This window comes from Acidobacteriota bacterium, from assembly GCA_026393755.1.
Classification (GTDB): Bacteria; Acidobacteriota; Vicinamibacteria; order Vicinamibacterales; family JAKQTR01; genus JBAXOX01.
Map to the genome: position 1 here is coordinate 1 of JAPKZO010000031.1, position 57,671 is coordinate 57,671.

Sequence of the window (57,671 nt, forward strand, 5' to 3'; positions counted from 1 at the left end):
ACCGAGGCCCAACGGCGTGCACTCGACCTGCTCAAAGCGATTGCGTAACGGCGTGTAGACAGAATCGCATCCCCGGCGCAGCACGTATCTGCTTCACCGGACAGGAGATCAGGCGCACTCACCAATGGAACTTCAGTCTAGCCCGATCGGGCGGGGGCATTCCCGGCAAGTCCCGTGTCAGCGCTTGGGACGCGGTTTGACCGGAGGGCGAGCCCTGGGCTTCGGTTTTGGCTTCGCCTTCGCATGTGAGGGCGCCGGCTTCTTCCGGACCGGTTCGGCCGCCACCGTTGGTGCCTCAGAAATGAGGCCAGCCTCGAACAGTTTGCGTTCAACGCGATCGGCGATCCAGTGCGGATCCCACCATTCGACTGGATTGACCGGCCGGCCAGCCACCAGCGTCGTGAAGTGCACGTGATCGCCGCCGGCCAGCCCCGTCATGCCGCTCTGTCCGATGGTCTCTCCGCTCTTGACGCTGTCGCCCTTTTCGACATCCATCGCCGACAGGTGGGCGTACAGCGTCTCGACCCCCATGCCGTGATCGATGATGACGCAATTGCCGTAGATGCCGAGGTATCCCGCGTACATCACGCGTCCCGCATTTGCAGCGACGACTTGCGCGCCCCGTGTCGAAGCGAGATCCGCGCCCAGGTGGACCTGCCGATCCACTTCGCGCCCGCCGTACAGGTAGGTGCGATGATCCGCGAACACGGCTTCCGGCGCCGCACGGGCCATGCGCTGGAACGGGCCGCGCCACAGCATCTCCGGGGCGCTGTCTCGGGCGACGGCCTCGATCTGCTGCGCGTTCTTGCGGCGGACGTCACTGTTGATGGCCAGGAAGGCCGCCAGCCGCTCGTCGGGTGTGCCGGTCGGCATCTTCAACTCGGGCGTGGCCTGCAGAATCGGCGGCACCACGCGGCTGAGGAACGCATCATCGATCGGCACGCGGCTGCGCGCAAACTTGTCCGGCAACGTCTTGTGATCGAAATCCGCCACGACCGTGTTGCCCGCTTCGTCACGCGCAACCAGCGTCATGCGCGTGTTGAGATCCTGATCAAAGCCCAGCGAGAAGAACGCCACACGCAGTGTTGGATCGGGCGTCTTTCCGCCGCCGATGCCAGCCGCCGGAAAGCCGGGATAGTAGCGGTCGCCCACCTGCACGCCTGACGACACATCGGGGGGCGCAGCCCGGTACACGATCATCTCGGCTCCACCGACCTTCACATAGTGGTGCGTCGAGACGACTGCGATCGTCGGTGGCGTCAGCCGCACCCGTACGTCGCGCGACGAAGTGGACTCTGCGCGGCGGAGACCGAAGAGCACCGTGCGCTCCGCGGTCATCACGAGGCGCGCCGTCCCGTCCTTCAGGCCGGCAAACTGGCTGGATACCACCGCCCGCGTCATTCGCATGCGATCGGGCGCTTCCTGCACAAAACGCGCATCACCGGGTGACGCCAGCGAAAACACCGGAAACTGCTTTCCAGCCTGTTCGAGCCTGGCCTCGACCCTCGTGAGGCGCGTGCCCATCATGTCGACCGACGCGTCAAGCGTGGCGCTGGCGCTGCCCATCACCGAGGGCCCGTGTATCGTGACGAGTGGCCCTGGTGCCTGGCCCGCAAAATAGTAAGCGGCGCCCCCGGCCACGATGAGCAGAACGAGGACAAACAGCAGAATCGTCTTGAGGGACATATGGTGTACGGGTACAATAAGAAGTTGCTGGGGACGGTTTCAAAACCTGCGTGAGCGGCCAGTTCTGCGACCTTGAGAACGGGTCTTGAAACCGGTTCCAGATGGCAAGTGCCGGTATCGTCTAGGGGTTAGGACACGTGGTTCTCAGCCACGGGACCGGGGTTCGAATCCCCGTACCGGTACCAATCATCATACATCTCCCATGCCAACAGGCCTCACGATGGGCGCGAGGCCTGTCACGCGTACGCGTTCCCACGCGAGCGCGGCGATCGCGGTGTCCTGAAAACCCACACCGGTCAGATCGCAGATTGTGATCTGATCGTCGCTGGTCCGGCCCGGCTTCCGGCCGGCGACAATATCGCCAAGTTGCGCCCAGACATCGGATTCCTTCAACACGCCCAATCGCAGCGCATGCGACAGCTCGCCGAAGCGGGCACACTGGGACAGCCGGTCGACCACAACCATGTCCGCGCGCCCGAGACAGGCCGCCTCGAGTTCCTGCTTGCCAGGCGTGTCCGATCCGAGCGCGGTGATGTGAAGCCCGGGCGTGAGCCACTCGGCACGCACGATGGGCTCACGCGCGGGAGTGGCCGTGATGAGCACGTCGGCTTCGCGACAGACCGCTGCCGCGTCCCTCGCCACCGTCGCGGTGATGCCCAGCGACGCCCGCATTTCTGCGCAGTAACTCTCGAGACCGATCCCGTCCGGGCTCCAGGCGAGCAGGCGCCTGAAGGGCCGGACCTCCATGAGACATCGCACCTGATGCCGGGCCTGCACGCCGGATCCGACGACACCCGCCGTCGTGATCTCCCGCCTGGCGAGACATTCGGCCGCCACCGCACCAGCCGCGCCCGTGCGGATGTCGGTGAGAAACCCGTTGTCGAACAGCAGCGCCACGGGCATCCCCGTCTGTGCGTCGAATAACGCCATCAGCCCTGAACCGGTCGGCAGCCCGCGGGCCGGATTGTCGTAAAATCCTGACGCCACCTTCACCGCCACCACCGGCAAGCCCTCCACCCAGGCTGTCTTGACGTGGAACTCGCCGTTCGTGCCCGGGATGGGCAGATTGATGACGGCGGGCACGCTGGTGCGGCCCTCGCCATCGGCTCGAAACGCGGCTCGTACTGCGGCGATGGCGTCGGCCGGTGAGACGCAAGCGCGAAGGGTGCTTTCGTCGATGCTGGGAAGTAACATGTGGACATTGTCTGACCGATGCGGTGACAGAGGCAAGAAGAAGAAGGAATGTGTAGGGGCACGGCATGCCGTGCCCGGACCACGGCAAGGAGCAGTGCCAATGATCCGGGAACGCTTGATTCGCGCGGTCGTGATGATAACGCTCGCTGCGGCGACTACTATCGGTCTTGCTGCGCAGCAGCCGGCCTCGGTCTCCGCCGCTCCGCCGCCGCAGTTCCCGAACGCAGACCGCATCGCGAAACTGACAGGCGCGCTTCCCGGGATCGATCAGCTGTTCCGGCAGTTCGCGACAAGAAACCGCGTGCCCGGCATCGCGTGGGGAATCCTGATCGACGGCAAGCTCGTCCACTCAGGGAGCGCCGGGTATCGCGACGTTGCATCGAAGGCCCCGGTCGACGCCGAGACGGTGTTCCGGATCGCGTCCATGACGAAGAGCTTCACGGCGATATCAATCCTCAAACTGCGAGACGAGGGAAAGCTGTCGCTGGATGATCCGGCCGAGCGGTACGTGCCCCAGCTCGGCGCGCTCAAGTACCCGACCGCCGATTCGCCGCGCATCACGATCCGACACCTCCTGTCTCACGCCGAGGGTTTCCCGGAAGACAACCCGTGGGGCGACCGGCAGCTGGCAGTGACCGACGATCAAATGGTCGAGATGCTCCAGCGCGGCATCCCGTTCTCGAATCCTCCCGGCCTGGCCTACGAGTATTCGAATTTCGGCTTTGCGATCCTCGGGCGCATCGTTTCCCGAGTATCCGGCATGCCGTACCGTGACTATGTGCAGCGCAATATCCTGACGCCGCTCGGCATGACCGCCACGACGCTCGATTCTGCCCGCGTGCCTGCCGATCGAATGGCGCACGGCTATCGGCTCGAAGACGGCCAATGGAAAGACGAACCGTCGCTCCCCGATGGCGCATTCGGCGCCATGGGGGGCATGCTGACGTCGACCACGGACCTTGCCCGGTACGTCGGTTTCCTGATGTCGGCGTGGCCGCCCCGCGACGACGCTGACACCGGACCGCTCCGCCGCAGTTCGGTGCGCGAGATGCAGCAGGTGTGGAGGCCATCGCCGGCCACGGTCACGCGCGATCAGGTCGACGCGCCGCTTCGCCTCAACACGGGCGGCTACGCGTTTGGTCTTCGAGTCTGGCAGAGCTGCGACCAGCGCCACCTGGTGGCTCATAGCGGCGGTCTGCCGGGTTTCGGCTCGCACATGCGCTGGCTGCCCGAGCACGGCGTCGCCATCATCGCGATGGGCAACCTCACGTACACGAGCTGGGGACGGGTGGCCGATGACGTGGTCGATCTGCTGGCGGCGACCGGGGGGCTGCAGCCTCGTGCGCCGCAGCCGTCGCCGGCACTGCTGGCCGCGAAGAGTGCGGTGTCCACACTCATCACCGGCTGGGACGACAACCTGGCGGAGAGCATCGCGGCAGATAACCTGTTTCTGGATGATTCGAAGGAGCGGCGCCGCGCCCAAGTCGATCAACTGCGCGTGCGACACGGAGCATGCCGGCCCGATGCCGCGTTCGATGTCGAGAATGCGCTGCGCGGCGTCTGGAAGATGACCTGCGATCGCGGGTGGCTGCGAGTCGGCATCACGCTCGCCCCGACGATGCCGCCCCGGGTGCAGTCGCTGTCGATGGCGTCGATCATGCCGCTCGCCGGGAGGCTGAGCGATGTCGCGGTTCGTGTCGTGTCGATGGTGGGACACCCGGATGAGGCGGCGCTCGGGTCGATGCTTGGCCCGGGAATGGACGTGCGGGCCGTTGCTGCGCGGCTGACGGCCGCATCGGCGTGGGGCGCCTGCGCGATCGGGGACGTGCTCGACGGCGACGGTTCGAGCACCGCGGGCGTGCGGCTGTCGTGCGCGCACGGCCCGCTGGTACTGCGGCTGTCGCTCAATGAACAGACCGGGCGCATCACACGGCTGTCGCTGGCGCCGGCCGGCGACGTAACTTGTGTACCGTAATCAATGAAAGAGACACTATCGTGTGATTGGCGATTAGAGCCTCACTCCGCCCAGACGAGGACGCGCTTGCCGTCGGCGTCCTTGTGATTCATCACCAGCCCCGGGCCGTAACGCTCGAGATTCCCGGCCGTAATGTGGAGACTGATCGGATCGCTCTCGCCGTCACTCCCATGCCCCGACAGTCGTATGGGCCGGCCCCTGGTCAGGCGGAGCAGCCAGAACGGAATGTTGAGCTTGACGAGTCTTCGCTCGTCGGGCTGCCATACGATGATATGGAGGGCGTCGATGGGCTTGGCTGCGCCGCTCGATCTCTGGCGTTGCCGGTTGAGGACCGGTTCTCCGTCGCGAATCTCGAGCAGCGGCGGCTGATCGGCAAACCGCGCGGCTACCTGAGCCAGTTCGTCCTCGGCGGATGAGACCGACGTGGTCGTTGTCTGGAACGCGAACTGCTGGTAGATGACGTAACCGGCGACGGCGACAAGTCCCACCCCGACGACCACGACCAGTGCCGCGATCCCGAGAATGATGAGTCCCCACGAAGGTTTCTTCGCCATCAAGAGATCTCCAAGCCGCTAATCCCCTCGAGCGCCTCGATCATATCCTGCAACAGGAAGGCAGTCTGTTCATCCCTTACTGACGGCGGGAACGCACATTTGTTCCGCCGCTGCGGGAGTATACTCGCGCGAATCGACTTGAACAGAGGACTCGAAGCAATGCGGTGCTACAAGACCATCGATGCCCACGCAGCCGGCGAGCCGCTCCGATTGATCGTTGAAGGCTTCCCGACGCCGAAGGGCCGCACGATGCTCGAGAAGCGACGCTGGGTCAGGACCTACGCCGATCGGATCCGGCGGAGCCTGATGCAGGAGCCGCGAGGTCACCTCGACATGTACGGAGCGGTGCTGACCGAACCGGTGTCGCCGGAGGCCGACGCCGGCGTGCTGTTCATGCACAATGACGGCTACAGCACGATGTGCGGTCACGGCATCATTGCCGTGACGACCGTGGCGATCGAGCGGAGCCTGATCCATCCGCGGCAGCCCGGGCAGATCACCTTCGACGCGCCGGCCGGATTGGTGCTGGCGATCGCGCAGGTCACGCCGCGCGAAGGATCGAAGAGCCGTTCCGGGCCGGAGACCCGCGTCAACAGCGTGCGCTTCCTGAACGTGCCGTCGTTCGTGCTGCATCCGGGGCTCGCGGTCAGCGTGGGCGGGCGGACGATTCGCGTCGATGTGGCGTTTGGCGGCGCCTTCTACGCCATCGTTGATGCCGAAGCCGCGGGCATCCCCGTTCTGGCAAACCGGCTTGCCGACTTGCGCCGCGCGGGCATGGAGATCAAGCACGCCGTGGAGGCCGCCGTCACGGTCGAGCATCCTGACGATCGCGGCCTCAATGGCATCTACGGGACCATCTTCACAGGCCCGCCGGACGGCGAGGACGCCGACCTGAAGAACGTCACCGTATTCGCCGACGCGGAGGTGGACCGGTCGCCCTGCGGGACCGGAACCTGCGCCGTGATGGCGGTCATCGATGCGATGGGAATGCTCCCGCCAGACAGGCCGTTCCGCCATCAGAGCATTATCGGCACGGTGTTCTCGGGCCGAGTCGCTTCACGCACGCACGTCGGCGATCTCGACGCGATCGTGCCCGAACTGGAAGGCTCGGCCTGGGTGACGGGCGAGCACACGTTCATCGTCGACGATGACGACCCGCTCGGAGAGGGATTTCGACTGTAGCGCCCGTCAGTGTCCCAAGTGCTCGTGGGTAAGGCGCACGAGGAGCGCGGTCAGCGACTCGCCGTTGAGCGCGAAGGCGCCGAGTTCCGGTGACCACGAGAGCTTGAAACTGCGCACGAGCGCCGATACCCAGATCTGGCGCACCGGCGCGTTCTGGCTGACGACGAAGCGCGCGGCGGTTGGCTCCTCGAACTGCACGTTCAGCACGCCGCCCTGGATTTCGAGCTCGAACCCTTCGGCATCAGCCAAGCCCAATAGCGCGTGCTGGGCCGCTTCAATCGCCTCGTCGGCCTTGACGCGAAACTCCTGCTCCGACAACGCCTCGTCTGCCATGGGGCGATGATACCAGAGCCCGTCAGGGCGTGAGGACTACGGGGAGTACCGCGGTCGCCCGGCCGGCGCGTCTCCAACGGCGACGTACGACTTCCGCGCCCGGGTCTTCATGCCCGGACGTTTCACGGTCACCGCGAGTTTGTGCACTTTGCCGTCAAGCGTTGTCGGCGAAAAGCCGAGCACGTACTGGCGGTGCAATTCAAGCGCGATGCGGGTGAAGACGCTGCTGAGTTCTGGCGAGGCGGGCAGCCGGTAGTACCCGCCGCCGGTTTCCTCGGCCATCCTCCGCAGCACTCTGTCGGGGCTCGTGCGCACCTTGCGCACGCCGTCGAAGTACACGGACTCGAGTCCGATTCCGTAGATCATCACCTCTTCCCGCCGCGCCCGATCGAGCACCTCGCCCTGACCCTTCTTACTGCTGTTGTCCTCACCGTCGGTGAGCAGCACGATGACCCGCCGGCCCTCGATGTCGACAAGCCGATCGACGGATTGATCGATGGCGTCGTAGAGCCGCGTCGGATATCCGAAGTCGATGTCCTTGAGCGCCGCCACCAGGTCGTCCCGATTCGAGGTGAACGTGCCGCTGAACTGGATCTTGTCGTTGAAGGCGCCCACCTGGGCCTTGTCCTGTGGCAGCAGCCGCTCCAGGAACTGTTCGGCCCCAGCCTTCACCAGCGCCAGCGAGTCGGTCATGCTGCCGCTCGTATCCAGCATGACGATCGACGTGATCGGCTGCGACCGGCTCTCGAACACCGAGATCTCCTGCCGCACGCTGTTATCGAGGATTTCGAAATCGGCCCTCGTCAGATCGGGGATCAGCCGGTCCTGATCGTCGGTCACCGTCGCGTAGATTGGGACAATCTTCGTAGTCGACTTGAAGACCGTCACCTGCGGCGGCGAGGCCTGGCCTGCGAAGGGTGCCGAGGCGGCCACGAACACGCCGCCGCAGAGGACGCCGGCGAGACCAACCAGACTCACACGTCGATAGGTCATTCAGTTCTCCTGAGCCCCCCGAATCCCGCCTGCCGCGCCGGAGCCTGCAGTGCCCAGGATCGGCAAAGGCGGGAATCCCCAATCCCGAGTGTAACATCCACGCCGGCAGCGGCTGCGACATCGGGTAGAATCGTCGGAATCATGGCCGACACCAAACCTCCTGCCATCGTCGATCTGACCTGGAACAGCGGACTGGCGTTCACAGCCCGCGACAGCACACATGCGTGGGTGCTCGATGGGCGCAACCAGGCCGGCCCCTCGCCGGTCATCGCGCTTGCGTCGGCCCTGGCGGGTTGCATGAGCATCGACCTGGTGGCCATCTTGACCAAGGGACGGCACGCCGTGCGCGCATTGTCCACGCATCTGGTGGGACACCGGGCCGACGAGGATCCACGCCGTTTCCTTCGGGTGGAGATGCGCTTCGCGCTCGACACCGACGCCTCGCCCGATCAGATCCAGCGCGCCATCGATTTGTCGCGCGAGAAGTACTGCTCGGTGTGGCATTCCCTGCGCCAGGACATCGAACTGATCACGAGCATCGAACCTGCGAGTTGACGCCGGGGTGACCAATCACCGTTTCGCTTGGCAAGATCAGACCCAGAGACGACGACTGGGCCGATGAGAGGAGAGACAGCCCCGGTGGCCCCTACCCAGAATCGTCGCGCCTACATCGACTGGATGCGTGGGTTGAGCGTCCTGTTCATGGTCGAGATTCACTCGCTCGACGCATGGACACGGGTGACCGAACGCAAGACGTCAGCATATTTCGTGGCCGATTTTTTCGGCGGACTTGCGGCTCCGATGTTCCTGTTTCTTGCCGGCGTGTCGGTCGTGATGGCGGGTGCGGCGCGGGCCAGGCGGACCGGAGATCGGACACAGGCCGCCCGATCGGTTCAGAGGCGCGGATGGGAGATCTTCGGACTGGCGTTCCTCTTTCGGCTGCAGAGCTTCATCCTGAGTCCCGGCGCCACGCTGCGGGGCATCTTCAAGGCGGACATCCTCAACATCATGGGGCCGGCCATTGCCGCGGCGGCGTACCTCTGGGGCCGGCTGTCGAATCGCGGGGTCCGGCTGGCGACGTTTGCGGCGCTGGCGATCGCGTTCACGGCGGTGACGCCGCTGGTTCGGATGTTGACGTGGCCTGAGGCGATCGTCTTCGGTTGGTACATCACGCCGGTCCCGAAGATGAGCGTCTTCACGTTCTTTCCGTGGACGGGGTTTGTGTTTGCCGGCGCTCTGTTCGGCGAGATTCTGACGCTTGCGAAGACGGCTGCCGAGGAATGGCGGATCAACCGGTGGTTCTTCGCCGCCGGCATGCTCCTCGTCGCGGGCGGGTGTGGCGGGGCCTGTCTTCCGTCGCCGTATCCGCCAGGCCTGTCGAACTTCTGGACGACGTCACCGGCGTACTTCTCGATCAAGATCGGCATCATGCTGGTGTTGATGTGCGCCATCTATCTCTATGTCCAGCGCCCGCTGTCATCCGAACCCAGGAACCCGGCGTCCAGCCCGATGCTGGAATTCGGCCGGTCGTCGCTGTTCGTCTACTGGATTCACGTCGAGATCGCCTACGGCATCTTCTCGCACCCGTTGCACCAGCGGCTGTTCGTGTGGCAATCACTGGCCGCGTTCATGATGTTTGCGGCGTTGCTCTACCGCGTCACCGTCTTCAAGACGCGACTGGTCGCCTCCTGGCGAGCCAGGGCTACCGAGCCCCAGTCCGCCTGACGGACTTCGGCGTGCGGGCCGCGTACACCGGGGGGTTCGAGCCCATCCCGAACGAGCGGATCGAACTGAGCGCCTACTACACTTACGAGAAGTACAGCTTCGCCGACGCCTACACGAGCGGCACGACGATGATGCCGTTCGGTGTTTCCATTTTCATGAAAGCGGACAGCGGCCCGTACAAGGCCCACGTGCTCTACACAAAGCTGACGTACCGCTTCTAGCACGACTACCCTGAGCTCGGCATGCGCCGCGAACCGCGTGGTTCGTCGCGCAGTTCGAGCCGAAGGGGCCACCATCTCGAGGTTGAGGGCCGGAACGACGCACCGGCCCTCAACCACTTCTTCCCGCCATGAACTCATCCCGAACCTCTTCGTAAATGGCTTGTAACTTATTGTGTAAGAACTAGTTAGCCGTAACAGCGCCGTCGTTATGCGACCCCGCACCGACAAGTCGTAAGGATTCCGGCCAGAAAACCATTGAGATTGGGGCACTTGGGCCATAGAATCGCGCCCGGAGCGTAGAGTTCCCGGACTTGTTGTTGGCGATCCGCCTGATTTCACGGGCGGTTTTCACATGGTGGTCCTCAATGATCAAGGTGTCTGCTATCCAGATGCAGCAGTTCGGCGTGCGGTTCTACCAGGCGTCGCTCACCGCGAAGGATATCGACAAGCTCGTGAGGTTCGAGGTGCTCACTTACGGCGAACAGACGCATCCCGCTGTCCGGGGCAAGAAGCGACCGATCTCGACGGCCAAGGTGAACTGGGACCTGCTCGAACGTCGCATCGGCGCGAGCGACAAGGCCTACCAGCGGCAGATCATCCGCCGCAAGATTGACGAACTGGTTCAGTACTTCGAGCAGTGCCGAGTGGCGCGCGACTTGCCGTCGATTCCCGGCGCCGTCATCATCTCATGCGACGAGAAGCTCTCGTTTGATCCGGTCGAGGAGGGCTCGCCGCTGGGCGTTCTCAACGTGCCCGCGCGGGAAGGGATCCTGCGCGCGATCGACGGTCAGCATCGTCTGCTGGCGATGCATGCCGACATCGAGCGTTTTGGCAAGGAGATGTTCACCGTGCCAGCCGTGATCTTCGACCAGCTCCCGGAAGACCACATCGTGCAGATGTTCGTCACCATCAACGCCAAGCACACGAGGCTGAACTCCTCGCATCTGGTGAGCCTGTCGGGGCGCCAGTTGTACAGGGACGATAGTCTTGCGGCCGCCCACGACATCGTGCGCGCGCTCAACGAACGCGAACAGTCGCCGCTTTGCGGGGACATCAAGCTGCTTGGCGTCGGCAAAGGGCACGTCGCCCAGGCGCCGATGGCACAGGAGTTGAAGCGGCTGTTCCAGTCGGAAGCCTTCGGCGGTTCACGGAAGACGCAGGACTTCCAGGAAGAATCCAAGCGGTTCTTCGTCAATTACTTCAAGCAGATCGCGCTCGTGTTCGTCGCGGCGTGGAACGGGCGGAAGTACTCCATCAAGTCGTCCGCCGCCCTTCGCGCCTTCATTCGCGTCGCACCGGAGGTGGTCCGCCGCCTCGATCAGGAACACGTCGATCGCACCGACTTCCGGGCCATCGGGCGCGTGATCTCGCCGTGGGGCCACCGCATCGGAGATCTCCGGTTCGAAACCGAAGGCGCCTGGAAGAAGAGCACCTCGGTCGACGCGCTCTCGAAGGAGCTGCGACTGGCGCTGCAGTACCCGGAAGGCACGATGGTGTGAGGGACGGGGACGGGGCTGTCTATCTGTCCGTCCCCAGTATCACGCCGCGGTACTTCTGATACAGCCACGAGCCCAGCAGGAGTGCCAGTCCCAGGCCGATGAAGCCGATGATGCGGTAGATGCTGCCCAGCCTCGACAGGTCAACCAGGAACACCTTCCCCACGGTGAGCGCGAGCAGCGCGAGCGCCAGATAGCGCACCGGCGCGTACCGCCGGTTGATGCCGACGATGATGAGAGCCGTCCCGTAGATGGCCCAGGCAACCGAGAGAGAGGTCAGCCTGGCGAGATCAGCGTTGGCGTCCTCAGCCGCCCGCATCCGCCAGTAGAAGCTGATCTCGGTCGAGATGAGCAGCACCGTCAACAGGTTGGCTGCGATGATGAACATGCCGATTTCGGGAGCGGCACGATCGCCCAAGTCGGCTCCCTCGCGTTTGTGGAGATACGCCAGCGCGTAACAGGCGGCAACGATGACGAGCGTGACGCCGAAGCGGGCGTTGAAGACCGGTGTGAATCCGGCCGCTGCATCGAAGAACCCGACTGACATCAGCCGGACGGTCGTGCCCGCCAGCAGCAAGGTTCCGCCGAGGCGCATCCAGTCGCGTCTGGTCCGCAGCCCGACCCACACCACGGCCACCGATTCCGCGGTCCATCCGACGATCCTCATCCAGTCGTCGAACTCCAGGCCGATCGCGAAGCCCACGAAGGCGAATCCAAGCGCCAGGCTGTTGGGGCCGGCGTCGCCCGTGAGCGCGCCGAAGTACCACGCCATGCCGAAATGCCATAGCGCCAGACCCAGCGCCAGCGACGAGGCCATCTGTGGCGCAAACGCATCGACGACCAGGTAGGCTCCGCCAAACAGCGCGAGGCCGTTGGCGTGGAAGAGCACCAGGTCGCCGACGGGCCACTGGTCCGAGCCCTTTCGGCTGATCCGCTCGCCCTGCGCGATCAAGTGCATCCCGTACATCGCCAGCATCACCACCAGGCTGCCCACGCGCCAGCCAGGCGTGGTGTGCCTCGTCAGCCACTCCAGGAACACGGGGGTCGTCACCGCAAACACCGCCAGCCTCACCCACGCTCTATCGAACTTCACACTCGCCAGCACGCCGACCAGCGTCACGATCGTCAGGTAGACGAGCAGCGGCAACGAGTGCGGCAGGAGGTTATTGAGCGACGCGACATGAAACGCGGCGGGGGCCGTCCACAACACCACCGAGACGATGTCGCCCGTTTCGGTGCGGGCACGCCTGGTGGTCCAGAGCAGGTAAGCGAACATCCCGCAGAAGATCGTCAGGAACACCTCGGTCGTGACGTACTTGTCGGGCGTGTAGTACCGCGAGGCCCAGGCGGCAAACGTGAGAAACGTCAGCAGGTAGCTCGCCAGATTCACGGCCGGCCAGCTCCGGCGTTGGGCCAGCAGCATGGTTCCGGCAACCAGGATCGCGTCGTACGTGAGCAGCACCACCTGGGCATCCTCGTTGCGGCCCACGAGAAACGGGGTCGCGAATCCGCCGAGCACGGCGACAAAGGCAAGGCCCTGCGAGCTCTCCCGGTCCGCGACGAAGGCAGCGCCAACCGAGATGATGACCATCAATCCGAACGCGACGGGCTGCGCCACCAAGCCGTAGAAGTTGAACGCCGCGTAGGTCGAGAAGTACATCGCGACAAAGCCGCCACCCGCGACGATCTCTCCATAGAGGCGGTAGCCCCGGCCCGAGATCGCCAAGCCGCCAGTGACCATGCCGATCCCGATGACGCCGCCCAGCACCACGCGGGTCGTCTCGTTGATCCACTGGTTGTCAAAGGCGTACTTGATGAAGAACCCCAGGCCGAGCAACAGCACCGCCATCCCCGCATACAGCTGCCAGCGCCCCCCGATCGTGGTCTCGAGCGTGTCGGATACGCGGTCGGCCTGAACCGGCGGCGCGGAGGGACCGGGAACTGTCTCAGCCGACACGCCGCCGAGCGAGCGGGTCGCACCCTCCGGAGTCGATACGTCCGCCGCCGGGGCGGGGCCGCGGTCGGCCGAAGACGCGGTCGTCAAGGGCACAGGCGCGACAATGGGCGGTGCGGCCGCCACCGGCTTCTGATACGACGCCACACGCGGAGCGGCGTCGGTGATGCCGGCAACTGAGGCTGCGGGAGCCAGCGGCGTCACTCGACCCGCATCAGTCGGCACGGAGGCCGCTGTTCCGGGCCGTTCCGCCATGAGCTTGTGCAGTGTGGAGCGAACTCGCTCCAGATCGTCGCCCCGCCGCGCCAGTTCGGCGCGCAGCTCGTCCAATTCGTTCCGCAGGCGATGCGTCCTGAGAAAGGCCAGAATAGGCAGGACGAGGACGGTGAAACAGACGAAGGCCAGGAAGATCAGCCCGGACAGCACGCGCATGACGACCTCCATGGAGCAGGCGTCCAGCCTCGTTCTCTACCCAGAGCTCACATGTGTCGTGTTCGCCGCCGGCTCAGAACCACCACGATGGATGGGGGCCTGGGCTGAGGTTGTGCTCAACACGACTGAGCCGAAGGGTAGCGTGAGATTCGTAGAAGATACACTTCCGGCCGCCGTTTGTCGCGCGCGAAATGGGAGGAGGAAGGTGCCTATGTCCGATATTCCGCATTGATCCGGACGTACTCCGCGCTGAGGTCGCACGTCCAGACCGTAGCTGAACTCGATCCGCCGCCGCCGAGGTTGACCTCGATATCGATCTCGCTGCCTGCCAGGTAGCTGGCCGCCTCCGGCGCGCGGTCGTCATGGGGGATGCCGCCGCTGAACAGCACAACAGGCCCGACCCGAACCTGCGCCCGCTCGACGTCAAACGCGACACCGGCCCGGCCGGCAGCGGCGACCAACCGGCCCCAGTTGGGATCGGCTCCGTGGATCGCGGTCTTCACGAGCAGCGAATTGGCAATCACCTGGGCTGCCCGCCTGGCGTCTTCAGGGGTTGCGGCCCCGCTCGCGGTGATCGACACCAGCTTGGTCGCCCCCTCGCCGCCGCGGACAATCGCCCTTGCGAGGAAGCCGCATACCTCTACGAGCCCGGCCACGAGCGCCTGATACAGGTTGCCTTCGATGACGACCGCGCTCGCCCCGTTCGCGAGCAGGAAGACGGTGTCGTTGGTTGACGTGTCGCCATCGACGCTGATCGCGTTGAACGTGACTTCGGCCGCCTCGACCAGCGCCCGTCGCAGGACTGCCGGATCGACCGACGCGTCGGTCGTCAGGAATCCGAGCATGGTTGCCATGTGCGGCTCGATCATGCCGGCGCCTTTGGCGATCCCGCCAATATGAAACGCCCCCGCCGCCGTCAACACCCTGACCGCTGTTTCCTTCGGCTCGCGGTCCGTCGTCATGATGGCAAGCGCCGCCTCGTGATGGGCGTCACGGGAGAGCGCCCTGGCGGCCAGCGTCGTCCCGCTCTTGATCTTGTCGAGGTCCAGTTGCACGCCGATGACGCCCGTCGAGGCGACCAGTACCTGTTCGGTCCGACAGCCGACGGCCGACGCGACGAAAGCGGCCGACCCCCGCGCGACGGCCAGCCCTTCGGGCCCGGTGCAGGCGTTCGCGCATCCGCTGTTGACGATGATGGCGGAGGCGAGGCCGCCAGACGCGGCGAGATGCTCGCGGGAGACGAGCACCGAGGCGGCCTGGGCTCTGTTGGTCGTAAAGACGCCGGCGGCCGATGCCGGAGCGTCGGAGACGATCAGCGCGAGGTCGAGTCCTCCGGTTTTCTTGATGCCGGATGCGCAGGCCGCGACGCGAAAGCCGGATGGCGCGGTGATGCCGCCCGGGACGTGATCGATCGTGACGCCGGGCGGGACGAACGTGTTCACGAGAAGATCTCCCCGAAGACCGCCGTTGCAGGACGCGGGCCGACCCGCGTGTCAACCATTGCGTACTGGCCGCATTTCTGGAAGAGCGCGCAGCTCCAGCAATCGGCCGACACCTTCTCGGGCAGCCAGGAGTGCGGCACGATTGAAAAGCCCAGTCTGACGAAGAAGCGCGGGTCGTGCGTGAATGCGCAGAGTGTTCCATAGTGGACGCTGCGCGCGCGGCGCCTCAGTTGCTCGATGACCATCCGGCCCACACCCAGGCCGCGCGCCGCCTCATCCACCACCAGTGACCGCACTTCGGCGACGCCGCGGCTGAGGGGGGCCAGTTCGGCGCAGGCGAGCACCGTGCCATCCTTGATGGCGACGACAAAGCGCGACGCGTGCGTCACCGTGTCGCCAGGCGAGCGGGGCAGCAGATGTCCGGCGTGCTGATAACGCGCGATCAGGCCATGGATGAACGGCGCATCGCCGACCGTGGCCAGTCGCACCTCGGGCGCGCCGGTATCGGGCGGCGGCCGCAAGTCTGGCGCCGCGGCCTGCGGCACCGTGGCGAGGACGGGAAGCACGATCATGACGTGACCGCCTCTCTCGCGATGTCGGCGAGCACGCCGTCCAGCAGCACCAGTGCCTGGTCCAACTCGGCGGAGGTGATCACAAACGGCGGAAGCATGCGCACCACCGTGCCCGCCGTCCGATTGACGAGCAATCCGCGCTCGAGCGCCGCATCGATGACGGGGGCCGCATCGACCTTCAGATCAAGCCCCCACATGAGGCCGGCGCCGCGAACCTCGCGAACCATCGGGTGCTTCACGGCCAGCGCCCGCAAGCCCTCGCCGAACTGTCCGCCGACTTCGCGGATGTGCTCCTGCAGGCCGCCGCTGGTGAGCGCCTCGAGAAAGACGAGCGCCGCCCGGCACGCCAGGAGGTTCCCGCCGTAGGTCGTGCCGTGGTCGCCAAAGGAGATCGCTGACGCCACCGGCTGCGACACCAGTGCGGCACCGACCGACACGCCCGCACCGAGGGCTTTGCCGACGGCCGCAAGATCAGGATGGATGCCCAGGCGCTGGTACGCGAACGTGCTGCCCGTCCGCCCGAGACCGCACTGGACCTCGTCTGCGATGATCAACGCGCCGGTGCGGTCGCGCGAGCGCTCGAGGGCGGCGGCCATCTCCGCGCTGAGCGGCCGGATGCCGCCTTCTCCCTGCACGGCTTCCACGATGATGGCGGCTGTGGTCGACGACACCGCCGCGTCGAGCGCGTCGGCGTCGCTGGCCGGGACCCACGTCACGTTGCCGAGCAGCGGCTCGAAGGGCGCGCGGTAGTGTTCGTCCCAGGTCACCGACAGCGAGCCGATGGTCCGGCCGTGGAATCCGTGCTCGAGCGCCACGAATCCATTCCGCCGGCGATCGCCCGAGGTGTACCAGAACCGGCGCGCGAATTTCAGGCACGCCTCGACCGCTTCCGTGCCGCTGTTGCAGATGAAGACACGCGGAAGGCCAGAGAGCGCGGTGAGCAGGGCAGCGACCTGACCCTGCAGTTCGTGGTAGTAGAGGTTCGACGTGTGGATCAGCGTCCGGGCCTGATCCGCCAGTGCGGCCGCCAGGGCGGGATTGGCGTGACCCAGCGATACGACGCCGATGCCCGAGATCAGATCAAGATAGCGCTGGCCGCGGTTGTCGTAGAGGTAGACGCCTTCACCGCGCCTGAAGACGACCGGAGCCCGGCGATACGTCTGGAGAAGGTGCTCTTGTTCGAGCGCCTTCACCTGAGAATCCCGTGCGCCAGATTCGATGGACAGTGGAGACGTCATGGCACCACCCTGGTTAGTGAGCCGTCGCCGGACTCACCCCAAATGACCGCCGATTCGAGTCGCGATGGGTCCCGGCCGTTGACGATCAACACCGAGCCGACCCCGGCTCTGAGCGCCGCGCGGCACGCCTGCAGCTTGGCGAGCATGCCGGCATTGGCCGTGCCCGATTCGATCAGCTTCTGCTCGACCGATGCGCTGAGTTCGCCGATCGTGCGCGCGTCGTGATCCACCACGCCAGACGAAGTGCCCGCGATGACCAGGCGCTCTGCCCAGAGCCGCTCGGCCAGTGCGCCGGCCATCGTGTCGGCGTTGATGTTGTAGAGGGAACCGGCCGTGTCGGCGCCAATGCTGGCGACCACCGGCACATAGCGCCCCGCCAGCAGGTGATGCAACAGGTGGGGGACACCATTGTTGACGGGACGTCCCACGCGGCCAAGCGACACCGTGTCTCCAGCGGCCGTGCGCATGGGTGGCGCGGCTTCGACCGGAGCGACGTTCGCATCCGCGCCGGTCAACCCGACCGGCTGACCGCCGGCTGCGGCGATGGCCGCCACCAGTCTCGTGTTGATGGTTCCGGCCAGCACGCGTACCACCACCGTCAGTGTCGCCTCGTCGGTTACGCGGATCCCGTCAACCTGCCGTTTTGAAATGCCGGATTCCACCAGCGCGGCATCGATTTCGCGGCCGCCGCCGTGAACGACCACCAGCGGGACGCGCCGGGCGATCGAAGCGATTGTCGCGGCGATGGCCTGCATGGCGTCCACCTCTTCGAGCAGTTCGCCGCCCAGCTTGAGAATCGTTGGCCGGCTCATGCAGACAACCCCGTCCGCTCGTCGAGTCCGAGCATCAGATTCAGATTCTGCACAGCCTGGCTGGCGGCGCCCTTCAGCAGGTTATCGAGGCACGACACGACGATCAGCCGGCGCGCGCCCTCGTCTGCGCGCCAGCCGATGTCGCAAAAGTGGGTGTAGGCCACGTGCTTGATTTCCGGCAGCGCGTCGCCGCACAGCCGAACGAAGGGGGCGCCGGTGTACGCGGCATCAAACGCCTGAGCAATCGACGCGGCGGTCGCACCCGGAGCGAGCCTGGCGTAGATGGTCTCGAAGATTCCTCGGTTGAGCGGGACCAGGTGCGGCACGAACGTGACGGCTCGGCCCAGCTCCTGTTCCATCTCGACACCGTGACGGTGGCCGGCCACCGCGTAAGCGGCCACGCTGCCATGGGTCTCGGAGAAGTGTGTCCGATCGCTCGGCGCCTTGCCCGCGCCCGAGATGCCCGATTTGGCGTCGATGATCACGTCGCCCTCGATCAGATGCGAGTCCACCAGCGGAAGCAGCGCCAGCAAGGCCGCTGTCGGGTAGCAGCCAGGACAGGATGCGAGTCTTGCCTCCGCGAGCGCCGCTCCGCACCGTTCGGGCAGAGCGTAGAGAGTGCCGTCGGGCACGCTGACGGTATCGGGATACCACGCCGATCGAGCGGCCGCGTCGCGGACCCGGAAGGCGCCGGACAGATCGATCACGCGTCGGCCCGATGCGACCAGTTCGGTGCCAAGTGCCGCCGAGGCGTGTTCGGGCAGGGCCAGGCACACCACGTCGCAGGCCTCCGCCAGCGCCCGGGTGTCGAGAGGTCCGATGGGGTCGTCCCAGATCTTCGCCAGCGCGGGGAGCCGGATGGGATCGCGGCGGCCCGAAGACGTCGCGAGCGTCAGGCGCACGGCCGGATGCCGGGCGAGCAGGCGCACCAGTTCGACGCCGGCGTACCCGGTGGCTCCGGCGATACCGACACGAATGGGGGCGCGATCAACCTGCAGCATCAACATGTCACGGAATGCATAAGTATGCAGGCCATTCCCGCAGGCAGTCAAGCACTTTCTCCACATACTGCCCGTCACGCTTGCTTTAGTATGCATCACGATGTATATTCATGCGGTCAGGTGCATGGCCATGAAGACACAACGGCAAGCCGCCATTCTCGCCCTGGTCGATCACGAGCGGATCTCGAGTCACGAGCATCTCCGGAGGAAGCTGCGCGCGGGCGGATTCTCGGTCACTCAGGCCACGCTGTCGCGCGATCTCAAAGAGATGGGGCTGGTCAAGAACGCGGCGGACGGGGCGTACCACCGTCCGGGCGGCGAGGTCACCAACCCGATCGTTGCCGCCGCACGCCTGCAGCACGCAGTGGCGGAATTGCTGGTTGGAATCGACCGCGCGGGACAACTCGTTGTCCTGAGGACCAACCTCGCGCAGGCCCAGCCGCTGGCGGCCGCGATTGACGCCGCCGCCCTCGATGGCGTGGTCGGCTCAATTGGGGGTGAAGACACGGTGCTCGTGGTGTGCCGGAACGCCCGCGTGGCGGCCGGCGTCGCGACGGCCCTGCAGCGGATGACGCGGGCGTAGGGAGAGAAGAAGCGTAGGGGCACGACACGTCGTGCCCGGGCAGAAGCAGGAAGACGTAGACGGTAGTCAGTAGTTGGTAGACGGTAGGAATGCGGGAGCCGCGGGCAGGACACTGACCAGGGGGGCGGGTCTTGAGGCCGGGCATGACAGTCGAGAGAGAGGAACGGTGATGGCGAAGGAACGGGTTGTGCTGGCGTACTCGGGCGGGTTGGACACGTCGGTGGCTGTGCCGTGGCTCGCGGAGACGTACGACGCCGAGGTGGTCTGCGTCACGATGGATCTTGGGCAGGGCAAAGAACTCGAATCGGTCCGCGAGCGCGCGCTGGCGGCTGGCGCCGTTCGGGCGCACGTGCTCGACGTGCGCGACGAATTCGCCGACCAATACATCCTCCCGGCACTGCAGGCCGGCGCGATCTACGAAGGCCAGTATCCGCTCGCCACCGCGCTCGGCCGGCCGCTCATCGCGCGCAAACTGGTCGAGATCGCACGCATCGAGGGCGCCAGGTCCATCGCCCACGGGTGCACCGGCAAGGGCAACGATCAGGTGCGTCTCGACGTGTCCGCGCGCGCGCTCGAGCCTGGGATCCGCGTGATTGCGCCGGCCCGCGAGTGGGGCATGACGCGTCCGGCCGAGATTGAGTATGCCCGCACGCGCGGCATCCCGGTGCCTGTCACGGTCGCCAGTCCCTATAGCACCGACGCCAACCTCTGGGGGCGGTCGATTGAGTGCGGCGTGATCGAGGACCCGTGGGTCGAACCGCCAGACGATGTCTACACGCTCACGAAAGATCCGTCCGAGTGTCCCGACGAGCCGGCCTACGTCGAACTCGCATTCGAGCGGGGCGTGCCGACGGCCGTCACCGGCGTGTCGATGCCATTCACCGAGATCATCGCCAGCATCGCGACAATCGCCGGTGCCCATGGCGTGGGCCGGATCGACATGGTCGAGAACCGGCTGGTCGGCATCAAGTCACGGGAGATCTACGAGGCGCCCGCGGCCGTCGTGCTGCACGCGGCGCACCGGGACCTCGAGAACCTCGTCTGCCCGCGCGATCTCACCAGGATCAAGCAGGACCTGTCGCTCAAGTACGCGGACCTCGTGTACAACGGGCTCTGGTTCTCGCCTGTGCGCGAGGCGATCGATGCGTTCGTGGCCACGATCCAGCCCCGAGTGACCGGCGCGATTCGCCTCAAGCTCTTCAAGGGCGCCTGTCGCGTGGTTGGCCGGCAGTCGCCGTTCGCGCTCTACGATCATGGGCTGGCCACGTATGACGAGGGCGACACGTTTGACCATACGGCCGCGGTGGGCTTCATCAAGCTCTACGGCCTGCCGGTGGAGACGGTCTCACGCAAGTGGGGACTGGCCGGGAGAACGACTGTAGAAGAGCCGAAGGCCATCTGATGCCGCACGTGTGGTCCGGCCGGTTCGACACGGATCCCGATCCCGACGTCTTCTCGTACGGCGTGTCGCTGCCGTTTGACCGGCACCTGTTCGCCGAAGACGTGACCGGCAGCCTCGCGTGGGCCGAGGCGCTCGCCAAGGCAGGAGCCATCTCAGCCGAGACCGCACGCGCCATTGACGGCGCCCTGCGGGACATCCTCGAGACCGGCCGCCGCGACCCCGCGTGGGTGACCGGTCAGGATGAAGACGTCCACGCCTTCGTTGAACGCGAACTGATCGACCGCATCGGGGATGCCGGCCGGTGCCTGCACACGGGGCGGTCGCGCAACGAGCAGGTCTCGCTGGATCTGCGTCTCTACTTCAAGCGGCGGATTCCGCTGCTCATCAACCGGCTGCACCGGCTGCTTACGGCGCTTGCCGACCAGGCGGAGGCGTCGGCGTTGAGCACGATGCCGTCCTACACGCATCTGCGCCGGGCGCAGCCGATCCTCGTCGCTCACTTCTTCCTTGCGCACGCTGCGGCGTTCCGTCGCGACTGCCAGCGCTTCGACCAGGCGCTCGACGGGGCCGACGAGATGCCGCTTGGCTCGGGGGCCGTTGCCGGGACCACGTACGCGATCGACACGCGGGCACTGGCGGATCGGCTCGGCTTCTCGCGCACGGTCACCAACAGCCTCGACGCAACGTCGGATCGCGACTTCGTGGCGAGCTTCCTCTACGCGTCCTCGCTCACGATGGTCCACCTGAGCCGGATGGCCGAGGACATCATTCTCTTCACGTCCGAGGAATTCGCGTTCTTCGATCTGCCCGACAAGTTCGCCACCGGCAGCAGCCTGATGCCGCAGAAGAAGAACCCTGATCCGCTGGAACTGATGCGCGGCAAGTCGGGCCGCGTCCTCGGGCGACTGTCCGGTTGGCTTACCACGATGAAGGGCCTGCCGAGCGGCTACAACCGCGACCTGCAGGAAGACAAGGAAGCCGCGTTCGAAGTCGAGACCACGCTCGCATCCTCACTGGATGTGGCCGCAGCGGTGATGGCGGGGCTGCGCCTGAACGCCGCGAGGGCCGAGGCCGCCGCGGCGGGTCTGCTGCTGGCGACCGACGTCGCAGAGCATCTGGTTGCCGCCGGCGTGCCATTCCGTCAGGCCCACGCCGTTGTCGGGGCCATCGTCCGCCAGTTGGCCGCCGAGGGGCGCGACTTCTCGGAGTTGACCGAAGACGAGTGGGGCCGGCTCGATCCTCACTTTACGCCGGCGATCGCCGCTTCAATCACGGCCGCCGCCTCGGTCGCGGCCAAGCGGACGCCGCAATCGACCAGCCCCGCCGCGGTTGCCGCCGCGCTCGCAGAACTGCGCGCCTGGCTCGAGTAACATTTGCCCTTCCATCCGTAGCTTTGCTAGAATCAGACGTTCTTCAGCCTCTCCCTTTCCTGCCCGAGTATCCGGGGGATCTCTTAATGGTGAAGCGCCAGCTTCGAGTTGGTGAGTTTGTAGAAGACTACTGTCCGCGCGAACGGCGCGTCAGCGATCATGCGATCGTGGCGATGGTGGATGGCGACGTCCGCCAGGTGCGCTGTACCGCGTGCGACTCGGAACACGTGTATCGGGAGGCGAAAGTGCCGCCGACACGGAAGAAGAAGCCGGTAGCCGGCCCGCCTCCGCTGCCTCCGGCTGGCATGGTGGTCACTCCCGAGGCGCCGCCAGCCATGGCGGCGTTGCCTGACGCGCCGTGTGATGTTGAAACCGGAGCGGGCCAGACTGTTGCGCCGGTCGCGGCTGCCGAGGCGGAGCCTGCTGACGGCCCCCGTGCGGACGGTCCGGTGCATCGCCAGTTGATTCGGGCCACGCTGCCGCGGATCGAGGGCCAGGTGCCCGAGCGGCGGATTCCCGAGTTTACGATGCACAACACCGGCGGCCGAGGTGCCGGCGGGCACGGCAAGCCGTTTCGGACCGGGCATGGCGGACCGCACCGGCCGGGCGGCGGCGGCAAGTCCGCGGCTGGCCACGAGCGGCCTGGCGGCGGTCGCCAGGGAGGCGGGTTTTCACCGCATGGCGGCCGGCCGGGTCCAGGCGGCGCGCCAGGGGGAGGGCCCAGTCAGTCGGCCCGGCACGCGTTTGGCGGACGTCCTGGCCGGGGCAAGAAGACCTGACACCGGTATTGGACGTTACAACACGCCTTCGGCAGCCTTCCGCAGCTCCACGTCCTCGATGGCCCCGCTCTCCATCGCCGTGGGGATGCCGGATGGTGCTGGCGTGAGGCGCTTGCGCTGGCTCTTGTCCCGGTACATCTGCTGATCCGCCACGGCCAGCAGCGCTTCGTACGTGTCGCCATCTCTGGGGAACACCGCCGCGCCGACGCTGACGGCCAGCAGCACCCGTTGCGTGCCCCGCACGACAAACGGAAGCGCGTCAATCACCTGCTGCAACTCGATGCGCTTGGCCTCGGCGTCCTCGATGCCGCAGTCCGACAGCAGCACAATGAACTCATCGCCGCCGTATCGGGACACGATGTCGTACGGCCGGATGGCCCGGCGCAGCACCGCCGCCACTTCGCGCAGTGCCCGATCACCGGCCGGATGCCCGTAGCTGTCGTTGATGTCTTTGAGGTTGTCCAGGTCCAGCAGCATCACGGCGACCGACGAAGCCATGCGCCTGGCGCGGGCCAGTTCACGAGTCAGGTGGAGAATCAGGAAGCGGTTGTTCGGCAGCCCGGTCAACTGGTCGGTGACCGCTTCTTCGTGCGTCCGTTCGTAGAGCACCGAGTTGTGAATCACCGCCGACGCCTGCCCCGTGACGCGCAGGGCGATACGGCGGTGGTCGTCGGTAAAGAACCCGGGCTCGGTGTGGTACATCGCCAGGGCACCAATCACGCGCTCGGCGACGATGAGCGGGCACACCAGCGCCGATCTGAGGATATGGCCATCGACCGGCACGCCAATCGAGAGAAAGTCCTCGCTCGGATCCTTATTGACGCCGCACTCGCGCGTCGCGATCACGCCGCCGACCAGCCCTGTTCCAACGCGCAGCTCCATCAGGCGCAACTGCTTGGCACCGCTGCCAATCGCGTACCGGCAGCGGGCAATTCGCCTCGTGGTGTCGTGCAGGAAGAGCGCGCAGCTCGCGAACGGCACCAGATCGCGCAGTTTCTCGGCAATCACGCCCATGGAATCGGCCACGCCGAGACTCGTGCCCAATCCCTGCGCGACCTCGTACAACGCGTAGACTTCCTTCTGAGCCAGCGCGATTTCGTCGAACACCGAGGCCTGGGATTCGGTGTCCTCGGAGTAATACGGATGCTCGTCTGCCCCGCCTGGGCCGTTTGCACGCGTACCCGCCGCGGTCCCCGTCTCGAACGCCGCCTCGAGCGACGGCAGCAGCTCGACAAAGCGGGACACCATCACCGGATCGAGCGCACGCCCCGCCTCCCGCCGCAGCTCCTCGATCGCCTCGGCGTGTGAGACGGCCTTGCGGAACGGGCGATCGGAGATCAGTGACACGAAGTGATCGACCACCGAGAGGATGCGCGCCCCGAGCGGGATATCGCCGCCGCTGAGGCCCGCCGGGTAGCCCGACCCGTCCCACCGTTCATGATGGCAGAGCACAAGCGAGGCGACAGGATATGGAAACAGCACGTCCGCAATGATGTTGGCGCCAAGCTGCGAGTGGATGCGGACCTTGCCGGTCTCTTCGGCGGTGAGCGGCCCCTTCTTCGTCAGGATGTGGTCCGGGACGCCGAGCTTGCCGACATCGTGCAGCAGCGCCGCCATTCTGATGCCGTCGATCTCCTGGGCCGGCACGCCAAACGCCTTCGCCATCTCGACCGCGTACGCCTGTTCGCGGCGTATGTCCGTGCGGGACGATCGCGCCCGGGCTTCAATCGCCCGCGCGAGGGCCTCGACGGTCGCGAGCGAAATGTCCGAGGCGCGGTGATGCTCGCGCTGCGCGTCGGCGACTGCCGCCAGCCCTTTTGCCCGGAGGCGAAAGGCCAGCACGGCCGCGCCGGCCGTCACGATCGCGAGCAGGAAGGCGATCCAGGCAGGCACGGACGAGCCGCGGACAAGCCAGAAACCGGCGGCGCCGCCTCCAGCCAGGCCCGCCATCGCCAGCCGTGTCGTGAACGTCCCCGGCATGGTCATGTCCTAGCTTCGGGCTGCCTCGCTCGCGGCCGCCGCCGGCGGAACGGGCTTCGGTCCGCCACCCGCGTAATACGCCGTCTGGTAGCCCTCGATCAGATCCTTCATCCTCACGGCGTCTCTCCTGTAGTGACCCCTGCAATGAATTGGCGTCGCGCCACCGGAGGTCTCGATGTAGAGATCCGAGAAGATGATGTGCGTGTCGATGCCCACCGACGCGATATGCGCAATGTGAATGGAATGCTCGTACCTGCCGAACCACTGCGGCGTGTAGTGGACGACGTTCGACGCGGTGATGAGCACCTGGGTCGGCAGCAGGTGGTTGCCTTTGCTGAGGCGGCTGGCGCGGAACACGTCGCCTGCGGTGAAGGGTCTCCCCTTCAACCAGACGATCCACAGCCCAATCGCCAGAAGCGCGGCGGCGACGAGCACGATGTAGAGACCCCAGGACTGCCAGAAACTGTCCATGCACGCTACCTTGGCTCCGTCGGCCCCCTGTGTCAAGTGTCATTGGGGTCAGATCCAGAACACAACATCTTCAGGTTTCACGTTGCCCCGAGATGTTGTGTTTTGGATCTGACCCCATGGCTCTGTTACAGTGGCCCCGACACTCGCATGACGCAGACCCTGGTTCTTGCCGGCGTCGACATCGTGCTGCCCGACCGCGTCACGCCCGGGGGCACCATCATCATCGAAGACGGCCGGATCTCCGGCGTCCTGTCGCGGGTGGTGCCGACGGCATCAGATGTCCCGCGCGTCGATCTGCCCGGCCACACCGTGGTCCCGGGGTTCATTGACGTCCACGTGCATGGCCTCGAGGGGATCGATTCGCTCGATGGCCCCGGCGCCGTCCGGGAGCTGGCCGCGCGCATGCCGAAATATGGCGTGACGGCCTTCTCCCCGACCAGCGTGGCGTGCCCGCCTGACGACCTGCGCATGCTGGTGGCGGCCGTCCGCCGGTGTCGTGAGGCGCCCGACGCCCGATCCGCGCGTGTGCTGCCCGCTCATCTCGAGAGCAACTTCCTCAACCCCGACTACAAGGGAGCCCAGGCGCTCTCGTGCCTCAGATCGCCAGCCGCGGCGCTCGCGGCGGGGCAGCGTGATCGCCAGTCGGCGCACACCGAGCAGTTCACCGCTGCCGACATCCTTCGCGTCATCGAAGAAGCCGGCCCGGACGTGGGCATCATCACGCTGGCGCCGGAACTGGACGGGGCGATGGCCCTCATCCGGCGCCTGGTCGCCTCCGGGCGCATCGTGTCGCTCGGCCACTCGGCCGCCACGTTCGACATCGCCATCGACGCCATCCGCGCGGGGGCGCGCCAGGCCACGCACCTGTTCAACCGGATGCCGCCGCTCGGCCACCGCGAGCCGGGGCTGGCCGGCGCGGTGCTGCAGGCGCCGGAGATCGCCGCCGAGATCGTGTGCGACGGCTATCACGTGCATCCCGGCATGCTGAGAATGGCGATTGCCGCAAAGGGCGCCGATCGGATCATGGCCATCACCGACGGCAGCGCGGGCGCCGGGCTTCCCCCGGGCTCACGCGCCAGGATTGGCGGTCGCGCCATCGACGTCGGTGAACAAGGCGCGTTTCTCGAGGACAACACTCTGGCGGGCAGCACCGCCACCATGGACCGCGTGTTTCGCGTGCTGACCAGCGTCGGCGGCCTCGGACTGGTCGACGCCGCGACGCTCTGCGCGACCACCCCCGCGCGAGAGCTTGGCCTGACCGGCCACGGCGTCATCGCACCGGGAGCGGTGGCCGACCTGGTCGTGCTCGGCCCGCAGTCGACGGTCGTCGAAACCTACATCGCCGGCCAGGCCTGCCTCGGTCGCGACTGAACTTCCCGCGCCCCGAATCCGTCCTACTTCCCGGAGGTTGATCCATGGGCATGTGGAGTTTCCGGGGGGCGACCAGCGCGGTGAGCGTGATGGCCATGGCCGCGACGCTGGCGGGTTGCGATATCAGGATCGGCGCGGCTCGATTCAGCGCACGGGAAGAGAAGAAGTTCACCGTCACGGGATCACCGCAGGTCGAGCTGACGACGTTTGACGGCTCCATCGAAGTCCGGGGCTGGGACAAGCCGGAAGTGCTGGTCGAAGTCGAGAAGCGTGGCGACAACCAGGCGGCTGTGGACAAGATCCAGGTGAAGACCACGCAAACCGGCAACACGATCACCGTCGACATCCCGAAGGTCGCGTCGGCCACCCACTTCACGTTCGGCCAGTCGCCGAGCGCCAGCCTCGTGGTGACGGTGCCGACGCAGTCGGTCCTGAAGCTCGATAGCGGCGACGGCTCGGTGACCATCAAGCGCGTCAACGGAAAGATCAACATCCGCACCGGCGACGGCAGCGTGCGCATCACGGAGTCGAAGGGTGATCTGTTCGTGCGCACGGGCGACGGCTCGATCCAGGCCGCCGAGATTGACGGGCACGTGGATGTCGAAACGCGCGACGGCAGCATCAGCATCGAGGGCACGCTTCGTGGTGTCCGGGCCGACTCTGGCGACGGCTCGATCAAGCTGACGGCGCGAAAGGGCAGCACGATGGACGCCGACTGGGTCGCGACCACCAACGACGGCTCCATCGACATGCGTGTGTCGGACGGGTTCGGCGCGGAGGTCGACGCCGAGAGCGGCGACGGCCGAGTGCGGATCGACAACCTCGCGGGCCAAAGCGATCGGCGCGCGCAAGGCGAGTCGCACGATCGCTCATCGGCGCGCGGCAGGATCGGTGACGGCGGGAAGCTTTTGAAACTGCGGACCGGCGCGGGGTCAATCAGTCTGAAGAACTGGTAGCGACGGATTCGTTGGGCGATTGGAAGACAGGTGAGGGGCGTCCGGGTGGGCGCCCCTTTTCGCTATAATGCTGTAAATCATCTCGAAAGACCGGAGCAAGCGACTCACATGGCCAAGAACCCGACCGCGCCCAGCCGACACCGTAAGGATCTGTCCGACATGCCGGAGTGGATGAAGAAGAAAGCCTGTCCGAACCGGCACAAGTACATGTCCGGCAAGCGGGTGCTTCCGAAGAATCTCACGGGCAAGGAAAAACTCGAGGACATCGTTGATGATGCGTTTCTCGCGTACAACTCGGGCCGGCTGCGGGAAGCCTGCCGGTTGTTCACCGAGAAGATGCTCGAGCCGGATGTCACCATTGGCATGAGCCTGTCCGGGGCGCTGACGCCTGCGGGTCTGGGATGCTCGTCGATCGTGCCGCTCATCAAGGCGGGATTCGTGGACTGGATTGTCGCCACGGGCGCGAATCTGTATCACGACCTGCACTTCGCGCTGAACTATCCGATCCGGATGGGCAGCTTCACTATGGACGACACCGAGTTGCGCGACAACGACATTGTCCGCGTCTACGACGTGTTGATGGGCTACAGCGACTGCCTGATGGCCACCGACGAGACGCTGCGCGACATCCTGGTTCAGCCTGAATTCCAGAAAGAGATGGGCACGGCCGAACTGCACTACCTGCTGGGCAAGTACGCGGCCGAGTGGGAACGCAAGGCAGGCCTGAAGGACGTGTCGGTGCTCGCGGCGGCCTACCGCGCGGGCGTGCCGTGCTACACCTCGTCGCCGGGTGACTCGACCATCGGCATGAACGTCGCGGGCGTGGAACTGCGCGGCAACAAGCTTCGGCTGAACCCGTCAATCGACGTCAACGAAACGACCGGCATCGTCCTGGCGGCCAAGCGCGGTGGCGGCCGAAGCGCCGTCGTGCTGTGGGGCGGCGGCAGCCCGAAGAACTTCATGCTGCAGACCGAGCCGCAGATCCAGGAAGTGCTGCGTATCAAGGAGTTCGGCCAGGACTTCTTCCTGCAGGTGACCGACGCTCGCCCCGACACCGGCGGCCTGAGCGGCGCGACCCCGAGCGAGGCGGTGAGCTGGGGCAAGGTGGATCCGGATCGGCTTCCCGATGCCGTCGTGTGCTACACCGACACCACCATCGCGATGCCGATTCTCACGCACTACGCGCTGGCGAGGCACAAGAAGCGGAAGACGCGCCGGCTGTACCAGGCACGCCCGGCGATGCTGAAGGCGCTGACCAGAGAGTATTTCGCGCACACCGGACTGAAGATGATCGACGGATCCGATCCGGCGATTGGCTGACGCCCATGGCCAAGACCACTCCCGCACAACTCAAGGCGCTGGCGGCCCGGCACGGCACGCCCCTCGTGGTGGTGAACCACGACATCCTCAGGCAGAACTACGCGCAGTTCAAGAAGTACCTGCCGCGTGTGCAGGCCTACTTCGCCGTCAAGGCCAACCCCGCGCCCGAGATCGTGCGGACGCTGTTCCGCGCCGGCGCGAGCTTCGACGTCGCGTCGTTTCCCGAGTTCATGCTCGTGTATGACTTCATCAAGACGCGGCCCGCCGCTGAGCGGCAGGCGTTCGTGTGGGACAAGATCGTCTACGCGAATCCCGTCAAACCGAAGGACACGCTGCGCGCGCTCGACACGTACAAGCCGCTGGTGACCTTCGACAACCGCATTGAGATCGGGAAGATCCGGGATTTTGCGCCGCATGCCGGGCTGTTGCTGCGCATCCGGGTGCCAAACACCGGATCGATGGTCGAACTGTCGTCCAAGTTCGGCTGCGAGCCCGGCGAGGCTGTGGCATTGATCGAGGAGGCGCACCAGGCCGGGCTGGTGGTAGAGGGCTTGAGCTTTCACGTCGGGAGCCAGTGCACGAACTTCGAGAACTTCGTGCAGGCGCTGAACATGTCGGCCTTGGTCCGGCAGGAAGCCGTGTCGCGCGGTTTCGACATGAAGATTCTGGACATCGGTGGTGGATTTCCCGTGCGCTACAACCGCCACGTCCAGCCGTTCAGCCAGCTGGCAAAGGTCATCAACGCCGAGATCAACCGGTTGTTCCCGAAGGAGATGGAGATCATCGCCGAGCCGGGGCGCTTCTTCGTGGCGACGGCCGTCACCTCGATCGCGACGGTCATCGGCAAGGCCGTCCGGGACGGCAGGCCGTGCTACTACATCGACGACAGCGTGTATCACACGTTCTCGGGGTTGATCTTCGACCACTGCCCGTACCATTTCAAGGCCTTCAGGAAGGGCCCGACCGAGGTGTCGGCGGTCTTCGGACAAACCTGCGACGGCCTCGACACCATCTCCCAGTCGGAGGCGCTCCCGGAGCTCCAGCTCGACGACCTGGTCTACTCCGAGGACATCGGCGCGTACAGCAACGCGTCGGCGACGTGGTTCAATGGCTTCGCGCCAGCCAAGGTCGTGCACATCAACGAGTAGGCCCATGTACTCCGTGAGCAAGCGCATCGACTTCTGCTACGGCCACCGGTTGCTGGACTACGACGGGATCTGCAAGCACCCGCATGGCCACAATGCCACCGTCGAGATCGAAGTGCGGAGCGGGCAGCTCGACAGCCGCTGCATGGTCTGCGACTTTGCCGACATCAAGCGCGTGGTGAAGTCGTGGATCGACGAGCACATCGATCACCAGATGGTCCTGCGCCGGGACGACCCGCTCGTCAAGCCCCTGCAGGAGCAAAACGAACCGCTGTTCCTCGTGGACGCCAATCCCACCGTCGAGCACCTCGCGAAGATCATTTACGAATACGCGAGGTCGCAGGGCTTTCCGGTCGAGGCTGTGCGCCTCTGGGAAACGCCCACGTCGTGTGCCACCTATCGCGGCGACTAGGGCCGGGAACGTCCACAGTGCTGCTTGTCTTTGATTTCGACGGAACGCTGGTGGATTCGATCGTCGACCTGACCGAGTCGGCCAGCGATCTCTCTGAGGAGTACGGCGGGAAACGGCTCGACCTTCCCGCGGTCACCTTGATGGTCGGCGAAGGTGCGCACACGCTGGTAGAGCGCATCCTGTCCACAGCCGGCGTCGCGGATCAGCCGGCTGGTGCGCTCAGCCGATTCCTGGAGATCTACGATCGACGCATGCTCGATCACACCGTCCCCTATCCGGGGATGATCGACACCCTGACGACGATCAGTCGCATCCACCGGCTGGCGATGCTGACCAACAAGCCCGAACAGGCGACCCGGCGCATCATGATCCACTCGAGTCTCGATCGGTTCTTCAAGGACTGCGTGTTCGGCGACGGAACGTCTGCGCGCAAGCCCGATACGGAAGGGCTGCGGTGGTTGATGGGGCGCCAGAGTGCCTCGGCGTCGCAGACCTGGCTCATTGGCGATTCGGACGTCGACGTGGAGACCGCCCGCGCGGCCGGCGTCCAGTTGTGCGTCGCCCGCTACGGGTTCGGCTTCTGCCGCATCGACCCGACCACGCTTCGGCCAGACGACGTCATCATCGACCGGCCTTCGGATCTGCTGGCGGCGCTGGAACCATCTAAACCTATCGCACGTAGATCGCAGAGTTGAAGACGACGCGGAACGTGGCAAACGGCTGACCGCGCCATTGCGGACGGAAGCCGAGCAGCACGACATGTCCCTTGTCGAGCTCGACGTCGAGCGCCGCCGCCTTGCCCTGAAGGTACTTCTCGCCAATCAGGTATCCAGACTGCAGAGGCGAGCCAGTATCGGCGTACTTGGCGAGGATCGTGCCCTTGAATCCCACCTGGGGTTCGTAGACCGGGCTGCCATCGACAAACACGGCAGAGGTTTCGTCCATGCCGGCCATCACCGGATGCGTGGGGTCGGTCTGGACGTTGACAATCGATCCACGCAGGAAGAACTCCTCTGGCTTCAGGCCTTCGGCGACGTTCCTTACCGGCAACTTGAACTGCTGGATCGCGAATCGGCAGGCTGAGTTGAAACAGACTACCGTCCCGCCGTCCCGCACGAATGTCTCGAAGGCCTGGAGGTCGGCCGCCGTGAGGGCGTAGGCATACTCGGGACGCACCGCCCGGCCCGATCCGCCGCCGCGCCCGCCCTGGCCGCGGCCCGCCGCCGGTGCGGCGCCCGCTGCCCGAGCACCCGCTGGTGGCGCGGCCGCTGTTCCCGCTGCTCCTCGTGCGACCGCAGCCTGGCCGCCGCTCTCCACCGGAATGCGGGCATCATCAGCGAGGATGATGCTGTCGACCTTGTCGCGAAGCGGCGTCTTGAAATCCTCCGGATGGAGACTTACGAACTCGAAGCCGTATTGCTCGAGCAGCCACCGGGTCCACCCTTCGTCCATACTGCCGGTCCACGGCTGATACAGTCCGATGCGGGGCTTCTTCATCGCCACACCGGATGCTGACGTGCGCTCCGCGACCAGCGCCAGCGACTTGACGAGATCGGCCTGAGCGGCGTCGGGCAGTCCGGTGATGATGTAGCGGGCACCCGCGGCGCGAGCGCCCGCGGCGAACTGAACGCTGGCCCCAAGCTTCCAGGCACGCGTGATGGCTCGGAAGGCGTTGTTCTGGGCGGGATCGACCGCGAGCGCGGGACCGCTGCCAGAAAGCCTGCCGGCCGGCGGGATGATCGCCGCCGCGGAAGGACTTGAATCGAATCCGATGCCAGGCACGCTGTCGAACGGTGCGGGATCGGCGGAGGCGGTCATGTTGTACGGAGTGGGCTTTGCCGTCGGCAGCGGTGTCGCGCCAAGCAGCTTCAGCTTCCCGCGCACGTCTTCGGCGAGCGGGCTGGCGACAGCGGTGACCTTGACGCCCATCTGAAGGGGCAGCGTCCACCCCGCCGCGTCGTAGGGCCTGACCGGCGGGCCGCCCGGGTACTGCCGCAGGTCTGGGTACTTCTGCGGGTTGAGCAACTCGCGCGCCATGGCGCCAAATTCCTGGTCGGTCGGCACCACCCACGTGCCGGCTGCGTACGTGACCTTGTCAATCGTGGCTGGCGAGGTCAACTGCGACACACGCACACCGCCAAAGGCGAGGCGGCGCAGCATCTCGACGGCTGCCACAGGGTCGCGCTGATCCTGCGGAATCATGTACGCGTACGGCGCGGTCTTTCTGCCCGCGGCAATCTGGTCCCGGCCGGCCTGATAGCGGTTGTAGAGCAGCGATTCCCGGTACTTGGCGGCGAACTCGAGCGTCGAGATCGCGGCCGTCTCGTTGTAGGCCACCGCATCGCCCAACCGCCACCAGCCGCCAGGCCACGGGCTCGCGTAGAGGCTCTGCGGCCTGAGGTCGCGATAGCTTTCTGGAAGATCGTTCAGCGTGTACTCGCGCGGCGCGGCCATGTTGCCAGCTGTCTCCGTCCAGAACGCCGGGATGTTCTTGAACACCGGCGCGTAGTCCACGTAGCCGGGATACCACGCGTCAAACGCCTGCCCCATGTGCGTGGCGCCGACCTGTCCCCGCTCATCGAGGCTCTTCGCGATGGCCATGCCGATCATGTTGATTTCGCGCGACACCACATACGGAGCGTCGAGGGCAATCGGTTCAGAAAAGGGCGGCAGCCAGATGCGGGTGGGGAAGGGCGCGGACTGGTGGAACACGTAAATGATGTTCGGCTCCCACTGGCGCCAGAACTGCTCCATCACGCGCGACTCGATCATGTTCAGCATGTACGCGTCGCGGTTGTTGTCGTGGCCGACGTATTCCTGATAGAGGCGGGGCAGGCCCGACTGCTCATAGGGTGTCCCGGCGTTTTTCGCGAGCCATTCACCCACCATCTGCTGGCCGTCCGGATTCATGGTCGGCCACAGCATGAGGATGTCGTTGTCGAGGATGTCCTTGATGGCGGGCTCAGCCGCGCGGTTGAGGAGGTCGTAGGCCAGCTGCAGCGTCATCTGCGCGCCAGCCACCTCAGTGGCGTGGCAGCCGCCGTCGAGGTGGACAAATGCCTTGCCTTCGCGCGCGAGCCGGCGTGCTTCATCGTCGGAAAGGCCCTGCGGATGAGCCAGGCGCTGCGCGATCTCGCGGTACCGATCGACGTTGTCGAGGTTCTTCGCATTCGAGATGAGGGCGAAATACATGACGCGCCCGTCTGTCGTCTTTCCGGCTTCCACGAGCCTGATGGACGGACTGGCGGCGGCAAGCTTCTTCAGGTAGCTGATGGCCTGGTCGTAGGTCGCCAGCTTGTTGTCGGCTCCCGGCTTGAAGCCCAGAACCGACTCCGGTGTCGGCAACGTCCGGGACGCCGCCTGCATCACCGCCTGGCTCCCGAGCACGACGACGACCAGCAGTATCGCTACCTTGCGCATCATGGATATCCTCCCGCGCGGTACCTTATCGTCGGGCCGCCTCAACTGCAAGCCGGTTTGTCGGCGGCGTCCTGAGCGCCGGGCAGTCACCGTGAATGCGGGCGACCCGGCAAGCGCGACGAGTCCGCTACCGGCCCGGCTGTAGCACGTTGAGCTTGAGGGCGCGCGCGGCAGCAGCCAGGCGGTCGTCGTAGGTGATGAATGCCTCCGGGTAGTCGCCAATCGAGAGTGCCGCGGCCAGGTGGAGGGCATCGAGCGATCGGATCATTGGAGGACCGACGTGCTCCGCGAGCCGCATGACCCCCGAATCGAGCCGGATGAGCGTCGTTGTTCTGAGGACACCATCAGCCCGGCGGCTCGCTGCGGCCGGAGCGCTGATGCGTCGCAGTGTCCTCCGACATTCGACCGCGGCCAGCTCACTTGAGACCCAGTCGGGCCAGTGTTCAAGTTCCCGTTCGAGCGCCACGCTTTCCCTTTCTGGCAGGATCAGCTTCATGAGTGCGGAGGAATCAAGATACACGGGCAGGAAGTTCATATCTTGTCTTCCCGCAACTCCTGAAGTGCCCGCTGAGCACGCTCGCCCAAGTCAGCAGGGATCTTCCCCTTGAGCGGAGGCAGGTCTTCGAGTCGCCTGGTGGCAGGAATCGCCCGTCCCGACGCGACCAGGCGCTCCACAAGCGTTGCTCCCGGGCGCAGCGGCACAAGCATCGCCACCGTGTGCCCCCGGTCGGTCACGTCGAGCGTCTCGCCCGCGACCACGCGTTCAAGGTACACGCTCAGGTTCTGGCGCAACTCCCGGACGCCGACCCGGCCGTTGATGGGGCCTCGACGCCGAACGGTCGTGATGTCGGTTCTCATGTAGCACATGGTAGCACATGCTTCCGCCCCCCGGCACGGATATGATGGCGGATTGAAACCAGGGAGAACGTCCATGTCATCGCGAGCTGATCGACTGCTTGTGTCCGCGCTTGTTGTCGTGTTCTGTGGAGGGGTGGTTGTCGAGTCCAGCCTGGCGCAAACGCCGGCACCGCCCGCACCACAGGCGCCACCGCCGATCACCGCTGCCGATTACGCGCGCGCCGAGCAGTTTCTGGGACCGGCCGTCAACCCGCTCGTGGTGGGCGGGAACGTGGCGCCCACCTGGCTGCCCGACGAGCGGTTCTGGTACAGAAGCACGACAGCGACCGGCTTCGAGTACGTGTTGATTGACCCGGTCGCCATGACGCGCACGCCGCTTTTCGACCACGCGAAACTGGCGGCACGACTCTCGGCGGCGGCGAGTGCGACGTTCAACCCGCAGCGTCTGGAGTTGGACGCGCTCGAGCTTGCGGTCGACGGCAAGGCGGTCTCGTTCAACGTGCAAGCGCGACGTTGGACATGCGACGTGACGGGGGCTGGCTGCACATCGGCAGGAGCCGCCTCGACCGGGCGCGGGGCTGCGGGTGGGGGACGGGGTGCCGGGGGACGCGGCGGCCGGGGCGGCGCCGGCGCCTCCGGCAACATTGCGGTGGCTTCACCCGACGGGAAGCGCGCGGTCTTTATCCGCGACTGGAATCTATGGGTGCGCGACGTCGCGAGCGACCAGGAACGCCAACTCACGAACGATGGCGTGAAGTACTTCGGCTACGCCACCGACAACGCCGGCTGGAGCAGCAGCGATCGCGCGATCGTCGTCTGGTCTCCCGACTCGACGAAGGTCGCGACCTTCCAGCAGGACGAGCGAGAGGTGGGCGAGATGTACCTCGTCACGACGCCCACCAGTCCGGTTGGCCATCCGACTCTGCGCGTCTCCAAGTTTCCGCTGCCGGGCGATCGGGTGATGGCCATGATCCACCGGGTCGTCATCGACGTGGACTCCGGACGCGTCACGCGCATCCAGATGCCGCCCGACTATCACCGCGCCACCCTGGGTGACGACATTTCGCTGCGCGACTTTCAATGGAGCCCGGACGCCACTCAGTTGGCCTTCGCATCTGTCTCGCGCGATCACAGGCAGGCGACACTGCGCGTCGCCGACGTAGCGACGGGTGCCGTGCGCACGGTATTCAGCGAGACGGTCAAGACGCAGTACGAGGCACGGGCCGGCTGGCACACGCTCTGGGCCACCAACGAGGTGATCTGGTATTCCGAGCGCGACAACTGGGGCCATCTCTATCTCTACGACCTGACCACCGGTGCGCTCAAGCACCAGATCACCAAAGGCGACGGCCCGGTGATGCAGGTTCTCAGGATTGACGAGAAGACGAGGACGATCTGGTTCGTCGCACAGGGACGGGACAAGGGTGAAGATCCGTACTTCAGGCATGTGTACCGGATCAGCCTGGATGGAACAGGCGACACGGCCCTCACGCCGGATTCCGGTGACCACGTCGTGCAGTTGTCGCCATCGGGGCGTTACCTGATTGACACGGTCTCAACTCCCGAACGCGAGCCGGCGGTGAGTCTGCGCGACGACAGCGGCAAGCGCATCATCATGCCGATCGAGAAGGCGGACATCTCAAAGCTGCTGGCGATCGGCTGGAAGCCGCCCATCCCCATCAAGATGACGGCGCACGACGGCACGACGGACATCTACGGGCTGCTCTTCCGGCCGGCCAGCTTCGATCCCACGAAGAAGTATTCCATCGTCAACAACGTCTATCCCGGGCCGCAGACCGGAAGCACAGGCAGCCGCGCATTCTCCGCCGCGAGAGGCGACCGCCAGGCCCTCGCCGAACTGGGCTTCATCGTGGTCACAATTGACGGGATGGGCACGCCGGGCCGATCCAAGGCCTTCCAGGACGCGTATTACGGCGCGATGGGGCGCGACAACACGATTCCGGATCAGATCGCCGGGATGACCCAGTTGGCGAAGCAGTATCCGTGGATCGATCTCGATCGTGCCGGCATCTGGGGACATTCCGGAGGCGGGTTTGCGACCACCACAGCGATGTTCCGCTTCCCTGATTTCTTCAAAGCGGGTATCGCGGAATCGGGCAATCACGACCAGCGCCTCAACGAGGACGACTGGGGCGAGCGCTACCAGGGCCTCGTGGTCCGCAACCCTGACGGCACCGACAACTACGACGCCGAGGCGAACCAGAACTTCGCGAAGAACCTGAAGGGGCACCTGCTGCTGGCCCACGGCACGATGGACACCAACGTGCCGCCGTATCAGACGATGCTCATCGTGGATGCGCTCATCAAGGCCAATAAGGACTTCGACCTGCTGATGCTGCCGAACCAGAACCACGGGTACGGCAGTGCGTCAGCGTACATGATGCGTCGGCGATGGGACTACTTCGTCACGTGGCTCCGCGGCACCGAGCCGCCGAAGGAGTACCGGATGCAGGCCCAGGCCCAGGCCCAGGCGCAAGCGCCGACGCCAACAGCGCCACAATCGCCGCCACCACTCGCCGCCCCGACTCGCGCCGACATTCTCCGAGGCGAATACGGGCCGTATCGCGCCAACAACGATTTGCTGTCATATAGCCTGGACGTGCGCGTCGATCCGGAGAAGAAGTTGATCAGCGGGAAGAACACGATCCGGTTCCGGATGCTCCGCGACGACACACGCATCCAGCTGGACCTCGTTGCCAATCTGAACGTCGACAAGATCCTGCTCGGCAACGTCGAACTCAAGTATCAGCGGGAGATCAACGCCATCTTCGTGGACTTCCCGGAGACGCTCAGGAAGGGCCGGGTCTACGCGGTCAACTTCCACTACTCCGGTTCGCCGATCGAAACGGGGCGCTTTGGCGGCTTCACGTTCCGGAAGGACCCGGCGGGCCGCCACTGGATCAACACGTCGTGCCAGGGCCCCGGTGCGAGCGTCTGGTGGCCCAATAAGGATCAGCAGCGCGACGAAGTGGAAAACATGCGGCTCAGCGTGTCGGTGCCAACGGATCTGGTGGATGTGTCCAATGGCCAGTTTCTGGGCAAGACCGATCTGGGCGATGGCTACACGCGCTACGACTGGCAAATCCATTACCCCATCAACAGCTACAGCGTGTCGCTCAACATCGGTGCGTACGTGCACTTCAGCGACGCGATTAGCGGCCTTCGGCTCGACTTCTACGCGCTGCCGGAGGATCTTGACAAGGCGAAGCGCCAGTTTGCGCAGGCGAAGGGGATGCTGGAAGCCTTCCAGAAGTACGTCGGCCCGTATCCGTTCCCCCGGGACGGCTACAAGCTGATTCAGGTGCCCTACTCAGGCATGGAGCATCAGAGCGCCGTCACCTACGGCAACCATTTCGCAAACGGCTATCTCGAGCGAGACTGGACGGGCGTTGGCATCAGCACGAAATTCGACTTCATCATCATTCACGAAAGCGCGCACGAGTGGTTCGGCAACAGCGTCACGGCTGCCGACGTCTGCGACGAGTGGATCCACGAGGGCTGGGGAACCTACCTCGAAGGCGTGTACGTGGAACACCTGTTCGGCAAGGCGGACGCCCTGAAGTATCTGAACGGCTACAAGACGAAGGTCAGAAACCGCGAACCGATCATCACGACGTGCGGCATCAGCAGAACGCCTCCCCAGGACATGTACTTCAAGGGCGCGCTCTTCATCAACACCCTGCGCAGCCTGGTCGATGATGATCGCCGGTGGTGGAACCTCGTGCGCGGGTTCTACTCCCGCTTCAAGTATCAGAACATCACGACGGGAGATGTCGTCACCTATTTCAACGCGAACACCGGCCGCAACTTGACGCCGATCTTCGACCAGTACCTGCGGCGCACCGAGTTGCCGACACTGGAGTTGCAATTCGACGAACCCGCTGGCACCGTGTCGTATCGGTGGAAAGCCGACGAAAAGGCATTCGCGATGCCCGTGAAGGTCGGCCGGAAGGACGCGTGGCAGGTCATCACGCCGACGACCGAGTGGAAGACGATCGCCCTGGGGATGAAGGTGGCGGAGTTCGACGTCGCGACCGATCTGTACTACATCAATGTCTCCCGAAAGTGATCGCCGCGCCAGACGGGTTGGTGTGATGGACATCGATACATCTGGGTGGACCGCGGAGGGCGAGTTCACGGCCACCGTGATCGACGCTCTCAAGACCGTGGACTCCATCGCCAGCGTGAGGATAGAGGACGCGCCGTCGAGCCGTGCCGAAGCCGGCTACGCGTTCATCAGTAACGAAATATATGTGAGGTTTCGGACGCGGACCCGGCACGAAACCGTGCGCCGGTTCGGGATTCCCTGGCGGCGGATCGGTCAGTGCGATCGGATGACGCTCGAAGAGCTTGGTACGGCACTGGGCTCGATCGAAAGCGTGGGTCAGCCGGACTACGCGGACGCCGGGATGCTGCAGTACCTGAGAACCCACAGGATCGTGCCGCCGTTCCAGACCAAAGGCGTCAAAGTCGTGGAAATGGTGCGAATCTACCTCGTCCCATTGCAGGGGGCGCCACGCAGGGCGTGACGTCGTTTGACAGGTCCTGGCGAGCCGGTTAATGCTAACAGACTGTTCGGCCGACAACCGGAAAGAACAGGTCTCATTGGCCGGGAACCACACGTGTCGCTCATCGAATCTCTGATTGCGGCGGTCCTCGGGACCAATGGTGACGGGCTGGTCATGCACGTCGGCGAACGGCCGTTCGTGCTGTCGCCATCGGGTTCCTCGGATCTGTCTGAGCGTCCGCTGACCATCGAGGCCATGGACGATGTCCTGACCGATCTTCTGTCGGACGAGGACCAGCGCACCCTGCGCGACGTCGGTGCCGTCGAGAAGGAACTGACGATTCCCGAAGCGCCCGACGATCGGTTCGTGCTGGTGGTCGCGCGTGGCGGCGACGACATCTGGATTGAACTGCGCCGTCAGCGGGGCAGCGGGCGGTTTCGGCGCGACCAACCTGCGGCCCCGGCCGCTCCGCCAATGCCGTTCGCGCAGCCTCTTTCTCTTTCGTCGATCTCGGCTCCGCGCGGGCCGGCAGATGGGGCTTCGGAACAAGCGGCTGGCGGGCGGCGCGAGACGCCGTTACGCGAGTCGCAACCGGGTGTCGTCCTCCCGCTTGCTCGGAGTCAGATCCGGACCGACTCGGGTCGTTCCACGCCGACGCTTTCTGCACGACGTCTCGGTCTTGGCCGGCTGCTGCGTATCGCCGCCGCCAGGGGCGCCTCGTCGCTCTACCTGATGGCCGAGGCCAGACCCACCGTACGGATCGAGGACGACGTCGTGCCACTCGACGACGAGCCGGTGCTTGGCACGGCCGAAGTGGAGTCGCTGATCCTCGAAGTGGCGCCGGGTGCAGGCCGCGAGGCCCCTGTCGGGGATTCCGGCGTCGAGTGGGTGTGCGACCTGCCGGAGGTGGGCCGCGTGCGGTGCCTGCGCTTCCGGGATCAGCGCGGTCCGGGTGCGGTGTTCCGCTTGATTCCAACCCGCGTCGTCTCGGCCGATCAGCTGGGACTCTCCCGTGACATTCAGGCGCTCTGCGCAGCAGACGATGGCCTGATCGTGCTGGCGGGCCCGCGACGAAGCGGCAAGTCGACGCTCGCCTCGGCGCTGGTCGACCAGATCAATCGGACGCAGACCGGCTACATCATCAGCCTCGAGAGCGAGATCAAGTTTCTCCACGAGAACCGGAAGGCCATCGTCAGCCAGCGCGAAGTGCGGAGCGAATCCGGCGCCATGCTGGCGCAGGCGCGCGCGGCGTTGCGGGAAGATCCGGATGTGCTCGTGATTGACGACCTGAAGACGGCCGATCTGACGGCGCTGGCGCTCGACGCCGCTGATTCGGGCCGCCTCGTGATCACGACGATGACCGCGCGAACCACCACCGCGGCGCTGGCGCGGTTGATCGCGTCGGCGCCCTCAGAGCGTCAGGCGCAGGTGGCGGCGGCCCTCTCGGAATCCTTGCAAGGCGCCGTCGCACAGGTGCTGCTACGCAAGTCCGGCGGCGGACGCGTGGCGGCCCGCGAGGTGCTCTTCAACACCCCGTCGGTCGCCGCGCTGCTGGCCGAGGGCAAGGTGGCGCAGTTGCCGCTCGCGATCGATGCGGACCGGAAGCACGGCTGCGTGCCGATGAACGACGCCCTGCTGGCATTTGTTCAGAGCGGCGCGGTCGACGCACGGGAGGCCTACCGCCAGGCCGACAATCGCGCAGCGTTGGTCGAGCAGTTGCGTCGCGAAGGGATCGACACGTCGTTTGTGGAGCGTTTAGCTTAGCGCTCGATCAGATCCGCCATCGTTTCCAGCAGAAACTCAAGCACGTGCTCGCCGGTCGTCGCCTCGATGGCTACGCCTTCGGCGACGAGGCGATCGTCGGCTGTGACCCGGCTGCCGCGTTCGCGGCTCACTTCTGCCACTACGGCGGGTGTGGGCAGGGTGGTGTCGAGACGGAGATCCACGAACGTCCGGTTCGACCGGTCCGACACCAGGCGCACAGTGTCTCCAGGCGTGATGACCTTGTACGGGTGGTTCTCGGCGGTCAGCGTCTGGGCCACCGTCGTAAGGACCGGCACGGCCACTTCCGACAGGAACGTCGCGTACGCCTGCTCGGCGGCGGCCACCCGTTCGCGACGGACGCCCGAGGCCCGCTTCAGGTCGAGAAGGCGCGATTGGACACGGCGGCGAATCTGCGCAACTTCGAGCGGCATGGGACGATCTCCTGATGCGGTGACCCGGCAGCAACGCCGCCGTCAAGCGGACGCACAACAAGAAGGATACAGGAGCTTGCAGCCGAGAACCAGTTGGCCGATGTTCGACCGCGCAGATCGGAGCATTGGTTCGTATTTGCGTTTACACGAGTTATCGCTAATAATAGCTCCGGTTGTTTTCGCGGCCGCTAACAAGGAAACCGATGACCGCTCAGGCCAGGCGCCAGCCGCACGGCCGCCGCGTTCGCTGCCGGGGCGGCTACCAGGCGTACGTTCCGAACCCGCTTCCGCCGCCTCTTGACTGGAGCGCCGGGCTGGTGGCGGCGCTGTCGCGCGCGGACCTCGCAATCGGCCGGCTGGCTGGCGAGGGTCGACGGCTGCCCAACCCGCACCTGCTCATCCGGCCGTTCATCCGGCGCGAGGCGGTCCTCTCGAGCCGCATCGAGGGAACCCAGGCGACCCTGGGCGAACTGCTCGCGGCCGAAGCCGGCGCTATCGTCGATCGTAGCCCCGCCGATCTGCGGGAGGTCGCCAACTACGTCGTCGCGCTCGAGCACGGCTTGGCGCGCCTCCCGGATCTGCCCCTCTCGCTCCGCTTGGTCGGGGAACTCCACGAGAAGCTCATGCAGGGCGTGCGCGGCGATGTGGCGACACCGGGCGAGGTACGGCGCAGCCAGAACTGGATCGGACGCGCGGGAAGTACGCTGGCGAACGCCACATTCGTTCCACCGCCACCCGACCGCCTCATGGAGTGCCTCGGCGCCTGGGAGACGTTCCTGCACGACGACTCGATGCCGCCGCTCGTGCAAGTGGCGCTCGCGCACTCACAGTTCGAGGCGATCCACCCGTACCTCGACGGCAACGGACGCGTGGGCCGGTTGCTCATCACGTTGCTCCTGGTCGCCCGGAACGTGCTGCCTTCGCCGCTCCTGTACGTCAGCGCCTACTTTGAGGCGACCCGCCCCGAGTACTACGCGCGGCTTCTGGCCGTCACAGAGGCGGGCGAGTGGGAGGAGTGGCTCAACTACTTCTTCCGCGGCGTGACGACGCAGGCTGAGGACGCGCTGGGCCGCATCCAACGGATCGATGCACTGCTCAAGGAATGGCGCGGGCAGCTGACCAGGTCATCGTCGCGGCTGCCGGAGCGGGCGCTGGATCTGTTTGTAGAGAATCCATTCTGGACCGTAAACAGGCTGGGTGAGCGCCTCAGCGTTGCCTTCACAACCGCTCAGCGCGCGATCGACCGTCTGGAATCCGCCGGGGTAGTCGCGCAGGTGACGGAGTCCCGACGCAACCGGGTCTACTGCGCGAAGGCCATCCTCGACATCCTTGAGGAGTCACCGCACCTGCCCGCCGCACGAGGCACGCGCCCGAAGAAAAGCCACGGATGAGTCCAGACATCGCCGAGCGCGCGGGAGTACATTCACACGAGGTTCTCAGGCTTCACGCGAGTCGGACACGCGGATGCACGAGAGGGTTAATCACTCCTCCCGGGTTCCCCGCGCAATCGTGACCAGGTCGGTCAGCAGCGCGTACGCGGTCTGGGTGAGGCCGCCTTCGAGCTGATGGATGCCAACCTCGCCCAGCACGTCCGTACGGAGGATGAGCAGGTTCTGCATGCCCGTCAGTTGAGCCAGCGGATCGGCGGCGTCCAGCTCAACGGGAGCCACCCGCCCGACCGGGTGTCCGTCGCGGTGCTCGGCCGTGGCGACCAGGCGCAGCCGCTTCCCCCGACCGACGGCCTCCCGCACCCGATCGATCGTGATCCCGCCGATGCCCGTTCGATCGATCGCGAGCGGCGTCACCGACCCGTGCATCAGCACATTGATGAGCGCCGCCGTCTTGGCTGCCGCGTCCCAGCCATCGATGTCGAACGACGGGTCGGCCTCGGCGATGCCCGCCTGCTGCATTTCGGCCAGCGCGTCCTGACAGCTTTGCCCCGCCTCCATGGCGGTGAGGACGAAGTTGGTGGTGCTGTTGATCACACCCCGGAATCCCAGGATGTCCGCGGCGGGCAGGGTTTCGCGAACCAGGTTGAAGATGGGAACGCCGTCCATCACGGCGCCCTCGAACAGGAATCGGCGATGTGCAAGCTCGGCAGCCGTCTCGAGCTCGCGGTAGGCGAATGCCACGGGCCCCTTGTTGGCCGTGACGACGTGAGCGCCTCCACGGAGCGCGGCGACCACGTGATCGGTTGCCGGCTGCCCGGCCTTGATGTCGAGCAGCGTCGTCTCGACCACGACGAGTTGCTGCGCTTGCCGCCGCCTGGTCTCGGCGGTCGCATGCTTGACGAGCGCCAGGCCTGTGGCCTCGGGTCCAAGCGATCGCCCCGCGTCGGGCTGGGTCAGCAGGCCGAGCGACAGGCCCGCCTCCGCCAGCTTGAGCGCCTTCTCGAGATCGAGGCCGCCCGCGTCGAACGCCGTGCCGTGGCTGCGTGTCGCGATGCCGACCACACGCCAGCTCAGCCCATAGTCGCCGCGCAGCCGCGCGTTCTTCTCCTGCAGCAGGCGCGCGAAACGCCGGCCGACATGGCCGAACCCGACGAGCGCGAGATCGAGATACACCATCAACTTCTCGTCACTGTTCCTTGCCGGCCGGTAGCCCCCGCAGCAGGTCCGCCAGCCGATCGAGCCCGTCGCGCAGGTATCTCACTTCGCTGCCGAAGCCGATGCGCAGGTAGCCGTCCATGCCGAAATGATCCCCCGGCACGATCAGCACGCTCTTCTCTTCGCGCAGTCGATCGACCAGGTCGACAGAGTTGATCGTGTCGCAATACTTGACGTACACAATCGCGCCGGCCTCGGGCATGGCGTAGGTGAACCGGTCGCCGTGGGCGTCGAGCCAGCCGGTCATCACCGGCAGATTGGCCGTCAGGATGCCGCGCGTACGCCGCAGGATTCTGGCGCGCACAATCGGCGTGAGCGCGTGCCGCGCGAGCCGGTCGCTGAGTGCGCCCGGCCCGATCGTGGTGTAGTCGTGATGGGCCCAGGTCGCGGCGACGACGGGAGGTGCGCTGACGATCCAGCCGATGCGCAATCCGGGCAGGCCGTAGGCCTTCGAGAGGCCGCTGGTGATGATGACGCGATCGTAGCGGCCCCACACCGAACTGGTCTCGACGCCGTCGAACTCGGCGCCCCGGTAGATCTCGTCGGCCAGAACCCAGGCGCCGTACTTCGCGGCGATCTGGCAGATGCCGTCCAGATCCGCGGCGCCGACCCGCGCACCCGTCGGGTTGTTCGGGTTGCAGATCACGATCATCCGTGTCTTCGGCGTCACCAGCGTACGCAGGTGATCGAGATCGACCACCCACCGCCGGCAGTCCACCGTCATGCGCAGCGGCCAGGGCCGCATGTCGCCGCCAAATCCTTCCACCAGCCCGAGGGTCTGGCCGTAGTTCGGCACCATCATCACAACCTGGTCGCCCGGTTCAATCAGGTGCCACATCGTCACGAAGTTCGCCTCGGAGCCGCCGTTGGTGACCTCGACGTGATCCGGCGTGGCGCCCGGATACAGCGCCGCGATCCGCTCGCGCAATTCGATCGTGCCGTTCGATTGCGTGTAGAGGAGTTCCTGAGCGAGCAAGCCCGCGCGATCGGCGGGATCGTCGACCAACTCGTCCACCCGCATCGGGTGGACGCCACTTTCCGACAGGTTGTAGTCCACCAGATTCTCATACGTGGACTGCATCCGTTCCATCGCGAACCGGGGAATACGCATGACGGCCTCCAAGGGTGCGCTTGCGCGCGGGACTTCAAGTGTACCTGAAATGCCGCGCCGAACTTCTCGCTTCTGACCGGGCACGGCATGCCGTGCCCCTGCGGGTTCCTACTGACTGCTGACTACCGACTACTGACTGCGGCAGGATCGCCCCTTCCCGGGATATACTTCTCGCGCGAATGGCAGCTCTTCTTCCGGAATTGGCGCGCATCCCGGCCGGTCCCTTCCTGATGGGAGCCGATGAGGGTGACGCTCACCAGCAGCCCGCGCACGTCGTCACGCTCGACGAGTTCCTGATTAGTGCGAGCCCGGTGACCAATGCCGAGTACGCCCGGTTCGTCCAGGCGACCGCGCGCCGGAGCCCGTGCATCTGGGAGCTTCCTGCGATCGCGCAGTTCGCGCCAGGCGACAGCTTCCGCGAGCTTGCCGCGCCGTACTGCTGGGAGGGGACCGAGCCGCCGGCGGGCAAGAGTGATCACCCGGTGGTGCTGGTGACCTACGAAGATGCCAGCGAGTACTGCCGATGGCTCAAGCACGAAACGGGCTGGCAGTTCAGGCTTCCGACCGAGGCCGAATCCGAAAAAGCGGCCAGGGGTGGATTGGAAGGGCAGCGCTACCCGTGGGGCGACGGCCTCGATTCGTCGGCTGCCGCGTTCCTCCCGGATCCGTCGCTCAAGGCCAGGGAGGGTACGCACACGGTGAAGTCGAGTCCGCCTAACGGGTACGGCGTGTTCGATGCGGCCGGCCATGTCTGGACGTGGGTGGCCGACTGGTACCGCGCCGACTACTACACCGTCAGCGATTCACGGAATCCGCGCGGCCCGGCCTCTGGTTCGCTGCGTCTGCTGCGGGGCGGCGCGTGGACCAACACCGATGAGCGGTACCTGCGGTGTGCGTGCCGGCACGCCGTTCCGCCCGACACGTACAGTTACAGCATCGGGTTCAGGGTCGCCCGCGCGGTCCAGACATGATTGCTCCGGCCTTCTGACTCCCGCCCCCCGCTTGCCACGCCGAAGCTGGTCTCGTCGATGGCCGACGAAGGCGGGACTTCAGAATCCAGACTCCCGGTTGTCGCTCTTTGCCGCGCTATACTCTTGACGCCAGAATAGGCTTGGAAACAGTGCTATGCGTCCGCTTCCCGAACTGGACCGCGACGAGATTGCCAGGTACAGCCGCCAGCTGATCCTTCCCGAGATTGGTGTCGATGGCCAACGGCGGCTCAAGGCCGGCCGGGTGCTCGTTGTTGGTGCCGGCGGGCTCGGGTCGCCGGTCGCGTTGTATCTGGCGGCTGCGGGAGTCGGGACGCTCGGCCTGGTCGATTTCGACACCGTCGATCTCAGCAACCTGCATCGCCAGATTCTGCATGGCACGCCAGATGTCGGACGGTCAAAACTCGCATCCGCGAGCGACCGGATCGCAGCCATCAATCCGAACGTCGAGGTCCGACGGCACGAAGGCGCGCTCGCCTCCGCCAACGCGCTCGATGTCGTTCGCGACTACGACGTAGTCGTGGACGGCACCGATAACTTCCCGACTCGGTACCTGGTGAACGACGCGTGCGTGCTGCTTGGCAAGCCCAACGCCTATGGCGCGATCTTCAGATTCGAAGGGCAGGCGTCGGTGTTTGCCGCCAAGGATGGCCCCTGCTACCGCTGTTTGTACCCTGAGCCGCCGCCGCCAGGCCTCGTGCCGTCGTGTGCCGAAGCCGGCGTCCTCGGCGTGTTGCCGGGACTCATCGGAACGATTCAGGCCACCGAAGCGATCAAGCTGCTGGTTGGGATAGGCGAACCGCTTGTCGGCCGGCTGCTCGTGTACGACGCACTGCGCCTGCGATTCCAGGAACTTCGGCTGCAGAAGGACCCCGACTGTCCGGTGTGCGGCACGCATCCGACGATTCGCGAACTCGTTGACTACAACGCGTTCTGCGGGATGACGCCGGCCCGCGCCGGCGACGTTGACTTCGACATCAGTCCGGCGGATCTCAAAGCGCGCATGGATCGGGGCGAGGCACTGTTCCTGCTCGATGTGCGGGAGCCCCAGGAGTACCAGGTCGCGAGGCTTCCGGGCGGTGTCCTGATTCCGCCGGGAGAATTGGTGGCGCGGCAGGGCGAGCTCGATTCCGACGCCGAGATCGTCGCGTATTGCCACTACGGCGTTCGGAGCGCGAATGCCACCGCGTATCTGAGGAACGCGGGCTTCTCGCGAGTCCGAAATCTGGCTGGCGGAATCGAAGCCTGGAGTCTCACGATCGATCCCACCGTGCCGCGGTACTGACAGCCTGATGCCGGCGAAATCGCCGGACGGCGCGGGATTCGCCCTCCGTCACTCGGTGTCGTCACTCCAGAGTGCCTGGAGTTCCATGTCGATGTCGGCGAAAGGCCGGGCACGAGGGATGTCGGCACTGGCACCCCCGTCTCGTGAAATCCGGGAGGTCAATCGCCGAGATCACGATTGGGACAGCGGGCGCCAGGCCAGGCCGTCTACTCTGTCGTAGTGTCGATCGAAGGACAGCAGTTCGGCCCCGGTTTCCATCGCCTGTGCTGCGATCCATATGTCATTGGTGGGAATCGGCTTGCCGCGAGCTTTGAGTGCGGCCGCAATGCGGCTGAAGCGGTCGGCCGTCGCCATCGTGACCGGGACCACGGTCACAAACGGGCTTGCGGCGAACTGGTCCAGTTCATCGCGGTTGCGCTCATAGCGATTCCCGCAACGGAAACCGTAGAGCAGTTCCCCCGCAACCACCGTCGAGAGCAGGACGTCATCGCTTCGCCGGATGATGTCGACGACGGCGGGATGGGCCCGCTTGAGCGCTGAATAGGCATCCGTATCGAGCAGGACTCTCATCGCCAGAGGTCCTCGTCGACCCGCTCGAAGGCGGCGGTGGCCTTGCGAAGGCTCCGTTCGTCGGACTCGGACCACGTGCCAATCAGGTGGTCCAGGCCCGATCCGACGGCGGTGGATGATGGCACGCCGGAGTCGAGACCAGCGCCACGCCGCATCAGCTTCAGGGCCGCCCGGTTGAGTGAGACGCGGTCGGCCTGCGCCTCGTTCCGCAGGCGCCGATCGAGCTCCTTGTCGAATCCCCGAACGGTCAGTTGTTTCAGGGCCACGACCGCATCCTCCCGTGTTGACTCACTTATAGCCTCATTATGACTCACGATATGACTCACATGCAAGGGCCGCGGGCCCAGGGCCACCCGAGCCCTTTGGCTGTCGCGTCAGCGGCCCGGCGGCACCTTCGCCTTCAGTTCCTCGAACCAGTTCTGCACCAGAATCATCTGAGTCACGTGGAGAGGCGGGCGCTCTTTGGTCTGTGTGAGGAAGAATCGTCGTCCGTCAGCCGTGACGTCGTAACCGCGCGTGGCGACCTGCATCCAGTACCGCCCCTCGAACAGCTTGTGCGGCGTCCCAGCCTCGAACGATGGCGTCAGCGTGATCGAGACAGCCATCATGCGGGTCGTCATGCGAACGTTCGAACCTGTCGACATCGCGTAGAAGAGTTCGCGAGCGTCTCTCGACCACGCCGGCGCGTAGCCACCCTCGGTTGAGATCTGTTTGCGAAACCCTGGGCCGGGATACGGCTGCACGTACACTTCGTCGCGGCCGGACTCGTCCGACGTGTACGCAAGGTACCGGCTGTCCGGGGAGAACTCCGGGTACCTCTCGCTGGCCCGCGTTTGGAGAATTGGCGTGGGCCGGCGGTCTCCATCCAGCGACAGCGCCATCACGTCGAAAGACGGCGTCGGCCCACCAAGCTCGACAAACGCCAGCGTTCGCCCGTCAGGCGACCATGAGCTCGGCAGTTGAACATTCGTGCTCATGGTTAGTCGTTCGACCGGGCCACTGCGATCAGACGGGATCCAAAACAGGTTGTCCGCGCCGGCCGACGCACCGGCGAATGTAATGCGCTTCCCATCGGGCGTCCAGATCGCTCTCGAGTTCCTGCCCGCAGTAGTCAGCGGGGTCAGCGTGCCTCGGGCGATGTCGTACGTCCACACCCTGCGATCGACGCCCTGGGTCCAGACGACTAGCTGGGACTGGTCCCGCGGTGAGAGTAGCGGCGCCTGGTACGGACGAAGGGGGCCGGGCAGGACCCGCAGCGCCGCGCCTGCCCGATCGACCGAGATGATCGTGCGCTCAGCGTCTGGAAAGATGCCGCCCGGCAGGTATACGAGCGACCCGGAGCTGGATAGACTGAACTGGCCGGCGCCCGTCTCAACCGAAGTGTTGGGCATATTGGCGGCCTGCATCACATCATCCAGCATCGTGAGCGAATTGCCGGTCACTTCCTTCTTTGTCAGATCGAACGGCACAGCGACAAGCGTCCCGGAGCGCACGAAAACCAGGTGGCCGCTCGAGGCGTACCTGGCGTCGGCACCTTGGCCGAGTTCCCGGCGTTCGCCGCTGGTGAGGGATACGATCCAGAGCCGGGCGTCTCTCCAATCCGGGAGGCCATGACGCACTGTGGTAAAGACTACGGCCTGGCCGTCCGGGAGAAACTGCGGGAGCCGATGGCTGTATTCACCCGTCTTCGCGTCGAGCGTCGTCAGCGGCTGCGGGGTGCCGCCTCCGGATGGGATCAGCCACAGCCCGCCCCTCGTGCGAGCATAGACAATCGTGTCGTTCGAGCCCCAACTGGCACCGTAGATTGCAGCAGTGTCACAGATTGTCGTCGCCGCGCCGCCGCTGAGAGGAGCCTTCCTCAGAGCGCCCTTGGCCCAGAAACCGACCCACTTCCCGTCGGGCGAAAAGAAAGGACTGTCTGCGCCTTCCGTTCCGGCCATCGGCACAACCTCGAGCTCGTCGAGGGCGCGGAGGAATAACTGCTGCTTGTCGCCGCGAATCGCGCTGAATACCAGCGACTGCCCGTCCGGCGACAGGGCCATCGCCGTGCGACTGGGACGCCCCTCGCCATCTCCTTCCATCGAATTGCTCGCCCGAAGCTGATCCGCCGGTGCGACGCTGATCAGCGACCGCGTGACTCCTGCCGATGCCGGCTGCGATCCCCGACCAAAGTACGCGACACTGGCGAGGGCGACGAGCGCCAGCGCGACGACGGTGACACCGATTGTCCACACGATTCGCTCGCGGCGCCGAGAAGGTGCCGCCGTCGCCGCAATCGACTGCGGTTCCGCCGCTCGACCGATCGCATCGTCGATCTCCAGCCGCGCGTCGGCGATGTCGTGCAGACGCTGCCTGGGATCTTTCGTCAGGCAGCGCATAAGGAGCCGCCGCACGATCGGCGGCGTCGTCGCCGGCAGCGCATTCCAGTCGGGCTCTGTCCCCACCACAGCCGCCAGGACGTCGGTCACATCGTCGCCGACGAACGGCCGTGTGCCGGCGAGCATCTCGAAGAGCACGACGCCAAACGCCCAGACGTCGGCGCGCCTGTCGACGGTCTTCCCTCTGGCCTGCTCGGGCGCCATGTACGCAGCCGTGCCGAGAATGAGGCCCATTCGCATGGCGCGAGCCGTCACCGTCGGCGAGTTCATCGGGTCGGCATTCGAATCGCCGGGCGGCCCGAACATCTTCGCGAGTCCGAAATCCAACACCTTCACGGTGCCGTCGTCACGGACCTTGATGTTCGCGGGCTTCAGATCGCGGTGGATGATGCCCGCCTCGTGTGCGGCCGCGACCGCGTCGGCGATCTGCGCGCCGATCGCGAGCGCTTCTTCGACGCGCAGGGGCGGCTTCCCGGCTGCCCTGAGCGCAGTCGAAGCGCTACTCCGTTTCTCGAGGCGCTTCGCCAGCGTCTCGCCCTCGAGATGTTCCATCACGAGGTAGTCGATGGCCGCGCCTTGCGGTGTGCCTGCGTGCCCGCCTTCCTCCCCCACTCCCGCCTGGTTCGTCGGCACGTCTCGACCCACGTCGTAAAGTGTGCAGATGTGCGGATGATTGAGCGCCGCGAGCGCCCGCGCCTCGCGCTCGAAGCGTGCCAGTCGATCGGGATCGGCGGCCACCGCGTCGGGCAGCACCTTGATGGCGACGTCGCGCTGGAGCTTGGTGTCGCGGGCCTTGTAGACCACCCCCATCCCGCCTTCGCCGAGCTTCTCGATGATGCGGTAGTGCGCGATCATCGCGCCGACCAGGGCCTGAGACTGTTGCGTGAGGCTGTCATCCGACGCCTCACGCGGATTCTCGATCAGGCGCGCCGCCACCTCCAGGGCCGGCGTGCTCAGGAACGGCTTCGCCTCCTCCTCGTGCGCGAGCAGCGACTCGACCTCGCGCCGCAGCGCCTGGTCATCGCCGCAGGCATCGTCGAGGAAGGCGGCGCGCTCGCCCGGCTCACGCGCGACCGCCGCGTGATAGATCGCCTCGACGCGCTGAAACCGATCAGGCTTCATCCGGACGCGCTCCCTTCAACTCGCGCAAGAGCCACACTTTCGCCAGCTTCCAATCGCGCATCACCGTATCCACCGAGACATGCAGCGCTTCGGCCGTTTCCTCAACGCTCAAGCCCCCGAAGAAGCGCATCTCCACCACCTGGCTCTTCCGCGCATCGACTGCAGCCAGCGTCTGCAGCGCGTCGTCGAGCGCCACCAACTCCTCGCCCTGCGTCGGGGACACGATCAACGCCTCATCAAGCGATACCCGCTGCGCGCCTCCACCCCGTTTCTTGTAATGACGTGACCGGGCGAAATCCACCAGAATCCGTCGCATCAACCGTGCTGCCATCGCGAAAAAGTGGGCGCGGTTCTGCCACTGCATCCGCTTCACGTCCACCAGTCGCAGATAGGCCTCGTTGACCAGCGCGGTGGCCTGGAGCGTGTGCCCCGCGCGCTCGCGCCCCATCTGCCGGCGCGCCAGCCGGCGCAGTTCGTCATGGACCAGCGGAATCAACTGCTCCAGCGCACTTTCGTCGCCCTGGCCCCAGGCCAGGAGCAACGCGGTCACCTGCTGCGGAGGCGGAGTCATCGGTTTGATCCGCCCTACCATACGCCGATTTTCATTCGCGTGCGAGTTCCTGGACCTGGTTCCCGCCATTGGAGGTGGGACCGAAACGGAGTGGTCCAGGGAGGTCGCTATGGCGAGGACGAGCGCATGCGGAACGTGGGGAGCGGTCGTGATGGCAACCGTCGCGTTGGCGGGATTTGCACGGCCAGTCTCGGCGGCGGGTCCAGCCCCTTCCCCCGTCGTTACGGTCTGGATCCAGAACGAAGCGCCCGCGGCACCCGGCATCCTGTCTGTCGCCAAGTCTGAGGTCACCAGGATGTACCGTCACGCTGGTGTGAAGATTGTCTGGGCCGCAGCAACCTCGACCGCCCACCTGTTCATCGTCATTCGAGGAGACAAGATGGCGGAACGCATGAACGTGTCGGCTGGTGCGATGGGCCACGCGGTCGTGCTGGCTGCCACCGGAACAGGCCGCAGGGCGTACATCTTCTTGGAGAACGTCGAGCGCCGAAGCGACGTGACGGGGGTCGTCACGGGTTGCGTTCTTGGCCACGTCATCGCCCACGAGATCGGCCACCTGCTTGGTCTTGCGCATTCCTCGAGCGGGATCATGCGCGAGGTCTGGGACCGGGATGATTTTGCACTGGCGCGCCGCGGTCTCCTGCTGTTCACGTCAGCGGAGCGCGAGATGTTCCGCGGCCCGCTCTTCGCGATGGGCCCGCAGTAACGCCAATTCGCCCTGGCCTGCCCGCTTCCAGTGAACGAGCCGGGTGGTCCCGTTCCCAATCCCATTCCCATCTAGGCCTTGACTGGTCGGACATCGGGGTCTAATATAGGACTGTCGAGGTCGTATTTGGGCCATTTGCCATGTTGAGACTCTCAAAGAAGGCGGATTACGCCCTGATTGCCATCACGCACCTGACGCTCAAGCCAGGGTCGTCGAGCGCCAGGGAGATCGCGGAACAGTTCGATATTCCTATCGAATTACTCGCGAAGGTCCTGCAGCGGTTGACCAGTCGAGGCCTGCTGACATCCCAGCAGGGCACCCGGGGAGGCTACCAACTGGCCAGGGCGGCCACGGGTATCTCGATCGCCGACGTGATCCAGGCCATAGACGGACCGGTGGCCGTCACGGCCTGTTCAGCCCACGCCGATCGGTGCGGCCAGTTCGCCAAGTGCAACGTGCGGGACCCGCTGTGGAAGATCCGGGAGATCATCGTCTCGGCGTTGAGGGCGACGACGGTGTCGGAACTGGCGAGGGACGTGGCTGTCCCGGAGGCCGTGTCGTCGCCGGCTCCGTTGTTGATTCATGCCAGTCGGTCGTAAGGTGGGCGAGCGTATGCTGAAGTTCCCGATCTACTTTGACAATCATGCGACCACGCCGGTCGATCGGCGCGTCCTCGACGCGATGCTGCCGTATTTCAGCGAACACTTCGGCAACGCCGCCAGCCGCAATCACAAGTACGGATGGGAGGCCGAAGAGGCCGTCGAAATAGCCCGCAAGCAGATTGCCGGCTTGATAGGCGCCAGCGCCAAAGAAATCGTGTTCACCAGCGGCGCGACCGAGTCGGACAACCTCGCCATCCGCGGTGCGGCCTACATGTACCGCGAGAAAGGCGATCACATCATCACGGCGGTCACCGAGCACAAGGCGGTCATCGACACCTGCAAGCGCCTCGAGAAAGACGGCTTCAGCGTGACGTACCTGCCGGTCCGGAAGGACGGCCTGGTCGACCTCGATCGGCTGCGCGAGGCGATTACCGGCAAGACCACGCTCATTTCAATTATGGCCGCCAACAACGAGATTGGCGTGCTGCAGCCGATCGATGAGATTGGCGCGATTGCGAAAGAGCGCGGCGTGCTGTTTCACACCGACGCCGTGCAGGCGGTCGGTAAGGTGCCCTTCGACGTGAATGCGGCCAACGTCCATATGGCCTCAATCAGCGCGCACAAGATATACGGGCCGAAGGGCGTGGGCGCGCTTTACGTGCGGCGGCGAAACCCGCGCGTGCTGCTGACGCCCATCATCGAGGGCGGCGGCCACGAGCGCGGCATGCGGTCAGGGACGTTGAACGTGCCCGGCATCGTTGGTTTCGGTATGGCGGCGGAACTCTGCCGGCTCGAGATGCCGACCGAGTCGGCGCACACGAGAGCGCTTCGCGACCGGCTCAACCGGAAGCTGCACGAGAACCTCGACCAGTTGTACATCAACGGCTCGATGGAGCACCGGCTGCCGGGCAGCCTGAACATCAGCTTCGCCTACGTCGAGGGCGAATCGCTGCTGATGGGGATCAACGACGTGGCGGTGTCGTCCGGCTCGGCTTGCACGTCGGCGAGTCTTGAGCCCTCCTACGTGCTCAAGGCGCTCGGCACGGGCGACGAACTGGCGCACTCGTCCATCCGATTCGGGATCGGCCGGTTCAATACCGAAGAAGAAGTCGATTACGTCGCCGACAAGCTCGTGGGCGTCGTGCGCAAGCTCCGCGAGATGTCGCCGTTGTACGAGATGGCCAGAGAAGGCGTCGACCTGTCGAAGATGCAGTGGCAGGCGCATTAGGAGCGGACAGGGAGAGGATGATGTCGTATTCAGATAAGGTCGTGGATCACTTCAATCATCCGCGCAACGTGGGTTCGTTGCCGAAAGACGATCCCAGCGTGGGCACGGGGCTGGTTGGCGCGCCAGAGTGCGGCGACGTCATGAAGCTGCAGGTGCGCGTGAACCCGGCGACCGGTGTGATTGACGAAGCGAAATTCAAGACGTTCGGCTGCGGATCGGCCATTGCCAGCTCCAGCCTGGCCACCGAGTGGCTCAAGGGCAAGACAGTGGACGAGGCGATGGCGATCAAGAACACGGACATCGTTGCCGAGCTGGCGCTGCCGCCCGTCAAGGTGCACTGTTCGGTGCTGGCGGAAGACGCCATCAAGGCGGCCATCGCCGATTTCAAGCAGAAACAGCAAGAGGTGGGGCAGTAGGCATGGCAACTGAACTCGCGATTCAGATCACCGAGGCGGCGGCGCGGCACATCGAGAAACTGATGGCCAAACAGGAGATCACCGAGGGTGGCCTGCGCGTGGGCATCAAGGGGGGCGGCTGCTCCGGGCTGAGCTACACGTTCAGCTGGGACAAGCAGGCCCGCACGGGTGACGAGGTCTTCGAAGGGCCCGGAACGGCGAAGATCTTCGTGGACAGGAAGAGCCTCATCTACCTCGCCGGCACGACGCTCGACTACGATTCGGCGCTGATGGGCAAGGGGCTGCACTTCATCAATCCGAATGCGAAGAGCAGCTGCGGGTGCGGCAGCTCCTTCACGGTGTAGCCTCGCATGGAGCCAGACACATCGGCGGTGACAATCCAGCCCTGCAAGAACTGTGGCACGCAGGCGCCAGTCGACGTGCACTTCTGCCCGCGCTGCGACAGGATCCTCACGCTCGGCCGGCACGGCGACTACTTCACCTTCTTTGGCCTGCCGCGACGGCTGCGCGTGGACGAGGCCGATCTTGATCAACGCTTTCGCGCGCTCAGCCGGCAGTTTCATCCGGACTACTTCTACAACGCGAGTTCGACCGAGCGGCTGGCGAGCCTGGAACGATCGTCGTACCTGAATGACGGGTTCCGCACGCTGCGCGAGCCGGTCGATCGGATCGAGTACCTCCTGAAACTGGAAGGCTTCGAGCCGAAGGGGGCGCACGAGGCCACCGCGCAGGTGCCGCCTGAGCTGCTCGAGGAAGTCTTCGAGCTCAACGAGCAGCTCGAGGCGATTCAACAGATGCGCGCCGACGGGGCATCCGAGGCGGAAGTGGCCGCGGCGCTCGAAGCGGCGCGGAGGCCGATCCAGGCCAGCCTCGACGATCACGAACGCCAGTTGAACCTCCTGATGGCACAGCACGACGCAGAGTGGGAGCGCGGCGACGCCGCCGGCCGCCGCCAGACGCTCGAGGCGCTGCGGGCGCAGCTCATGCAGCGCACGTATCTGACCAATCTTCTCGCAACGGTCCGGCGGGAACTGGGCGGCGACCAGGCAGCGCGACTATGAGCAACGTGGTCGGTATCGATCTGGGCACGACCAACAGCCTCGTCGCGATCGTGCGCGATGGCGCTCCGGCTGTGCTGGCTGACGAGTCCGGCGACACGCTGCTGCCCTCAATCGTCTCGGCCGGCGACCGCGATGCCGTGTACGTGGGCCGCGAGGCGCAGCGACGGCTCCTGACCGACCCGGCGCGCACGGTCTACTCGGTGAAGCGCTTCATGGGCCGCGGCATCGAAGACGTATCCGGCGAGTCGCGCTGGTTTCCCTTCACGGTCAGCGGCCAGCCAGGTGGCGTCGTTCACATCCAGCTGGGTGATCGCGACCTGACGCCACCCGAGATCTCCGGCTTCATTCTGCGGGAGCTCAAGCGGCGCGCCGAAGCCGCGTTTACTCGCGACGGCGATGTCGATCCCGAAGTGGACCGCGCCGTCATCACGGTGCCCGCCTACTTCAACGATGCCCAGCGGACGGCCACCCGCGACGCGGGACGGCTCGCGGGCCTCGATGTTCTGCGCATCATCAACGAGCCGACAGCGGCCTGCCTGGCCTACGGCCTGGACAAACGCCACCAGGGCGTGATCGCCGTCTACGACCTGGGCGGAGGCACCTTCGACATCTCGATTCTCAAGGTCGAGGATGGCGTGTTCCAGGTGCTCTCGACCAACGGCGATACGCATCTTGGCGGCGACGACATCGACCGACTGCTGGTCGAACAGATCGCGGCCGAACTCGGCCTGGACCCGGCGACTTCGCGCCACGCCGTTCAGGCGATTCGCAAGGCGGTCATCCAGGCGAAGTGGGACCTGTCGGACTTCGATCAGGCCGACATCGTCATCGATCGGATCCCGGGGCGCGCTGGTGCCTACCGTCGCCACATCACACGCGCGGAGTTCGAGACGCTCATCGCGCCGACGGTCGACAAGACCATGGGGCCATGCCGTCGCGCGCTGGAAGACGCCGGGCTCAAGCCCGAACAGATCGACGAGGTCGTCCTGGTCGGAGGCTCGACGCGCATTCCGCTGGTCGGTCGCGAGGTCGAGCGGCTGTTCGGCAAGGCCCCGCACTCGGACCTGAATCCCGACGAGGTGGTAGCGCTCGGCGCCGCCGTGCAGGCCGACATTCTCGTGAGTGGCAGGCGCGAGATGCTGCTGCTCGACGTCACGCCGCTGTCGCTCGGCATCGAGACGATGGGCGGCATCGTGTCGAAGCTGATTCTGCGCAATTCGACCATTCCGGCCAGCGGCAGCGAGATGTTCACGACGTTTGTCGACAGTCAGACCGCCGTCGATATCCACATCCTGCAGGGCGAGCGCGAGATGGCCGCCGACAACCGCTCGCTCGGCCGCTTCAAGCTCAGAGGCATCCCGCCGATGCCCGCGGGCCTGCCGCGCGTCCAGGTCAGGTTCCAGATCGACGCCAACGGCATCCTGA

Annotated in this window: 52 protein-coding genes and 1 tRNA gene (1 of these 53 running past the window's edge); 30 read left to right on the forward strand and 23 right to left on the reverse strand. The window is 65.6% G+C overall.

All coding sequences use genetic code 11. The annotated features are described in order from the left end of the window. Positions 1–177: 177 nt before the first annotated feature. Positions 178–1,686, reverse strand: a complete 1,509-nt coding sequence (locus NTV05_13355; protein MCX6545382.1) for a M23 family metallopeptidase — start codon at positions 1,684–1,686, stop codon at positions 178–180. Positions 1,687–1,796: 110 nt separating this feature from the next. Here NTV05_13355 and NTV05_13360 point away from each other — a divergent pair. After that, positions 1,797–1,871: transfer RNA gene (locus NTV05_13360), tRNA-Glu, on the forward strand. Between the two features lie 4 nt (positions 1,872–1,875). Here the strand turns inward: NTV05_13360 and NTV05_13365 are convergent. Next, positions 1,876–2,880 (reverse strand): ornithine cyclodeaminase family protein, encoded by a 1,005-nt coding sequence (locus NTV05_13365; GenBank protein ID MCX6545383.1) that lies wholly within the window; start codon positions 2,878–2,880, stop codon positions 1,876–1,878. A 100-nt stretch (positions 2,881–2,980) separates the two neighbouring features. Here NTV05_13365 and NTV05_13370 point away from each other — a divergent pair, with 100 nt between their 5' ends. Then, positions 2,981–4,855, forward strand: a complete 1,875-nt coding sequence (locus NTV05_13370) for a serine hydrolase (GenBank protein MCX6545384.1) — start codon at positions 2,981–2,983, stop codon at positions 4,853–4,855. A 41-nt stretch (positions 4,856–4,896) separates the two neighbouring features. Here NTV05_13370 and NTV05_13375 read toward each other — a convergent pair whose 3' ends face one another. After that, the gene (locus NTV05_13375; protein ID MCX6545385.1) at positions 4,897–5,409 is read right to left on the reverse strand and encodes a hypothetical protein; all 513 of its coding nucleotides are present in this window, start codon (positions 5,407–5,409) and stop codon (positions 4,897–4,899) included. Between the two features lie 159 nt (positions 5,410–5,568). Between NTV05_13375 and NTV05_13380 the strand changes: the two genes are divergently transcribed. After that, the gene (locus NTV05_13380; GenBank protein ID MCX6545386.1) at positions 5,569–6,591 is read left to right on the forward strand and encodes a proline racemase family protein; all 1,023 of its coding nucleotides are present in this window, start codon (positions 5,569–5,571) and stop codon (positions 6,589–6,591) included. A 6-nt stretch (positions 6,592–6,597) separates the two neighbouring features. On the opposite strand, the gene NTV05_13385 is transcribed toward NTV05_13380, so the two are convergent. Together NTV05_13385 and NTV05_13390 are read right to left on the reverse strand one after the other, a co-directional pair. Then, entirely contained in the window at positions 6,598–6,924 is a 327-nt protein-coding gene (locus NTV05_13385; GenBank protein MCX6545387.1) for an iron donor protein CyaY, read from the reverse strand. A 36-nt stretch (positions 6,925–6,960) separates the two neighbouring features. Further along, complete coding sequence (locus NTV05_13390) at positions 6,961–7,917, reverse strand: VWA domain-containing protein (protein MCX6545388.1); 957 nt, start codon at positions 7,915–7,917, stop codon at positions 6,961–6,963. Positions 7,918–8,058: 141 nt separating this feature from the next. On the opposite strand from NTV05_13390, the gene NTV05_13395 reads away from it, so the two are divergent. From NTV05_13395 to NTV05_13410, 4 genes are all read left to right on the forward strand, one after another. Continuing rightward, positions 8,059–8,472: an OsmC family protein gene (locus tag NTV05_13395; protein MCX6545389.1), complete on the forward strand. Its 414-nt coding sequence runs from the start codon at positions 8,059–8,061 to the stop codon at positions 8,470–8,472. Between the two features lie 84 nt (positions 8,473–8,556). Beyond that, positions 8,557–9,642 (forward strand): heparan-alpha-glucosaminide N-acetyltransferase domain-containing protein, encoded by a 1,086-nt coding sequence (locus NTV05_13400; GenBank protein ID MCX6545390.1) that lies wholly within the window; start codon positions 8,557–8,559, stop codon positions 9,640–9,642. Positions 9,643–9,653: 11 nt separating this feature from the next. After that, positions 9,654–9,863, forward strand: a complete 210-nt coding sequence (locus tag NTV05_13405) for a hypothetical protein (protein ID MCX6545391.1) — start codon at positions 9,654–9,656, stop codon at positions 9,861–9,863. 365 nt (positions 9,864–10,228) lie between these two features. Next, positions 10,229–11,362: a DGQHR domain-containing protein gene (locus tag NTV05_13410; protein MCX6545392.1), complete on the forward strand. Its 1,134-nt coding sequence runs from the start codon at positions 10,229–10,231 to the stop codon at positions 11,360–11,362. Between the two features lie 19 nt (positions 11,363–11,381). Here the strand turns inward: NTV05_13410 and NTV05_13415 are convergent, their stop codons facing one another. From NTV05_13415 to argC, 6 genes are all read right to left on the reverse strand, one after another. Continuing rightward, positions 11,382–13,745, reverse strand: coding sequence for a DUF2339 domain-containing protein (locus tag NTV05_13415; protein MCX6545393.1), 2,364 nt, complete (start codon positions 13,743–13,745; stop codon positions 11,382–11,384). A gap of 209 nt (positions 13,746–13,954) precedes the next feature. After that, positions 13,955–15,187: a bifunctional glutamate N-acetyltransferase/amino-acid acetyltransferase ArgJ gene (gene argJ, locus NTV05_13420; protein ID MCX6545394.1), complete on the reverse strand. Its 1,233-nt coding sequence runs from the start codon at positions 15,185–15,187 to the stop codon at positions 13,955–13,957. Next, a complete protein-coding gene (locus tag NTV05_13425; protein ID MCX6545395.1) occupies positions 15,184–15,759 on the reverse strand; it encodes a GNAT family N-acetyltransferase in 576 nt (191 codons plus the stop codon). The genes argJ and NTV05_13425 overlap by 4 nt, the downstream gene beginning before the upstream one ends. Next, entirely contained in the window at positions 15,756–16,997 is a 1,242-nt protein-coding gene (locus tag NTV05_13430; protein MCX6545396.1) for an acetylornithine/succinylornithine family transaminase, read from the reverse strand. Before NTV05_13430 ends, NTV05_13425 begins: the two co-directional genes overlap by 4 nt. After that, on the reverse strand, positions 16,994–17,809 hold the full coding sequence (gene argB / locus NTV05_13435) for an acetylglutamate kinase (GenBank protein ID MCX6545397.1): 816 nt from the start codon (positions 17,807–17,809) through the stop codon (positions 16,994–16,996). Before argB ends, NTV05_13430 begins: the two co-directional genes overlap by 4 nt. Continuing rightward, entirely contained in the window at positions 17,806–18,810 is a 1,005-nt protein-coding gene (argC, locus tag NTV05_13440; GenBank protein ID MCX6545398.1) for an N-acetyl-gamma-glutamyl-phosphate reductase, read from the reverse strand. Before argC ends, argB begins: the two co-directional genes overlap by 4 nt. A gap of 124 nt (positions 18,811–18,934) precedes the next feature. On the opposite strand from argC, the gene NTV05_13445 reads away from it, so the two are divergent. The 4 genes from NTV05_13445 (at position 18,935) to NTV05_13460 (ending at position 22,944) form a co-directional block, all read left to right on the forward strand. Further along, positions 18,935–19,393 carry an arginine repressor gene (locus NTV05_13445; GenBank protein MCX6545399.1) on the forward strand — a complete coding sequence of 153 codons (459 nt, stop codon included), beginning with the start codon at positions 18,935–18,937 and terminating at the stop codon, positions 19,391–19,393. 169 nt (positions 19,394–19,562) lie between these two features. Beyond that, positions 19,563–20,795, forward strand: coding sequence for an argininosuccinate synthase (locus NTV05_13450; protein ID MCX6545400.1), 1,233 nt, complete (start codon positions 19,563–19,565; stop codon positions 20,793–20,795). Then, entirely contained in the window at positions 20,795–22,165 is a 1,371-nt protein-coding gene (gene argH, locus NTV05_13455; protein ID MCX6545401.1) for an argininosuccinate lyase, read from the forward strand. Before NTV05_13450 ends, argH begins: the two co-directional genes overlap by 1 nt. A gap of 86 nt (positions 22,166–22,251) precedes the next feature. After that, entirely contained in the window at positions 22,252–22,944 is a 693-nt protein-coding gene (locus NTV05_13460; protein ID MCX6545402.1) for a hypothetical protein, read from the forward strand. 15 nt (positions 22,945–22,959) lie between these two features. On the opposite strand, the gene NTV05_13465 is transcribed toward NTV05_13460, so the two are convergent. Continuing rightward, positions 22,960–24,930, reverse strand: a complete 1,971-nt coding sequence (locus NTV05_13465) for a diguanylate cyclase (GenBank protein MCX6545403.1) — start codon at positions 24,928–24,930, stop codon at positions 22,960–22,962. Positions 24,931–24,933: 3 nt separating this feature from the next. After that, the gene (locus NTV05_13470; GenBank protein ID MCX6545404.1) at positions 24,934–25,395 is read right to left on the reverse strand and encodes a hypothetical protein; all 462 of its coding nucleotides are present in this window, start codon (positions 25,393–25,395) and stop codon (positions 24,934–24,936) included. A gap of 147 nt (positions 25,396–25,542) precedes the next feature. On the opposite strand from NTV05_13470, the gene nagA reads away from it, so the two are divergent. From nagA to NTV05_13500, 6 genes are all read left to right on the forward strand, one after another. Continuing rightward, positions 25,543–26,766 carry an N-acetylglucosamine-6-phosphate deacetylase gene (nagA, locus tag NTV05_13475; GenBank protein ID MCX6545405.1) on the forward strand — a complete coding sequence of 408 codons (1,224 nt, stop codon included), beginning with the start codon at positions 25,543–25,545 and terminating at the stop codon, positions 26,764–26,766. 44 nt (positions 26,767–26,810) lie between these two features. Then, entirely contained in the window at positions 26,811–27,722 is a 912-nt protein-coding gene (locus NTV05_13480; protein MCX6545406.1) for a DUF4097 family beta strand repeat-containing protein, read from the forward strand. A gap of 108 nt (positions 27,723–27,830) precedes the next feature. Next, positions 27,831–29,042, forward strand: a complete 1,212-nt coding sequence (gene speY / locus NTV05_13485) for a deoxyhypusine synthase (protein MCX6545407.1) — start codon at positions 27,831–27,833, stop codon at positions 29,040–29,042. Between the two features lie 5 nt (positions 29,043–29,047). Continuing rightward, positions 29,048–30,190, forward strand: a complete 1,143-nt coding sequence (locus NTV05_13490) for a type III PLP-dependent enzyme (GenBank protein ID MCX6545408.1) — start codon at positions 29,048–29,050, stop codon at positions 30,188–30,190. Between the two features lie 4 nt (positions 30,191–30,194). Further along, positions 30,195–30,599: a 6-carboxytetrahydropterin synthase gene (locus tag NTV05_13495; GenBank protein ID MCX6545409.1), complete on the forward strand. Its 405-nt coding sequence runs from the start codon at positions 30,195–30,197 to the stop codon at positions 30,597–30,599. 17 nt (positions 30,600–30,616) lie between these two features. Beyond that, positions 30,617–31,294 (forward strand): HAD hydrolase-like protein, encoded by a 678-nt coding sequence (locus NTV05_13500; GenBank protein ID MCX6545410.1) that lies wholly within the window; start codon positions 30,617–30,619, stop codon positions 31,292–31,294. On the opposite strand, the gene NTV05_13505 is transcribed toward NTV05_13500, so the two are convergent. From NTV05_13505 to NTV05_13515, 3 genes are all read right to left on the reverse strand, one after another. Then, positions 31,269–34,022 carry a M14 family metallopeptidase gene (locus tag NTV05_13505; protein MCX6545411.1) on the reverse strand — a complete coding sequence of 918 codons (2,754 nt, stop codon included), beginning with the start codon at positions 34,020–34,022 and terminating at the stop codon, positions 31,269–31,271. The genes NTV05_13500 and NTV05_13505 overlap by 26 nt on opposite strands. Positions 34,023–34,146: 124 nt before the next feature. Further along, positions 34,147–34,554, reverse strand: a complete 408-nt coding sequence (locus NTV05_13510; GenBank protein MCX6545412.1) for a PIN domain-containing protein — start codon at positions 34,552–34,554, stop codon at positions 34,147–34,149. Further along, on the reverse strand, positions 34,551–34,877 hold the full coding sequence (locus NTV05_13515; protein MCX6545413.1) for a type II toxin-antitoxin system prevent-host-death family antitoxin: 327 nt from the start codon (positions 34,875–34,877) through the stop codon (positions 34,551–34,553). The genes NTV05_13510 and NTV05_13515 overlap by 4 nt, the downstream gene beginning before the upstream one ends. 73 nt (positions 34,878–34,950) lie before the next feature. Between NTV05_13515 and NTV05_13520 the strand changes: the two genes are divergently transcribed. The 3 genes from NTV05_13520 (at position 34,951) to NTV05_13530 (ending at position 41,170) form a co-directional block, all read left to right on the forward strand. Continuing rightward, complete coding sequence (locus NTV05_13520) at positions 34,951–38,967, forward strand: DPP IV N-terminal domain-containing protein (protein ID MCX6545414.1); 4,017 nt, start codon at positions 34,951–34,953, stop codon at positions 38,965–38,967. A 25-nt stretch (positions 38,968–38,992) separates the two neighbouring features. After that, on the forward strand, positions 38,993–39,427 hold the full coding sequence (locus NTV05_13525; protein MCX6545415.1) for a hypothetical protein: 435 nt from the start codon (positions 38,993–38,995) through the stop codon (positions 39,425–39,427). 93 nt (positions 39,428–39,520) lie between these two features. Then, positions 39,521–41,170: an ATPase, T2SS/T4P/T4SS family gene (locus NTV05_13530; GenBank protein ID MCX6545416.1), complete on the forward strand. Its 1,650-nt coding sequence runs from the start codon at positions 39,521–39,523 to the stop codon at positions 41,168–41,170. Here NTV05_13530 and NTV05_13535 read toward each other — a convergent pair. Further along, positions 41,167–41,601, reverse strand: coding sequence for a hypothetical protein (locus NTV05_13535; GenBank protein ID MCX6545417.1), 435 nt, complete (start codon positions 41,599–41,601; stop codon positions 41,167–41,169). The two genes, NTV05_13530 and NTV05_13535, sit on opposite strands and share 4 nt — an antisense overlap. Before the next feature lie 203 nt (positions 41,602–41,804). On the opposite strand from NTV05_13535, the gene NTV05_13540 reads away from it, so the two are divergent. Next, on the forward strand, positions 41,805–42,992 hold the full coding sequence (locus NTV05_13540) for a Fic family protein (GenBank protein ID MCX6545418.1): 1,188 nt from the start codon (positions 41,805–41,807) through the stop codon (positions 42,990–42,992). Positions 42,993–43,082: 90 nt separating this feature from the next. Here the strand turns inward: NTV05_13540 and NTV05_13545 are convergent, their stop codons facing one another. Beyond that, the gene (locus NTV05_13545) at positions 43,083–44,168 is read right to left on the reverse strand and encodes a homoserine dehydrogenase (GenBank protein ID MCX6545419.1); all 1,086 of its coding nucleotides are present in this window, start codon (positions 44,166–44,168) and stop codon (positions 43,083–43,085) included. 10 nt (positions 44,169–44,178) lie between these two features. Further along, the gene (locus NTV05_13550) at positions 44,179–45,318 is read right to left on the reverse strand and encodes an aminotransferase class I/II-fold pyridoxal phosphate-dependent enzyme (protein MCX6545420.1); all 1,140 of its coding nucleotides are present in this window, start codon (positions 45,316–45,318) and stop codon (positions 44,179–44,181) included. Positions 45,319–45,497: 179 nt separating this feature from the next. Here NTV05_13550 and NTV05_13555 point away from each other — a divergent pair, with 179 nt between their 5' ends. Both NTV05_13555 and moeB read left to right on the forward strand, forming a co-directional pair. Further along, positions 45,498–46,289 carry an SUMF1/EgtB/PvdO family nonheme iron enzyme gene (locus tag NTV05_13555; GenBank protein ID MCX6545421.1) on the forward strand — a complete coding sequence of 264 codons (792 nt, stop codon included), beginning with the start codon at positions 45,498–45,500 and terminating at the stop codon, positions 46,287–46,289. A 154-nt stretch (positions 46,290–46,443) separates the two neighbouring features. Beyond that, positions 46,444–47,592 (forward strand): molybdopterin-synthase adenylyltransferase MoeB, encoded by a 1,149-nt coding sequence (gene moeB, locus NTV05_13560; protein MCX6545422.1) that lies wholly within the window; start codon positions 46,444–46,446, stop codon positions 47,590–47,592. 171 nt (positions 47,593–47,763) lie between these two features. On the opposite strand, the gene NTV05_13565 is transcribed toward moeB, so the two are convergent. From NTV05_13565 to NTV05_13580, 4 genes are all read right to left on the reverse strand, one after another. Continuing rightward, positions 47,764–48,162 (reverse strand): type II toxin-antitoxin system VapC family toxin, encoded by a 399-nt coding sequence (locus NTV05_13565; protein MCX6545423.1) that lies wholly within the window; start codon positions 48,160–48,162, stop codon positions 47,764–47,766. Continuing rightward, positions 48,159–48,428 carry a hypothetical protein gene (locus NTV05_13570; GenBank protein MCX6545424.1) on the reverse strand — a complete coding sequence of 90 codons (270 nt, stop codon included), beginning with the start codon at positions 48,426–48,428 and terminating at the stop codon, positions 48,159–48,161. The genes NTV05_13565 and NTV05_13570 overlap by 4 nt, the downstream gene beginning before the upstream one ends. Before the next feature lie 108 nt (positions 48,429–48,536). Further along, the gene (locus tag NTV05_13575; GenBank protein MCX6545425.1) at positions 48,537–51,662 is read right to left on the reverse strand and encodes a protein kinase; all 3,126 of its coding nucleotides are present in this window, start codon (positions 51,660–51,662) and stop codon (positions 48,537–48,539) included. Further along, complete coding sequence (locus tag NTV05_13580) at positions 51,652–52,233, reverse strand: sigma-70 family RNA polymerase sigma factor (protein MCX6545426.1); 582 nt, start codon at positions 52,231–52,233, stop codon at positions 51,652–51,654. Before NTV05_13580 ends, NTV05_13575 begins: the two co-directional genes overlap by 11 nt. Positions 52,234–52,342: 109 nt before the next feature. Here NTV05_13580 and NTV05_13585 point away from each other — a divergent pair, with 109 nt between their 5' ends. The 7 genes from NTV05_13585 to hscA form a co-directional block, all read left to right on the forward strand. Continuing rightward, positions 52,343–52,939 (forward strand): matrixin family metalloprotease, encoded by a 597-nt coding sequence (locus NTV05_13585; protein MCX6545427.1) that lies wholly within the window; start codon positions 52,343–52,345, stop codon positions 52,937–52,939. Between the two features lie 140 nt (positions 52,940–53,079). Next, complete coding sequence (locus tag NTV05_13590) at positions 53,080–53,538, forward strand: Rrf2 family transcriptional regulator (GenBank protein ID MCX6545428.1); 459 nt, start codon at positions 53,080–53,082, stop codon at positions 53,536–53,538. 16 nt (positions 53,539–53,554) lie between these two features. Beyond that, entirely contained in the window at positions 53,555–54,769 is a 1,215-nt protein-coding gene (locus NTV05_13595; protein ID MCX6545429.1) for an IscS subfamily cysteine desulfurase, read from the forward strand. A 20-nt stretch (positions 54,770–54,789) separates the two neighbouring features. Then, complete coding sequence (gene iscU, locus NTV05_13600) at positions 54,790–55,185, forward strand: Fe-S cluster assembly scaffold IscU (protein MCX6545430.1); 396 nt, start codon at positions 54,790–54,792, stop codon at positions 55,183–55,185. A gap of 2 nt (positions 55,186–55,187) precedes the next feature. Continuing rightward, complete coding sequence (locus tag NTV05_13605; GenBank protein ID MCX6545431.1) at positions 55,188–55,529, forward strand: iron-sulfur cluster assembly accessory protein; 342 nt, start codon at positions 55,188–55,190, stop codon at positions 55,527–55,529. Positions 55,530–55,535: 6 nt separating this feature from the next. After that, positions 55,536–56,246: a Fe-S protein assembly co-chaperone HscB gene (gene hscB, locus NTV05_13610; protein MCX6545432.1), complete on the forward strand. Its 711-nt coding sequence runs from the start codon at positions 55,536–55,538 to the stop codon at positions 56,244–56,246. Next, on the forward strand, positions 56,243–57,671 hold the 5' portion of the coding sequence (hscA, locus tag NTV05_13615) for a Fe-S protein assembly chaperone HscA (protein MCX6545433.1). Its footprint extends 440 nt past the window's final position; 1,429 of the gene's 1,869 nt are visible here — the first part of the coding sequence; its start codon is at positions 56,243–56,245; its stop codon lies beyond the right edge, outside the window. Before hscB ends, hscA begins: the two co-directional genes overlap by 4 nt.

Coding starts and splice junctions, on each gene's coding strand:
- NTV05_13410 (MCX6545392.1), top strand. CDS start 10,229: ATGATCAAGGTGTCTGCTATCCAGATGCAGCAGTTCGGCGTGCGGTTC.
- NTV05_13430 (MCX6545396.1), bottom strand. CDS start 16,997: ATGACGTCTCCACTGTCCATCGAATCTGGCGCACGGGATTCTCAGGTG.
- NTV05_13585 (MCX6545427.1), top strand. CDS start 52,343: ATGGCGAGGACGAGCGCATGCGGAACGTGGGGAGCGGTCGTGATGGCA.
- NTV05_13510 (MCX6545412.1), bottom strand. CDS start 34,554: ATGAACTTCCTGCCCGTGTATCTTGATTCCTCCGCACTCATGAAGCTG.
- NTV05_13370 (MCX6545384.1), top strand. CDS start 2,981: ATGATCCGGGAACGCTTGATTCGCGCGGTCGTGATGATAACGCTCGCT.
- NTV05_13605 (MCX6545431.1), top strand. CDS start 55,188: ATGGCAACTGAACTCGCGATTCAGATCACCGAGGCGGCGGCGCGGCAC.
- NTV05_13445 (MCX6545399.1), top strand. CDS start 18,935: ATGGCCATGAAGACACAACGGCAAGCCGCCATTCTCGCCCTGGTCGAT.
- NTV05_13505 (MCX6545411.1), bottom strand. CDS start 34,022: ATGATGCGCAAGGTAGCGATACTGCTGGTCGTCGTCGTGCTCGGGAGC.
- NTV05_13465 (MCX6545403.1), bottom strand. CDS start 24,930: ATGACCATGCCGGGGACGTTCACGACACGGCTGGCGATGGCGGGCCTG.
- NTV05_13385 (MCX6545387.1), bottom strand. CDS start 6,924: ATGGCAGACGAGGCGTTGTCGGAGCAGGAGTTTCGCGTCAAGGCCGAC.
- NTV05_13460 (MCX6545402.1), top strand. CDS start 22,252: ATGGTGAAGCGCCAGCTTCGAGTTGGTGAGTTTGTAGAAGACTACTGT.
- NTV05_13590 (MCX6545428.1), top strand. CDS start 53,080: ATGTTGAGACTCTCAAAGAAGGCGGATTACGCCCTGATTGCCATCACG.
- NTV05_13520 (MCX6545414.1), top strand. CDS start 34,951: ATGTCATCGCGAGCTGATCGACTGCTTGTGTCCGCGCTTGTTGTCGTG.
- speY (MCX6545407.1), top strand. CDS start 27,831: ATGGCCAAGAACCCGACCGCGCCCAGCCGACACCGTAAGGATCTGTCC.
- NTV05_13555 (MCX6545421.1), top strand. CDS start 45,498: ATGGCAGCTCTTCTTCCGGAATTGGCGCGCATCCCGGCCGGTCCCTTC.
- NTV05_13525 (MCX6545415.1), top strand. CDS start 38,993: ATGGACATCGATACATCTGGGTGGACCGCGGAGGGCGAGTTCACGGCC.
- argH (MCX6545401.1), top strand. CDS start 20,795: ATGCCGCACGTGTGGTCCGGCCGGTTCGACACGGATCCCGATCCCGAC.
- nagA (MCX6545405.1), top strand. CDS start 25,543: ATGACGCAGACCCTGGTTCTTGCCGGCGTCGACATCGTGCTGCCCGAC.
- NTV05_13580 (MCX6545426.1), bottom strand. CDS start 52,233: ATGACTCCGCCTCCGCAGCAGGTGACCGCGTTGCTCCTGGCCTGGGGC.
- NTV05_13535 (MCX6545417.1), bottom strand. CDS start 41,601: ATGCCGCTCGAAGTTGCGCAGATTCGCCGCCGTGTCCAATCGCGCCTT.
- NTV05_13550 (MCX6545420.1), bottom strand. CDS start 45,318: ATGCGTATTCCCCGGTTCGCGATGGAACGGATGCAGTCCACGTATGAG.
- NTV05_13355 (MCX6545382.1), bottom strand. CDS start 1,686: ATGTCCCTCAAGACGATTCTGCTGTTTGTCCTCGTTCTGCTCATCGTG.
- argC (MCX6545398.1), bottom strand. CDS start 18,810: ATGCTGCAGGTTGATCGCGCCCCCATTCGTGTCGGTATCGCCGGAGCC.
- NTV05_13495 (MCX6545409.1), top strand. CDS start 30,195: ATGTACTCCGTGAGCAAGCGCATCGACTTCTGCTACGGCCACCGGTTG.
- NTV05_13575 (MCX6545425.1), bottom strand. CDS start 51,662: ATGAAGCCTGATCGGTTTCAGCGCGTCGAGGCGATCTATCACGCGGCG.
- NTV05_13380 (MCX6545386.1), top strand. CDS start 5,569: ATGCGGTGCTACAAGACCATCGATGCCCACGCAGCCGGCGAGCCGCTC.
- NTV05_13415 (MCX6545393.1), bottom strand. CDS start 13,745: ATGCGCGTGCTGTCCGGGCTGATCTTCCTGGCCTTCGTCTGTTTCACC.
- NTV05_13545 (MCX6545419.1), bottom strand. CDS start 44,168: ATGGTGTATCTCGATCTCGCGCTCGTCGGGTTCGGCCATGTCGGCCGG.
- argB (MCX6545397.1), bottom strand. CDS start 17,809: ATGAGCCGGCCAACGATTCTCAAGCTGGGCGGCGAACTGCTCGAAGAG.
- NTV05_13365 (MCX6545383.1), bottom strand. CDS start 2,880: ATGTTACTTCCCAGCATCGACGAAAGCACCCTTCGCGCTTGCGTCTCA.
- hscB (MCX6545432.1), top strand. CDS start 55,536: ATGGAGCCAGACACATCGGCGGTGACAATCCAGCCCTGCAAGAACTGT.
- NTV05_13425 (MCX6545395.1), bottom strand. CDS start 15,759: ATGATCGTGCTTCCCGTCCTCGCCACGGTGCCGCAGGCCGCGGCGCCA.
- NTV05_13480 (MCX6545406.1), top strand. CDS start 26,811: ATGGGCATGTGGAGTTTCCGGGGGGCGACCAGCGCGGTGAGCGTGATG.
- NTV05_13450 (MCX6545400.1), top strand. CDS start 19,563: ATGGCGAAGGAACGGGTTGTGCTGGCGTACTCGGGCGGGTTGGACACG.
- moeB (MCX6545422.1), top strand. CDS start 46,444: ATGCGTCCGCTTCCCGAACTGGACCGCGACGAGATTGCCAGGTACAGC.
- NTV05_13395 (MCX6545389.1), top strand. CDS start 8,059: ATGGCCGACACCAAACCTCCTGCCATCGTCGATCTGACCTGGAACAGC.
- NTV05_13515 (MCX6545413.1), bottom strand. CDS start 34,877: ATGAGAACCGACATCACGACCGTTCGGCGTCGAGGCCCCATCAACGGC.
- iscU (MCX6545430.1), top strand. CDS start 54,790: ATGTCGTATTCAGATAAGGTCGTGGATCACTTCAATCATCCGCGCAAC.
- NTV05_13470 (MCX6545404.1), bottom strand. CDS start 25,395: ATGGACAGTTTCTGGCAGTCCTGGGGTCTCTACATCGTGCTCGTCGCC.
- NTV05_13565 (MCX6545423.1), bottom strand. CDS start 48,162: ATGAGAGTCCTGCTCGATACGGATGCCTATTCAGCGCTCAAGCGGGCC.
- NTV05_13540 (MCX6545418.1), top strand. CDS start 41,805: ATGACCGCTCAGGCCAGGCGCCAGCCGCACGGCCGCCGCGTTCGCTGC.
- NTV05_13490 (MCX6545408.1), top strand. CDS start 29,048: ATGGCCAAGACCACTCCCGCACAACTCAAGGCGCTGGCGGCCCGGCAC.
- NTV05_13390 (MCX6545388.1), bottom strand. CDS start 7,917: ATGACCTATCGACGTGTGAGTCTGGTTGGTCTCGCCGGCGTCCTCTGC.
- NTV05_13375 (MCX6545385.1), bottom strand. CDS start 5,409: ATGGCGAAGAAACCTTCGTGGGGACTCATCATTCTCGGGATCGCGGCA.